The organism is Kitasatospora sp. NPDC096204 (assembly GCF_044763205.1).
Taxonomy (GTDB): Bacteria; Actinomycetota; Actinomycetes; order Streptomycetales; family Streptomycetaceae; genus Kitasatospora.
In genome coordinates, this window is the sequence record NZ_JBIWFT010000035.1 from 1 (window position 1) to 57,671 (window position 57,671).

A 57,671-nucleotide genomic window follows, 5' to 3' on the forward strand; every position below is an offset into this window, starting at 1 on the left:
GCCAGAGGTCTTGGAGGAGGTCGTCAGCCACGACCGTTCATGATCGCGGTTGTGGTGACGCTCTGTGGCTCTGGCACGGAAAGTGATCCAGAACCACGGTTGGGAGATCGCGGACAGCGAACCCGTAGCCAGGATCGTCGGCACCGACCCACTGATTTTCCGCGGAAAATTCTGGAAGGGCTTCGGCGGAGTTCAGAGTGGGATTGACCCGGCGGAGGAGACGACGGGCGAGGATCGAGCAGAAGATCTCCATCTGATTCAGCCATGAGACGTGCAGAGGCGTGTGGTGCACGATGAAGCGTGGGTGGGCTGCCGGCCAGGTCCGGGCGGCGGGCGGCGGGCGGCGGGCATGACAGGGGACGAGCCGTTGTCGAGGACCAGTGCCGTGACCGCAGGGTTCGCCGGAACCGTTGAAGTGGGTCGTTGGGGGATCTGGTCGTCAGAGGGCAGGGAGCGGGCCGGCGCTGGTGATCAGGCCGGTCCAGTGGTCTGGCCGATCGGCTTCTGCCCAACTGATCTCGAGCTCGCGGAGGGTGAGCTCTTCGGCGATGCGATGCATGGCTGCCTGCGCGCTCTCGGGCTCGCCGGAGGTGGTGGGCTGGTCGAGTGCCCCGTCGGCGACGCCTTCCGGTCCGGTGAAGTAGACGGCATACCGCCACCGCTCCGGCGTCCGGTACAGAACGAGCGTCGTCGGAGTTCCGAAGGTCCACCAGTACGGCTTCCGTTTGCTGACCATGCCAGAAAGGTAGCGGGAGAACGCCGCGCCGCCTTGCCCGGGCTATGCGGCTGTGGCCAGTGGCCGTCCGTCGCAGCGGATGCGGGCGTTGGCGTTGGGTCAGCGCAGGTAGGTGTGTGAGTCCGGACCGTGTCGTTGGGGGCTGGGGTTGGCGAGTGTGATCTGCCACAGGGGCCGATGGCTGTGTTCAGGAGAGGCGCCAGCACCCGCGTTCGCCGATGATTGGAGCACCGAACCGGGCGGGGGCCGCCGCCCGTGCTACTGGATGCTCCAGCAGTGCGGATGGTTGGAATCGATGGGGCAGGCGAAGACGTTCAGCTCACCGAATCGGCCCACGACGACTTTGGTGGGGGTGGCGGACCGATGGGCAGGCAGGTTCCGATTCTCTAGCGGCTTCCAGCTGCCGCTGCCGCCGTCCCATTCCGAGCTGTCGATGGTCAGCAGTAGGTGCATCGGCGTGCGGCAGGTCCGGCAGTCCATGGGGTACGGGTCGGTGGCGTGCCAGGAGGCGAAGCCGCCGACGCGCCAGCCGGGCGGGATCGACAGGTCGTACTGGTAGCCGACCGCATGGGCTGCGATCTCGTCAGCCGACCGCATGGCCTCCTCCTGGCTCTCGTCCCAGGCGTCGAGCCGGGCGCACAGCTCCTCGGGCAGGAGGCCGGCGAACGGGTAGCTGACCACCTACAGCTGCGCCAGGCCGATCATCGGCAACGGTTCCGTCTGCGACACCTCGGGGAGCCGGTGCTCCAGGTACAGCTCGGCCAGGAGCTCCCGTTCCTCCTTCGTAGGGCCCGGGCTCTGCTCCCGAGCCCACGCGGCAGCCAGAATCCCCCGGTAGCGGTGGATGTCGGCCGGACGCCGACCGCGCCCCCGGCCGTGGGCCTCACCGCACACCGGCCACGGCTCCTCCGCCGGCCACAGCATCGGACCACCCACCGAGCTGTCAGTCATCGTCGGGCTGCCCGGCCGTGGGTGGAGCCGCGTCGTCGTACCCCGGTAGGCGGCCAGTTCCGGGAAGAGCGCTTCGACATCAAGCGGGCGCGGCGGAGTGGTCCTCGTCATGGAACGCGACCTTAGACACCCGGCGATCTCGGCCGTCGAGCACCCCGGCAGCAGTCTCTGCACCCCTGAAGCTGCTGTCGAAACCGCGTTGTTCGGTACAGTCGGGTCGCGTCGGCCGGGTGGGATGTCCATGCCGGTCAGGATCTGTCCGACCCCGGAGATCCCGTGTCCTGCTGGGGATTCGGCGATCGCCCGCTGGTCCTTGTCCCGGCCCCCACCGTGAACGGGCTGTGCACCGGCATGCTCTCCCCGGAGGCGACATGCGCTGGACAGCGTCACACGGGCGAGTGGGTTGGTGGCGAACGTCCTCGCCGGGGCCGGCGCCACTGGCAGGATGACGGCCATGTCGAACACCAGGCGCGCCGATCCGTCCACCCGCTCCCGGACCGCCGTGGGAACGTCCGTCCATACGATCAAGGTCACCCTGTCCGGCTCCCGGCCTCCGATCTGGCGTCGCCTCCAGGTGCCGTCGGGCACCGATCTGCGGCGGCTGCATGACCTGGTCCAGGCCGCGTTCGGCTGGGAGGACTACCACATGTGGGCCTTCGAGACCGGGCGCGAACGGTACGGGGTCACCGACCGGGACCTGGGAATCCGCAGTGCGGCAACGATGCGCCTCGACCAGATCGCCCCCTGCGTCGGCGCACGGTTCGGCTACACCTACGACTTCGGCGACAACTGGGAGCACGACATCCTCGTCGAAGCCGTAGGAGACGCCGAACCCGGTGTCTCCTACCCGCGTTGCCTCACCGGCCGTCGTGCCGGCCCGCCCGAGGACTGCGGTGGGATCTGGGGCTACGACCACCTCGTCGAGATTCTTGCCGACCCCGGCCACGAAGAACACGAGGAACGCCTCGAATGGCTCGGCCTGGAATCGGCCGACCAGTTCGACCCTGCCGCATTCGATCTGGACGAGACCAACACCGCGCTCGCCGGCCACGCGACCGTGCTGGTCCCGAACTGAGACCTGGCCTTCGCCGGTCCTGATCGCCCCGGCTACCACCGGGGCGATCAGGACCCTCGCAAGATCAAACGCGGCGCTGCACCAGCTTCCGACCGCTGGAATTTTCCGCGGAAAATCCTCGCATCCAGCGCGGCCGCGGCCACGATGTGTCCGGCGTCCGTACGCCGGGTGTGTGAGCCGAGGCGCTGAACACCGAGCGTCTGCCTGGCTCCGCCAGGCGCTGCAGGATTTTCCGCGGAAAATCCTGCAGCGTCTGGCGGGTGACGGAGCAGCGCGATCCGAGCAGTCGCGGACCGCCGTGTGGATGACCAGGGTGAACCCCCCCGCCGTCCCCGGTACCGTTGGGCAGCCTCAGGCTTCAGCCGTCACGGCGCCACCGGTCGGCGGCGAACCGGGAGAGCGCAAGCTCCAGATCGAGCGGCACCACCTCGGTGGAGCCCAGCTCCCACACCCGAATCCAGCCGTCTGCGTCGGTGGGGAAGCTCGGCGTCTTCAGCCCGGGCACCGGCCTCATCGCGAGGCAGTACGAGACGTTCAGATCGGGGGAGCCGGTCTCCACATTTCTGCGGGATCGGACCCTGATCACCCGTGCCTCCGCCACGTCATCCCACCGCAGCCGCAGCTTGCGGCCCTCGTTGAGCTCCACACCCTCACCGTCGATGCGCAGCCGCGTCGCGACCGCTCGCAACGCCAGTGCCCCCAGGACGAGAACGCCGAGCACGGCCAACAGCAGGGGCCGCCAACGTACGGTCAGCAGCCAGGTCTGGCGCAAGTCGGCCTGGATGCCCGAGCCCGAGGACACGGGGGAGACCACCAGGAGGAACACGGCGGTCAGCCCCAGCAGATCGCATGCCGACGCCCATAGGGCCCCGATGCTCCGCACGCTGCTCCTGAGCACCACTGCGCGTGCTCCTGCGGCACTGTCGGGCATCGGGCCCGGCGTCTCTCCGGCAAGACGGGACTTCAACTCGGCGTGCCGGAACTGGTAGATCCCGCCGAACCGCCGCAGCACGCCCAACTGGCGGCCGTCCTCGAGGAAGCCCACCACATCGCGTGGCAGGCATCGACGCCTCGCCAGGATGAGCCGCGTGGCCGTCCAGCGGCCCCAGCGGCTGAGGGCGATCAGGACGGCGGCCGAGCACGACCAGCCGATGACGAGACCGCCACCGATGAGCATCGGATCGCCGTTGAGCCAGTGGAAGAACGCCAGTGAGGTCGCCGCGATGGCCGGTGCGACCACCGTGGATTCGACGAGAGCGATCCTGCGCTCGTCGCGCAGCAACTGCCTCGGCCTGGCCGTCCTGTCGGACTCGGTCGACCGGGTCAGGAGCACACCGGAGAGCAGAGGAAGAAGGAAGACACACAGGGTCGCCGACGTGCTGCCGGGCAGGGCCACGCCGACGACTGTCGTCGCCACCGCCGCCAGGAGCAGCCGTCCACTGATTCCGGCCGTCGGTCGTCGTGGGCGATCGTCGAAGCCGCTGAACAGGTGCCTCGTGAGCACCCTGCCGAAGGCCGTTGTGATGATGGCGACCGCGGCGACGGCACCGAGTACTTGGCCCACGCCCAGGATCCCGAGGCCGGGCCGTGGGGGAGAGACACCCAGGAGGGTGGCCAGCCCCGCGATCGCATAGCCCACCACCGTGCCGTAGATGCCGACGGCGACGATCACGAGGGTGCCCCAGACGCCCGGCTCGGTCAGCCGGCTCCTCAGCTGCCACCACGCGATGTCCTGGGTACGCCGGCGGCGGAGCTCGCCGGCCAGGAAGCGGAAGTACGTGGGCGCTCTGTCGGACTTCCAACGGCGCACCGGCCCGGGGAGGTAGGAGGGACGGGGCCCCTGTGCGCAGACAGCCGGGATCAGCGCGTCCAGGAGATGGCCCTTGATGTCCGCCTCTGCGGGCAGCCGCGTCGCATCGAGCAGTTCACGAGGGTCGGCGTTCCTGGGCGCGTACACCGTTGCCGCGAGCGAGAGCATCAGGGGCGAGGAGAGGGTGGTGGCGACCGGGCCTTCGGAGTCCTTCTCCATCGCGTCGAAGAGCGACTGCCAGGGGCCGAGACGATCCCGATGACACATCTGGGCGAGGTACGCGCGCCCAGCCTCGGGAGTCACCGGGCAAAGACGCAGCACGGGCACATGGCGCAGTACCGGCGAGTCGTCCACGACAGGCTGGTAGGCCTCCGGTCGGGAGGTCAGAATCAGGGGGTCCGTCGTGCCGAGTGCACGCTCCAGCGCCCTTACCGCGTCTTCGCGAGCCAGCGGAGGGAGCTCGTCGAGGCCGTCGAGCACGGGAACGATCCGCTGACCCCGCACCAGTGACGCCACGACCGGCTGATCCAGGCCTTCGACGAGCCTTCCGTACTCCTCGCTGATGCGCCTGATGACCCAGTCCTGGACGCTGGTCCCGGGCTCCCAGTCCGGCATTGCCAGGATGACCGGCACGCTCTCCCCGGAGCCGGGGGCCCTGGCCTTCAGCACCTCGACCGCGATCAGGACGACCAGGGACGACTTCCCCGCTCCGCCAGGACCGGTGACCACCAGCTGGCGTGGCGCGAGCGTTCGGACCCAGGTCACCAGATCCTCAAGCCCGGCCAGTTCAGGACGCTCTGCGTTCGGGTCGTTCCGGTGGCCCTACTCCAGCTCCCAGGGGATTGCCATCGGAACTGGATGGTGCAGACCTCGGGCACTGGCCTCGTCCCGCCACCGATCCAGCACCTCACGGGCCAGCCCGTCCAGGGCATCGTTCTCGGCGTCGGCGTTGGCCGACCGTCTGCTGCGGGAGGCGGGGGAGGAGTTCAGATGGAGGGCGTGGATCTGTCCTGCCTGGATCACGTTCTGGGGTGATCCTTCGCTGTGGTTGTGTACCTCTCCAGTCACCCCGACATGCTGGCAGGCTGACGTCTGTCGCCGACGGGTTTCCGGTGGACCGGGTGGCGGCTCCAGGGAGGCTTGTCAGGGGCAGTGGAGAGTGATGACCTCAGACGATCGTGAGATTTCGAGTCGAACCGTTTCTGCGATCAAAGCGAAGAACACAAAAGACTGTTGTAAACAGCACATAGACACCACGGGTGGGCGCCAGAACCACGGCCGGCGTCTCTACGGCGGAATCCGGAAGCGTTCCGCTTCTTCGGCAGAGTTCAGGACTTCTGCTGGATCGGGCCGATCAGCCGGATCCCCGGCGTGTGCTCGTGGGTGCTCAGATAGAACCCAGTGACGATCATCCACCGAGTGTTCGATCGAACTCCCGGCGCGTTGTACCTGCCACGTACTCGTCCGCTCACGTACCCCGTACCCCGTCTGACGTGATCCAGTCGGTGAGCTTGGTGTCGTTGCCCTCGGCCGGCGTCAGCAGTTGCGCGAACTCTCCGGTCAGACGGGCGAGTTCGGTCATCTCGGGGCATGCCGCAGTGAGTTCCCTCAGCAGTGCGGTGTCCTTGTCGCGCAGGTTCTCGGGGCGGCTGAGGAGGAGGCGGGCGAACCGCCGCGGGGTGGTGACGGGTCTGTCGCCCTCGGCGCGGCCCTGGGTGATGTAGCGGACCAGGAGGTTCGCGCTGCCGGTGTAGCCGAGCTCCTTGATCTCGCGCAGGAGGTGGGTGACAGGCACCGCGGGGTCCTCGGCCCGGCGCCGGCGCAGGTGGTCGCGGTAGGGATCGACCAGCGTGGGCTTGTAGCGGGGTGCGCGGCGCTCTGCGGTGGGCTCCTTCATGCGGGCGTACCGCTTGACGGTGTTCAGCGCGACGTCGAGGCGGCGGGCGCATTCGAGCAGCCCGACGCCCTGGCCGAGCAGGGCGCGGACCTGCTGCCAGCGTTCGCGGGTGGTCGGCTCGCGCACGCCTCCGGGCCTGGCGGGGTTCACGGCGGTGGCCCAGCAGGCGGCGTGGGAGCGGACCTCGGCCAGGACCTTCCCGCACAGGTTGGTCCACAAGTGCCACCTGTCACTGGCCTGCACCGCTTCGTGGAGGGCCTGGCGGATCGCCTCGCCGTAGGATCCGGAGCCGTCCCGGCAGACGTACTCGGCCCCGGGGTGCTCGCGCAGCCACGCGACCAGGGTCTGGGTGGTGCGGTCGGGCAGGACGTCGATCCGCTCGCCGGTCTCGGCGTCGATGAGCGCGGTGGCGTATCGCCGGCGTCGGCGCAGGGCGAAGTCGTCGACGCCGAGCACGCGCGGGACACGCGGCGGCGGTACCGCCTGGCGCATGAGCAAGCGCAGGGCGGTCGAGCGGGAGATCGCACAGGCCAGGATGCGGGAGAGGCGGGCGCCCGCCCGGCCCGCTAACTCCTTCACGATCCCAGCGAGTTGGTCGGTGAGACGGCGCGTGCGCCGCTGGTAGCGCTCGATCGCCGGGGACCTGCTCGCGGAACGTCTGCCGCGGGCAGCCCAGGACCGGGCAGACCATGCGCCGGACCCGCACCGACGCCACGACCCGGCGCCCGTCAACCGGAACGTCCGCGACCACCCGCCCGTGGAAGGCATGCACCTGTCCTGTCGGCTGGCCACATACCGGGCACAACACCGGATCATCCCGGGTCCGAGCCGACACCCGGATGACCTCACCCTCGTCCGCCACACCCTCGACGACGAGGGCCGACAGTCCTGAAAACACCACACTCACAAGCTCGTTGACATCGCGCATGCCATGCCAACGACGACCGTCACCCTTCGTTACCGCCGGATACGGGACAGAGCCGATTACGGGACAGAGCCGATTACGGGACAGAGCCGTTGGCTGGACAGACCCCCGGTTGGCCCGCGACTACGAGACCCTGCCGGCCAGCTCCGAAGCCATGATCCACATCGCCTCGATCGACAACCTCACCAAGCGCATAACGGACGAGACCACACCAATCTGGCGAGGAACCTACTAGAACATAAAGGGCAATCCACTCACTTCAAACGCCCTCTGAGACTCCGGAGATCACACAGTCGGGCAGCGTGTTCGCGGGCCTTAGCAGCCAGGCGGCCCCATGGACGAGCCAAGTCTGCTACGTTCACCGTGCGCGAATATACGGTCACATGTGCGAGTCGTACGCATGTAGCGCCCCTCGCGGCCGAAGCGGTTCGTGAGCGTGGCGTACGTCGGCTGGCAGGGGGGGACGGACATCCATGAACGCGTACGCAGGCTCGGGTGGGCCTTATGCCATCCCGCCGTCCACGTCGTCGGCCGGGCCGTCCTTTGGGGTCGACTCGGCAGACTTGGACACGGCTGCCAAGGCGGCGAAGGACACCGGCGAGGCGATGCCGAATGAGCTCAAGGTCATTCACGAGCCCTCGGACACGGCGGTCGGCGCCATGTCGGGCTGGCGGGTCGGAGCGTCGCTGAAGAGTTGCACGGCCGCGTGGGAGGAGTGCCTGAAGAGCCTGGCCACGGAGATCGACAATGTCAGCATCAAGCTGGGTCAGACGGCGACCGACTATCGAAACGCCGACAAGAACAGCGCCGTGAGCCTCGCCCCCTACGGCGCAGGCGGCTCTCCGCAGGCGGGGAGCTGATGGTCACTCTCGCTCAGCTACGCGACACCGACCTGTCCGGCCTCGTGCCGGCGGCCACCGCGTACGACACCCTCTCCGCCAACTTCAACAAGCACGTCCAGACGATGCATCACGAGGTCGTCCGGCACATTTACAGCGCGAGCTGGGTCGGTAACGCCGCCGGTGCCGCCAATGCTTCCCTGCAACGCACCAGCGAGCGCCTGGACGCGGCGCACACTGAGATGTCGGCGGTTTCCGGGCTGCTGCGCGAGGCTTACGACAGCTTGCTGCTGGCCCAGCTCAAGCTGAAGGAGGCACTGCAGGACGCTCAGAACCGGGGACTGACCGTCGCCGACAGCGGGACGGTGACTTGGCCCGCGCCATCCAAGGCTGAGCAGAACGACCCGGGTTACAACATCCCCGAACAGGCGAAGGCGCTGGCGAACCGGATATCCGGCGCCGTCACCGAGGCCGACAACGCCGACCAGAAGGTCGCAGCGCTCCTGGACGCCCTGACCGAACGCGCGCGCAACGGCTCCGGGCTGGAGACCGACAAGGCCGCTGCCGATCTGAAGGCCGTGACCCAGCAGGGTGTCGACCTGATGTCAGTCGGGTTTCCGCCCGCCGGTACGCCGGCCACCGAGGTCAACGCCTGGTGGAAGAGCCTGCCCCCGGACGAGCAGCAGCGCTTCATCCAGACATTTCCGGACCTGCTCGGAATGCGCGACGGCATTCCGGCGGAAGCCCGGAACCAGGCCAACCGCCTCCAGCTGACCCACCTGCTCGACGTCTACGAGCACAAGCCCAACTTGACGGACGACGAGAAGCAGAAGCTGGACGGCTTCCGCGCGATCGATGCCAAGCTGAAGGGGTACGGGGACCAGAAGCCGCCGATCTTCCTGCTCGGCGTCAGCGAGGAGGGGCAGGGCCGCGGCATCCTGTCCTACGGCAACCCGGACACCGCGAAGAACGTCAGCGCGTACGTGCCCGGGCTGGGCACCAAGCTTTCCGACGTCGCCAACAAGGACGGCGACCGTGCCCGGAACGTATGGCAGGCAACGCAGAACGCCGACCCCACTGCCTCGGCCGCTTCCATGGTCTGGCTCGGCTACGATCCACCGCCGGGTCTGGACAAGCTCGCCGACGGTGACACCCGGACGTTGGACGTGATGGACACCGACCGCGCCGTCAAGGGCGGCGCCGCCTACGACAAGTTCATGGCGGGCCTGCGCGCCACCCACGACGGGCCACCCGCACACCTGGTCGCCCTGGCCCACAGCTACGGCTCCACCACGGTGGGCATGGGCGCGCAGATGCCCGGCGGCACCGGTGCCGACGACATCGTCCTCGTCGGTTCCCCTGGCACCGGCGCGCAGAAGGCCTCGCAACTGAACATCGACCCCAGTCACGTGTGGGTCGGCGACGCGGAGAGCGACCCCGTCAGCCATCTGCCGTCCGCGCCCCGTGCCGCCATGGGCGCCCTGGACCCCGTCCTTGGAGGTCTCGGCAGCGACCTGTACACGGCCGCCGGTGGCCAGCCCAACCAGCTCTGGTTCGGCCAGGACCCGGCCAGCAAGGAGTTCGGCGCCAACCGCTTCGCCGTCCCGTTCGGACTGCCCCAGGAGTCCCACTCCAACTACATGGAGAAACCCGACCTGAAGGCCGGCCCGAACGACAACGCGATCTCGTCCAACAACATCGGCCAGATCGTGGCCGGCAGGTACAACCACGTCACCAGGCAGGACCAGCGATGATCGCATTTCCGAGCAACCCGCTGCCACGGCGCCTGGCCGCAGTCACCGCGCCTGTGGCGCTCGCGTTCGCCCTGACGGCCTGCAGCGCCGTCCACGACGTTGTCAGTTCCTCGCCGTCCACCTCGTTGGTGCCCCCCGAGCAGGCCCTGCTCCGCCTCAACGCCCTCCTCGACGACTCGCTCGCCCAGGTCCGGCCCCGCCCGCAGTACTGGGACGCCTGGCCTCACTCCACCGAACAGAGCGGCGGGATCGACGATCACTCCCTGGGCTACGCCACCGCCACCCGAGACCGCTACGTCATGACCAAGATCTCCCCGGCCAAGTACCCCACCCTGCTAGGCATGGTCGAGCAGGGCTGGAAGGCCAAGGGCTACACGGTCGCCACCCCCGCCGGCTCCACCCTGCCTTCCCTGACTGCCCGAACCCCGGACGGCAACAGCGTCACCATCACCATCTACGAGTTCGGCAACATCGACATCAGCGCGGCCGTCTCCCCTATTCCCGTCATCCGCGACCGCGATCCGTTCGGCACCCCCACGCCCGACCCCGTCATGGCCAACGGCAACCTCGACATCATTCCCAAATACGACGACCCGTTCTGGTCGAACTGATCACCCAGCAGCTCCGCCAACCCGCCCCGGGGCTGGCCCGCCGCACGGCGGGCCAGCCCCGGCCTGCCGGACCATCGGTTGTCCCCTCCGAAGCCCTGCCCCCCTTTCTCCAAAGGCTCCGCATGACCCCCGAACAGGCTGTCCAGGTACTCGACGCGCTCCTCGACGAGACGATGGCCGCGATCCGTCCCCGCCTGCGTTACTGGGATGGCTGGCCGCGCTCCGTCGAGCAGACCGCAGGCCCCGACGACCGATCCCTGGGCTACGCCATCGCGACCCGCGACCGCTACGTCATGACCAAGATCGCCCCAACCAAACACGGCGCACTGCTAGGCATCACCGAACGCGGCTGGCAGGCCCGCGGGTACACGATCACCTCCGTCAACCCCAGGCAGCCGGCCATGTTCGCCACCACCGGCGCCGGGCACGGCGTATGCGTGCTCTTCGGCGCTGCCGGCAACATCACCTTCCAGGCGGCCGTCGGCCCCATCCCGGTCATCCGCGACCGTGACCCCTTCGGCACCTACATACCCGAGCCGACCCTGGCCAACGGCAACCTTGACATCATCCCCCGGTGCGACGACCCATTCTGGTCGTACTGAAAGCCCACCGTGTCCAGGTACCGGTAACCCGGCGTCTGCCGTCCCTGATCTGCGACCGATCAGAACGGGCCGGTGCAGCTCGCCTCAGGTCGCCCAGGTCAGCCGTACCGCCTCGAGACCGGTCGTTCAGCAGCGCCTCGATGAGGGCCGGAGGCCCGGCGACCTTGGTGGCTCACAGGTCGTAGTCGGTGCACAGGACCCATGAGCGGTCTTCGGCCCAGACGTTGACGGGGCTGAAGTCGGCCAGGTCGGCCTCGGGCATGTCGTAGAGGATCTCGGCGTCGCCGAGGCGCCCCGCCCGCACATGGAGGTTGTCGAAGTCGATGGCCCCGAGCGTCATCGGGTAGTAGGCCAGGCAGCGAGTGTCCGGGCCTGCGGGGCTGTGCACGGTGAGGATATCGATCAGCCGGATCCAGGTCTCACGGTCCAGGCTCCCCTCGCTGGGAGGGACGAGCTCCAGCGCCTCGATGAGGGAGTGGCGGCCCGAGCGGCCGAAGCGCCACCACACCGGCCCGAGCGGCCCGCGGGTGGCCAGCAGCTCCAGGGTGGTCGCGACGATGGGCACGGCGTCGTCGTACTCGGGCCAGCCGTCGTCGTTGTCGTCGCGGACCTCCCTGCACCACCGGCCGCGCCAGCAGTCGGCGGACAGGTCCGCGACGGCCTGCTGCCGGTTGGCCAGCGCGACCGGTCCGGCGTCAGCGACGACCAGTCGCCATCGGGCGCGACCCCGCCTGTGCAGCCGCCCCATGGTGCCGTTGAAGGTCCCCTCGGTCGTGCCCCGGTCGTGTCGCGCCGGCCCGGGTCAGCCGGACGCGGTCGCGAGGCGGTGGACCTGGGCGGTCACCAGGTCGCTGCGCAGGGCAGGTGTGTGAGCAGTGTCGTCGGCGGTGAGGAGGAGGGCGCGGTTGTCGCCGACGGCCGCGTAGAGGTAGACACGTGTGAACCCGCCCTGGGACGCCACCGCGCCGGTCGGTGCGACGATGCGGAAGCCCACGGCCGGAACCTCCAGCCCCTCGACGGGAACCGCCTCGACCCGAAGCTGCGGCCCGCCGTCCGCCCGGAAGCCGGTGCAGCCGCCGCCGTACACGGCATGCTCCAGCGCGTCGAAGCGTTCCCGGGACCGCCCGTCGGGAACGTTCCCGAGGTCCGCCAGGGTTCGGTTGCCCAGCACGTTGTTGCCCGTGACGTACCAGCGACGGGCGGAGTTCGGCAGTTGCTCGGAGACGGCGGTGAGGACCGGCCCGCACGCCGGGTACCGCTGGATCTGGTCGGCCAGTTCGGCCGGTGTGCCGGGCACGACCTTGGCGGGCTCGGTCGTGCTGCCCGACGGTAGGTCGGCAATCTGTAGGAGCGAGGCGTCCAGCTGCTCGCGGGACAGGGGTGCGAGCGGCAGCCATGGCGCGGCCGACGAGGCCGGCGGGGGCGCCGGGGCTGGTGGAGCCAACGGAGACGCAGCGGCACCATGGTCAGGACCGGCCGGAGGCGGGGACCCCGGGGTCGGTGCGGACGAACAACCCGCCAACAGGCCGGTCATCGCCAGCATCACCGGCGCCACACGGACGACGAACCGCGTCAAGGGGATGTCTCCTGATCTCCCGTTTCCCGCCGGACAACGGCCTGGCGGAACAGGCCGGGACGGGTACGGTCATTATGATCATTCGCCCGAGCGGCACGCGCGGCATTTTTCCCACGAACGGCACGGACTCGACAAGGCCATGGGCCGCCCCGGTCAGGCCCCGGCGGACGGGCCTGCGGCGACCGGCGCCGCCGCCTCCCAGGTACCCGTCCGGGTCCGCGAAGGACCCCGCGGTGCGAGCTGGCCGTGGCGGTGTACCGGGCGACCGCACCCTCCCGGGCCGACGGGCAAGTCGGCTGTGACTGTGCACATCTGACCGGGTTTTCGCGTTACTTGCCCAACCGGCGAGCGGTTCGTGATCGGCTGGGTTGATGTTCATCGGAACGGGAGGCGTCGGCGGGGGCGGCGCGACATAGTGCGTGGGTGACCGCGATTCCCGCCCATCTGGACCTGCCGGCCCGCCGACCCGGGTGTCGTCGTGGACGGCCGCCCAGGCCTTGCCCTCGGCGCCGGCGGTGCGGTGCGCCTCGTCGATGACCACCAGGTCCCAGGGCGGAAGCCCGAAGTCGGGTGGGCCTGGACGATCCGCTCCAGCGACGCTTAAGTGGCGTACACCGTGACCGGCTCGCCCGCCTTCTCGGCGGCGACCAGGTCCGCGATCCGCGGGGCCTGGGTGGTCACCCGGGCGTGGACGCGGCCGCCCGCCTCCTCGACGCACGACCAGTTGCCGACTCAGTCGGTGTCGGTCGCAGCGAGCACGGCCAGGCGCCGTCGACCTGGGGAGAGCGCGGCCAGACCAATGTCCCAGGCCACCTGCTCGAACCATTTGGTGTCGGCGCCGAAGCCGTGCCAGACGCAGTCCAGCACGTGCGCCTCGACCTCAGAAGCGCTGGTTCCTTCTGGGCTTCCGGCCAGCGCGGCTAGGGACTGCCAGGCCGCCAGACGGCCGTAGGCACCGTAGGAGCCCGAGTTGTACGCCCCTCCCGTTGACGCCGCGGCGAAGAGCACTCGCCATGCCTGGGCCGGCGGACGGACAGCAACTGACAGAGGGGTTTTTTCCCCGCCCCGTGCAGACACTCCAGCCCCAGCGCGAGGAGCACGGCCGGGACGGACTCGGCGTCCAGGGGTTCGGCGAGGTCGAACGCGCGCGCCTCGATGCGCCCGTTGGACTCCTTGGCCCAGTTCGCCACGGCCGTGCCCATCGCGGTGGCGGTGGCCAGGGTTGTCGTCTCCTCTGCTGCCGGCACGGAGATGTCCCCTGAAGCAACGCCCCCTACCTCCCAAGCCACCGGAGCCGAGCCCGCGCGGCTGCCGCATCCGGCGCCCGTCGAGCACGGCGGGGACCGGTCCCGGCGCTCGCCAGGACCGGTCCCAGCTAAAGATCCGCCAACTCGCCATCAGCAACCGGCGTCAACGGCAACCCGGCCAGAGAGTGCTCAGGCCCCGATCGCCAACTCTGCGGACGCCACCCGGAGAAGAACCAAAGCGGCCAGCAACACCAGCGCCGCTTGGTGGCGGGAGGGGACCACCTCCAACAGGTCGTGTGCGATGTTGTTTCGAAGGTTCGGCCCGGCGGACGGGGCGGCGAGCTGCATCGCCTGGCCGCCCGCCACACCACCAACCCGCCGGGTGCCGAGGTCCGCATCGCGGCACGGGCCCGCAGGACGCACGCCCCGAGGGGCCGGTCCGTGAATCGAAGGCGACCCGGCACCCGCCGCTCGTAGCGGCTATGTGCTATGGCCCGACACCATCGCGATGTCGGGCCACAGCACGTCTCCGAGCAGGATCACGCACGGATCGAACGGCGGTCCGTGCGACGGGCTCACCGGCACCGATCAGGCGGTGACGAAGCGCCGGTGGCCGTCGGCGGCGAGGATGCGGCCGAAGCGCATGCCGGGGAAGTGGGCGGCGACCAGCAGGTCGTCGGTGTCGGCGACCTCGTCGGCGATGCGGTTGCGCACGGCGGAGGCGGCCGCCGGGTCGACGTCCCAGATGACCTGCCAGTCGCGTTCGGCGAACTGGACCACGGAGTGGACCACGTCGCCCAGCAACAGGGCGCGCCGGCCGCCGCCGGAGAGCACGTACACGGTGGTGCCGGGGGTGTGGCCGGGCAGGTGGAGGGCGTCGAGGCCGGGGGCGGGGGTGAAGTCGGCGTCGAACAGCTCGAGTCGGTCCTCGATGGGGGTGAGTTTGTCCACGGTATCGGGCCGGGCGGCCTGCCCGGTGACGAAGTACTCCCAGTCGGCGCGGTGGGCGCGGTAGGTGGCCCGGGGGAAGACGGGCCGGCCCTGGACGGCGGCCCAGCCGATGTGGTCGAAGTGCAGGTGGGTGAAGAGCACGTCGGTCACGTCGGCGGGGGTGACGCCGTGGGCGGCGAGCGAGTCGAGGAACTGCCCGCCGCGGTACTTGCCGTCGTCGAAGGGCCCGACCCCGGCGTCGACCAGGACGGTGCGTTCCCCGCTGCGTACCAGGAAGCCGCCGAGCGGCAGGTCCAGGGTGCCGTCGGGCCGGCGGTGGTGGTCGTGGCAGGCCCACGGGTCGTCGGTGCCGGGGCGGGTGAGGATGTCGGCGGCCGTCTCGGTGCCGACTCCGTCCGTGACCGCCAGGACCTCGATGTCGCCGATGCGCACGTGCGTACCCCTCCTGTTGGCGTCGGCCGCCGCTGCCCGGGGCCGTGGGCTGCAACCGCCCCGGGCCGCGCGGGATTCCCGCACCCCGGAGGTGCCTCAGATGCGGCCGGCGGCGATGAACACCGAGAGCGCGGGCAGGGCGGCGTCCGCCGCGATGTACCCGGCCCCCTCACGGGGCCGAAGCCCCTGGTCAGGGGTGTCCGTGAAAGCGAATCAAGCCCAGTGGTCATGGGGAGCGTAGCGACAGGTTCCTCCGGCTTCTGTGACGAGGCGGGCGTTCAGGCCACTGGGCGGATCCGGCCACCGGTCGCCTGTCGCAACGCGGCTTCCAGCCGGTCGCGGGCCTCGGTCTGGGCAGCGATCCGTTCGTTGAGGACTGCCAGCCGTTCCAGCGCGACCCGCAGGCCCTTGTCCGAGGGCGGTGCAGCGGCCACATCGCCGTCCAGGCACGGCAGGAACACCTGCACGTCGTCCAGAGTGAGCCCGGCGGCCAGCAGGTAGCGGATATTGCGGACGCGCACCACCGCCCGCTCGTCATAGATGCGGTAGCCGTTGGGGGCCCGCTGCGAGGAGATCAGTCTGGCCTGCTCGTAGTGCCGCAGCGCACGGGCGGTTATCCCGGTCGCCCCGGCCAGCTCACCGATCCGCACTCATCCCACCTCCCGCACCACTCCTATCACGCAACGACCGCTCCGCCGTCGACCGGGAGTACCACTCCGGTGACGAACGAAGCGGCCGGTGCGGCAAGCTGGGTGACTGCCCAGGCCACCTCCTCGGGGCGGCCGATCCGGGCCAGCGGGGTGTGCGCCAGCTGCCACTCCCGCACCGCTGCCATTCCCTCCGGTGTCAGGCCCTGGTGCTCGCCGATGGGGGTGTCGATCGCGCCGGGGGCGACCGCCACCACCCGGATCCCGCGGGCTGCCAGCTCGACCGCCCAGCTGCGGGTCAGCAGCTCCAGAGCGGTCTTGGTAGCCGCATAGACCGAGCTGCCGGGCCAGGCCCGCTGCCCCACCGACGTACTGACATTGACGATCACCCCGCCCGACTTCTCCAGGAGTGGTAGCGCGACCTGGGCCAGCAGGATGGGCGCGACGAGGTTGGTGGCAAGCTGAGCTGTGATCATCTCTGGCGTCAGCGTGCCGAGGGCGCCGCTGCGCACGATGCCTGCGTTGTTGACCAGCACGTCCAGCCGGCCGTGTGTCTCCAGCACGGCCCGGATGATCCGATCCGGCTCGCCATCGGCGGTGATGTCGGCGGCCAGCGGCGTGATTCGGTCGTGCCTGGCCGCGGTCTCCTTGAGGGGCTCGGCCCGCCGCCCGATCGCGACCACGTGGGCGCCCTCAGCGGCGAAGGCGCGGGCGGTGGCCCGGCCGATCCCGGTGCCGGCTCCGGTGACGGCGACGATCCTGCTGCTCTGCGGTGCGGTGCTGTTCATGCCGGTCATCGTGCAACCGCTGCCTCCAGCGGCAAGGTCAAGCATCGCCTGAAGGGGATCGAAATGGTGACCTCACGAAAGTGCGAGTCACGTATGCCTCCGCTGTTGAGTGCTCATAGTGATCGTGAGTGGTCGCCAGGGGCGTAATGACGCCAGGTTCCTCCGGCCTCGGCGGCGAGCTGGGCGGTGGTGTCGTTGTGGTAACCGAGCATCCGGGCCACCCCCGGAGCCGGGGCCTGGAGGACAACGTGGCGAATCGCCGCGGTGCGTCCTCGTTGGGTCGGGAAGGCCGGGTGACGGAGTCGGAGTTCCAGAGTTTCCGGGGTCGCCCTCGAGCGGTCGGCGGAGTGACCGGGCCGGCCGGGTGCGGCGGTGCCCGGGCCGGGGGTTGTAGTCCGGGCACCGCCGTCCTGCTGCGACCGGCAGGCACCCGGCCCAACGAGCGACCCCCCGATCCGTCACCCCGCCGACACCGCCTCGCGCCGGGCGGTCCCCGGGTTCGGGGCCGCTCGGGTGCCTGCCGGCCGGCGCCGGGGCGTGTCACCGCCACCGCGGGGCCCATATGGCCACACTTGGCGGACCATCCGACCATCCCAATCTCTTCGTGAGGAGGCCGGTGCCGGTGGAGAGCGCAGTGTGCATCGCCCAGCAGCCCGAGGCCGACGCCCTGCTCGCCCCACGACAGCAGCCCGACAGCGGTGCCGGCCCGACAGCGGTGCCGGGTGGGCAGGTTCGGTGGCGGTCCGGCGGCGAACGGCACACGCCAGAGCAGGCGGGGCGCAGCCGGCCGCGGTCCGCGTGGCCGCCTGCAGCTGTCAGCCCGGCGCGTCTCCGGCGCCCGGGCAGGCACGGCCGGCCCGCCCGGCCCACGGCGCCGGCGAGCGGGATCTGCGGCGGGCACGCCTGGACCGCGGCGAGCGGGACCAGGGAACGGCGGGAGACATCCCGACAGCCGGGCTCAGCCGGCGGCGCCTGTTCCATCGGCCCCGCGCCCGCGGGGATCGCCGTCACGGACGCGGCCCGTGTGCCCTGTCGACGCTCCTTGGCGCGACGTCCAGTCAGCGATCGACAGCGGAAGCGGAACACACATGCGTGGTGCTTCCGCCACGGCCGTCCGGGCCGGGGCGTCACGGGCGGTTCGGCGCGAGCGCCGGGTAGCGCAGTTCCAGGCCGAGGGCGGCGGCGGGCGGCCGCTCGTGGTAGCGGACCCAGAACGGGGTCGCGCCCTGCTCCGCCTGCGGCCGGCAGCGGTGGCAGAGGAGGCCGCGGGTGAGGCCGGTGGGGGGGGTCGTGGTCCTCCGCGTGGGCGGGGCGGCCGGCTTCGGGGGTGGAGCCGCAGACGGCGCAGCGGCCCTGGTGGTAGGCGAGGAGGCGTTCGGCGGGGCGTTGGCGGTGGTCGTAGGGCGGAAGCGGCCAGGACAGGTACGCGGGGTCGGCGGCGCTCCAGCGCTCCTCCCAGCGGGCCCACAGCCGCTTGTGGACCGCGCAGCGTTCGCAGCCGGCGGGGCAGCCGCCTTCGAGGGGCGGGCAGAGCGGGGCGGCGTCGAGGGTGTGGCGCAGGTCGAGGCGCAGGCGTTCGAGGGGCTGGGCGCCGGGTGGGGCCCAGCCGTCGGGGGCGGGTGGGGGCAGGGGGTGGTCGAGGAGGACGGCGGGGGCCATGGCGAGGCGGTCGGGGGTGACGGTGTTGGGTTCGAAGACGAGTTCCGGCACCCGCGCGGCGATGGCTTTGACGATGCGTCCGGGCATGGTGTTGGAGTCCAGTCGCCTGCCGTTGCGGCTGGTCAGCAGGGGGCGGCGGCCGGTGCCCGGGTCGTGGCCGTCGACGCGGTGCGGCAGGTAGTCGGAGATGGCCTGCCAGACCTCGCGGGAGGGCTGGTGGGTGATGCTGCCGTCGCCCTTGGGGCGGGGCAGGTGAGGGTGCGGATCCGGCGGTGCGGGTTCTCCTCGTGCAGGTCCTCCAGGTCGATGCCGACGGCCTGGCGGGGACGCAGGCCGTCGAGGAGGAGGTGGACGAGGAGGCGGTCGCGGTGCGGGGCGGTGTCGTAGGGGCCGCGGCGGTGGCGGCCGGGCAGGACGTCGTCGGCGGCGTACTGCATCGCGGCGGCCTGTTCCAGGGTGAGCGGGGTGGTGCGGGGCAGCGCGGTGGGGGAGGGGCGCAGCGCTGCGGCGTTGAACGGGGGCTCGGGGATGTGGCCGGCGTCGGCGGCGTAGGCGTAGAACGCCGCGAGGGCGGCCAGGCGGCGGGCGGGGTTGTGCAGGGAGACGTGCGGTGCGAGTGGGCGGCGTGAGGGCCGGTCGGGGTTGGGGCGGCGCAGGGCGGGGGCGTAGGCCCAAGTGGTGGCCGTCGATTCGTCGGCGTTCCAGGCACCGATGCCGGTGGTCTCCTGGGTGAAGTACAGCCACTCCCGCAGGTCGGCCTCGTAGCGGGTGGGGGTGGTGCCCTGCAGGGCGCGGCCGTGCTTGCCGCGGCCGGCGGCGAGCCACTGGGTGAGGACGTCGTACGGGTCGGGGCGGGTCACCAGGAAACTGTATGCGGGGTGCCGGGGGTTGCTCCGTCTCGGCGGCGCCGGGGGTGGCCGCGGTCGCCCTGCAGTGGCGCCTGCGGTGGCGCCCGCTTGTCCGGTCGCGTGGACACACCGCCGCATGGACGTCGGCCGCATGGCCACAGCCGGACCGGGTCGGCGTCGGTGCGGCCCTGGCGCGTCGGTCAACAGGCGCCGGCCGGGTCGCGTTCCGCGTCCTGCTCTTCGCCGCTCGCCGGTGCCGCTGAGGGGGAGGGGAAGGTGAGCCTCGCCATGCGTGCGGAGATCTCCTTCCGCCCCTTCAGCGCGGCCTGCACGTCGCGCCTGGGGATCCCGGCAGTCTCGGCGAGTTCCTCGATGTCGCCGTCGAAGAGAGGTACGGCCTTCTCCAGTTCCCTCGCGAGCTCTCCCTGGGCCATCTCGACCCGCTCCCTGGCCCTGTCGATCGCGGTGAGGGCGGAGGTCTGGCGGGTCTGCCGCTGCCGGAGGTCTTCGCGCTCCTGCTCCTGGCGCCGCTTCAGGGCCGCGCGCCGGTCCATCGTCTGCTCGTTCCTGCGTGAGGTCATGGCGCGATCCTCGCGCCCCACCGCGCCCGAGTACAGCACCTGCGGGTGGGCCGTCCCGCGCTGTAACCCGGTGGAACGAATACGCGATCCGGAAATGCTCGATGACGAGCGGATCGGAAGGCGACGAGGAGAGGACCAGGAGGGGACGGAAGCGAGCAAGGAGGAGCAGCGGACACGGACGGGAAGGCGAGGCAGGAGCGGAACGGACAGCTAGCGTGATCAGGAACAGCACACCTCTTGCTATCCGCCGTTGATCCCGAAGGAGTGCGCCGGATGCCCTGTTCCGTCGGCCGCCGGACGGGCCGGTACACCGTCGGTGCCCCGACGAGTCACGGCGGGCCCGGGGCCGGCCGGTGATCACCCTCCACCCGATCAGTGCGGGCAGCGGCATCGACTACCTGCTCTCCACCGTCGCCGGCGACGACGTGAGGACCGGTTCGCGCTTGCTGACGGCCCACTGGGAGGGCGGCGGTGACACCCCGGGTGTGTGGCTGGGGGCGCAGGCGGCCGAGCTCGGCATCGCCGGCCGGCGGGTCACCCAGGAGGCCGCCGACGCCCTGTTCAAGGACGCCCTCAATCCGGTCGACGGCAGCCCGCTCGGTCGGCGCTGGAGCCGTTACCCGAGCGCCGACGAGCTGTACGAGCGGTACGCCGCCGCGGAGCCGCAGGCCACCGAGGAGCGGCTGCTCCTGCTGAGGGCGAAGGCCGAGAAGGAGGGCAACCGGACCGCCCGGTGCGGGTGGGAGATGGTGTTCTCCCCGGTGAAGAGCTTCAGCGTGCTGTGGGGGTGCGCCGACGACACCGAGCGGGCCCGGCTGGAGGCCGTCGAGGAGCGCGCCTTCCGGCGGATCTTCGAACGCCTTGAGGGTGAGGCCTGCATCACCCGGACCGGCCCGACGCCCGCCTCCCAGGTGCAGGTCCGTGCCAGGGGCTTCATCGCCTGCGTGTTCGTCCACCGAAGCAGCCGGGCGGCCGATCCGGCCTATCACCGGCACCTCGCGATCAGCAGCAAGGTGCGGGCGGCGGACGGCCGCTGGCTGGCCCTGGACGCGCGCCATCTGCACCGGATCGCGGTCGCCCTGTCGGAGGCCTACACCGCCGAGCTGGAACGCGGGATGCACGCCGAGTTCGGCATCCGCGCCGGGGCGCGCCAGGACAGCATCCGGCCCGCGAAACGGCCGGTGCGCGAGTTCCTCGGGGTGCCTCTGAGCGCGGTGCGCGGGTTCTCCCGGCGACGCGAGGCCACCGAGCGGGCCCTGGCCCGGATGATCGCCGAGTTCACGGTCCGGGAGGGCCGCGCGCCCGAGCGCGCCGAGCAGTACAAGCTGGCCCAGGCCGCCACCCTCCAGTCCCGTCCGGCGAAGACCGCGACCACCGTGGACGGCGAGCGCCGGCAGTGGCGCCGCCGGGCCAAGGCCTACGGCATCAGACGCCCCGACAGGCTGCTGCGGACCGCCGCCCGCACCGGCGCCACCCACCCCGCGCCGGACCCCGACCCGATGGTCGTCCCGAAGGCGATCGACGCGGTGCTCGCCGAGCTGGAGGGCCATCGCGCCACCTGGACCCGGGCCAACGTCGAGGCCGAGGCGTGCCGCCGGCTCACCGCGGTCGGCGCCCACCTCGACGACGACTACCACCGGGTCCTCGCCCGCGTCGTCGACGGCGTCCTCAGCCCCGTCCGGTGCGAGCTGCTGACCCCGCCCGACGCGGTGCCCCTGCCCGCCCGGTACGCCCGCTGCGACGACCGTCCGTCGCTGTTCGCCGAGGTCGGCTCCCGGGTGTGGACCTCCCACGGCATCCGGGCCGCAGAGCGGGCCCTCGTCGAGGCGTCCACGACCCCCGCGCCGGTGCGCCGCCTGACGGCCGAGCAGATCGACCGGGTCCTCGCGGCCGGCGAGACCGAGCGGGGCTTCGCGCCCTCCGACGAGCAGCGCGAGGCGGTCCGCCGGATCTTCGGTGCGGACACCCGGGCCACGTGGGTGGTCGGCCCCGCCGGCACCGGCAAGACCACGATCATGCGCCTGGTGAGGGAGGTCGCGCACGCCCATCGGATCCCCGTCCTCGGCCTGGCCGGCGGCCAGGTCCAGGCCGGCCTGCTCGCGGCCGAGGCGGGCATCCGGGCGGAGAACATCGCCAGGTGGCGGACCATGTCCGAGCGCTACGGTCGGGGGCTGCGCCACTGGACGCTCCAGCCCGGCACGATCGTCATCGTCGACGAGTCCGGCCAGGCCTCCACCCCCGATCTCGCCGCGCTGCTCGGCCAGGTCCGGCAGGCCGGCGGGCGGCTGCTGCCGATCGGCGACCCGCGCCAGCTCGGCTCGCCCGGAGCGGGCGGCGCGCTCGCCGACATCGAGGAGAGCGTCCCCGACGCCGTCGTCCGCCTCACCGAGGTCCGCCGTTTCCGCGACCCGGGCGGCACGGTGCGCCGGTGGGAGGTCGACGCGGCCCACCGGCTGTCCGTCGGCGACGCCGGCGCCGCCTTCGACGCGTACGAGCTGCGCGGGCGCGTCCACTGCGGCCCGGCCGCCGCCGTCATGCGTCGGCTCTTCGAGGACTGGCGGCGCGACGTCGACGACGGCCTGAGCTCCGTCATGATCGCCGCCACCGACGCCGCCGTCGCCGAACTGTCCCGCCTCGCCCGCGAGGACCGCATCGCCCGTGGCCTGGTGGACGACCGGCGCACGGCCGACCTCGGCGCCCGCGGGCGCGCCGGCGTCGGCGACCTCGTGGTCACCCGGGTGAACGACCGCCGTCTCGCCACCGCCGACCGGCGCCAGTGGGTCCGCAACGGAGACGTCTGGACCGTCGGGGCCGTCGGCGCCGACGGCTCCCTGACCGTGCGCCACCAGCGGACCCGGCGCACCGTCACCCTGCCCCCGGCCTACGTCGCCGACGCCGTCGACCTCGGCTACGCGATCACCTCCGCGCGCTGCCAGGGCGTCACCGTCGACGTCGGCCGCGCCCTGCTCGACACCGGCTGGAACCGCAACGGCGTCTACCCGGCCCTCACCCGGGGCCGCTACGGCAACCACGCCTACCTCGTCACCCAGACACCCCCCGACGAGGACAGCGGCGAACCCGGGCACCCGCGCACCGCCCGCGAGATCTGGCACGCGATCGTCGAGCGCGACGGCACCCGGCTCTCCGCGGGCGCCACCGCCCGCCGTCAGGAGGAGCAGGCCCAGTGCCTCGCGACCACCACCAGCCGCCTCGTCCACGTCCTCGACGAACTCAACGCCGAGGCCGCGCAGCGGGCGATCGCCGCACTGCTCGGCGGCCACGCCGCCTCCCGCCTGGCCGCCGCCGAGGCCTGGCCCGCCCTGCGCGCCCGGTGCGCGCGTCTGGCCGACGACGGCTACGACACCGACCGGCTCCTGCGCGCCGCCTGGGCGGACGGGCGGGGCAACGAGACCGACCACCGCACCGGCCGGCCGCTGCGCGACCTGGCCGCCATCGTGGTCGCCCGCCTCGACGTCCTGGCCGAACACCACGGCGAGCGCTTGCGCCTGCCCGACGGCGCCCCTCGGCCCGCGACCGCCCCGACCTACTGGGCACCGCCCTGCGCCCGGCCCGGCGCCGCACTCCTGGAGGCGATGGGCCTGGTGCTGCCCGACGCCGACCCCACCGACCCGCGCGTCACCCTCGCCCACGACCTCGCCGCGCACGCCACCGTCCGGGCGGCTCGACTGGCCGCCCGCGCCCGCGCGAACGCCCACACCGGCACCGGCTGGGCGGCCGCCCACGGGCCCGAACCCGCCGACGCCGACCGGGCCCGACCGTGGGCCGACCGGATCGCGGCGGTCGCCGCCTGGCGAGACCTCGCCGGCTTCCACGCCACCCGGGCCACCGGTGACGCCCCTGCCGCCTGGCGCACCGAGCAGCGTGGCCTGTGGCGTGCCGCCCAACTCCTTCCCGACGAGCAACGGCACGCCGCCGAACTCGCCGCCACCGGCCCCACCTGGCTCGATGTGCTCGGCCCCGCACCCGCCGCCGCCCACCCCCACCGCGCGCTCTGGGACCGGGCGGCGGCGGCCGTCGCCGCCTACCGCGACCTCTGGGACCACGGACACGAGACGCAGGCCCTCGGGGAGCGCCCCGATGAGCCGATCCAGGCCGCCGACCACGACCTCGCCCAGCAGGCGATCACCGCCTGGCGCGACCGTCCGGCCCCGCCCGTCACCGACGAGGAGCAGCGACGGCAGGCCACCGCACGGGCACGGGCCGCCCGCGTCGAAGCGGCCGAGGCCGCCGAAGCGCTGGCCGCCGTCTACGCAACCCGGCGCCTGGCCGCCCGCGCCCGGCAGCAGGCCGACGACGACCGGGTCCGCGCCGACGCCGCCCGCCGGACGGCCGCCACCGACGACCAGCGCGCCCGCGCGTGCGCCCTGCGGACCCGGGCGGACGCGCACGCCGCCCTGGCCGTCCGGGCCGCCGAGGCGCTCGCCGCCGCCGAACGGCGACTGGCCCGCACCGCCCCCAACGGCCTGCGGGCCAGGGCCGACGCCGAGCGTGGCCGGGCCGCCGAACGGCTTGCTGTCGGGCAGCCGACCGAGCGTCCCGACCGGCGGCGCCCCGTCCCGACCGCCGTTCCCGCCTGGCGGGAACGCCCGTTCGGCGGCTGGTCGGACGCCGAACTCGACGCGGCCCTGCGGACCGCCCTCGACCGCGCCGCGCGCCAGGAGGAGGCCGCGGCCGACGCCGAGGACCGTGCCGCCCGCGCCGAGGCCCGGATGCTCGCCGGCGGCCGCATCGACCGACAGGTCCAGGCGCTCGTCGACCGCGTCACCGGCCAGGGCCGACTGCTCGCGGCGGACGCCGCACTCGCCGACCTGACCCGGCGCCGGGCCCGCCTGGCCGACGAACTCGCCGCCGCCGACCCGTCCGGCCGTCCCGCGTTCCCCGGCGGGGAGGGCGAAGCCCTCGTCGAGCTGCGGCGCACCCGGCAGGCGCAGTTCGAGGCCCTGCTCCAGGCCGAGAACCATCACCGGAGAGTCCGCGCCCAGGCGCTCGCCGACATCGGCGACCCCGCCGGCGTCGACGCCGCACTGGAACTGTGGGCACGCATCGGCGGCTGCGCCGACGCCTACCGCGACCACCTGCGCCGGATCGCGGACCAGGATGCCCGGCATCACCACCGCGCCGCTCGCGCCTACCGCGACCGGGCGGGCCGCCTTCGCCTGCGGATCGATGCCCTGCGTGACGAACAGCGGGCGCGTACGGCGATGCCGGTCGACGAGCGCGCACGCGAGGCGGCCGAACGCCTGCCCGCCGTCCGGCGGCGCCGGGCCGAGAAACGGAAGACCGTCATGCGCCGGCAGGCCGGGCTGGGCGGGCCGCAGACGGTGCACCGTTGGCGCGAACGCCTGCCCCTTGACGGCGGCCCGCCCTCCTACCGGCCGTAGCAGTGCCTCCCCCGGTCCGGGCGAGAGCCCGGCCTGCGCCGCGTCGTCCGGGGCGGGCTCGTGCCGGTCGTCCCGCAGGGCCGCGGTCAGCACGCCTTAAGGGTTGGCGAGGCCGGAGACCGTGTGCGCATCCGCGCTTGTTCCTGGAGGCTGTCCGAAGCAGGCCCCTGAGTGGTAGCCGTGTGGAAGTATCGGGGATATGGAGGCTTTTTACGCCGAGGCAACAGGCCTGGTTTCAGTTGAGCGTTCACAGTTCGGACTGTGGGAGCAGGATGAGTTCGCCGAGGACGGCAGCTGGATGGACCTACCTTTGTGCAACGAAACTCCGGGTGTCACATTGACCGACGGGGCGATTAAGGTTCGAAGCGCGATTCATGATCACTATGCAGCTGTGACCCTTGAGATTACTGAAAGGCCAGTGAGCCCGGAAGGGTTGAGGCTTATCGCGAGGACTCCATACAAGTCCCTTACGGGGCGCACGGAAGCATGGACTCTATTCTCTGGACCCACTGGTCTGACCTTGGACTTTGAGGGGGCCTCGCGCAACTTTATGCTAAATGTCTTTTGGGGGAATTCGCTGGAGTTGGGTGATCAAGAAAAAACGGAACTGCTCCACGGGGTGGAGCAGTTCCGCTTCGCATTCGAGCCAGCGGCGGGATGACCAGACACCTTCTCGCCGCCGAGTGATCCTTTGCGGCTACGGAAGGATTTCTACCGAAAACTTATCGTTGTGGAGAACTCGCTGACTCCCGCGCCAGATGGGCCAGGTCGGTTCCAGCATTTCCGTTCTGAGTGCCGTCTACGTACTGGACCGAGAAGTTCCCGTCGCCGCGGCCTGCACCCTCCCATGTCGACGCGAACGGGAACCCGTCAGGTCAGCGAGACGTTCCCGGTGGCTTCCTCGGCGTGTCGCAGGACCGCCAGGCGTCGCTGGGCCTGGGGGTCCTGTTGCTGTTTCTGCGAAGGGGGCACGGCAGGAGTCCGTCGTAGTCGGAGATCCATGTGTCACCAACGTCCGGCAGTTTCATACCTAGGCGGCGGGTGGGCGGGTTGTCATCGGACCGGCGTACTACAGCGGCTGCTCATCGGTGCTCAGATCGGCGGCCAGGGCCGGGCTGGGGTGCTCGCGCTCGCGGGTGCCGAGGCCGCCCGGCTCCTCCAGCCATCGGCGCAGGGTCTCCCCGTCCGGCCCGCCCCAGGGCCGGGCGGCCGGGTCGGCATGCCCGTTGGCGCACTTCGCACGGCGGGTGGTCGGGAGGAGGTTGTTCGCCGTGATCAGCCAGTCCGCCTCGGCGGTGTCGCGGCCCGCGCTGGGGCGGGTGTAGGACCGGACCCATCCGATCTGCAGCGCCAGGAGGACCTCGATGACGTCCTCGTGCCGGTGCCAGCAGGCGGGCACCGAGGCGCGGGCTTCCGGGTTGACTTCCACGAGCCAGCGCAGCCAGTGCCCGAGCTCCTCCAGCCGGGAGCGCCGCTCCTGCGGCTCCATGTCGCGCAGGACGATCCGCGGTACGGGCGCGGGGTCGGGCTCGGGGACGTCCGTCCACGGATCGGCCGGGTCCAGGCCGTCGGTGGGCTCGGTGTAGGTCTCAGTCACGGATTGTTCTCCTCAGGACTCGGTCCGCGGGACCGGGGTGTCGTGGGCGGCTGCTGTGGCCGCGGCGGGACCACCGGCGGCGTGGCGCCCGCCGCAGCCGCCGGCGCGGGCTTCCCGGCCAGAAGACTGACCAGGTCCGGGTCGGCGTAGGTGCGGCGGAGCCTCACCCGCACGGGGCGCTGGTTGCCGTAGACGGCGATCGCGGTGAAGTCGGGCAGCTCCCGCAGGACGTGGGTGGGCGCGAGGTCGGTCTCGACCAGCTGCTCGGAGGTGGACGTACCGCCGCCTCCCCTGCTGGTCGACCTCCGCGTCACCAGGGCCCGGCCGAGCAGGTTGGTGAAGGCCCGCAGCGTCTCGGGGTCGGCGTTGCCGGGCAGCAGCATGCGCAGGCCGCTCGCGTTCATGACGGTGTTGGCGGCTTCCCGGCCGAGTACGCCGATCAGCTGGCTGAGGTCGTGCCACACGGTCAGGGCGACGATGCCGATGCCGCGCCCGACGGTCAGCAGCCTCGGCAGGGCCTTGTAGCGGAAGCAGTTGCCGGCCTCGTCGATGACGAGGCCGAGCGCGGGGTCGAGGGGGCGGCCGGTGCGCTGGTAGCGGGCCTGGGCGGCGTGCACGATGCTTGCGGTGATCGCGGTCAGCAGCGGCGCGAAGCGTTCGCCGTCTGCCTCGCTGGCGATCAGGCAGACGGTGCCGCACCGGTCGAGGATCTCCTCGGCCGTGAAGTCGCTGGCCGCGGCGGTGGCGCGGACCTCCTCGTCTGCATAGACCTTGGTGATCACGCCCAGGGTGAACTTGATGGAGCCGACGCCGTCGGGGTGCAGGGCGAACGCGGCGGCGTAGTCGTCCGCGACGTCGGGGTGGCCGCCGTCGACCAGGACCTCGCGGACCTCGTCCACGGCGTCTTCGGCGAGCGCGAGCCAGCGCCTGAACGTGGTGATGTCCCCGCCGGCGAGGTTGGCGGCCAGCAGCACGCCCTTGACGACGGCCTTGGCCTGGTCGACCCAGGGGCCGGAGCGCGGGTCACCGGCGGTGGAGGCGGCGTCGGCCAGCCAGGTGGCCATCCGATCGGCGGCCTTGGCGTCGGCGCAGTAGTCGACCGGGGACCAGCGGGCGGTCGGGCGGTCGGGCAGGCCGGCCGGGGCGACGACGTACACCGGGCCCAGGGCCGCCCGCCGTGCGTACACCACGTCGAGGTCGGCCCCCTTGACGGTGGTCATCACGCAGGGGCCGTACCACTCGGCGGCGATCGGCAGCACCAGCCCGGTGGTCTTGCTGCTGCCGGGCAGGCCGAACACGGTCGCGGAGATGTTCTCCTTGGCGGCGAGGATCCAGCCTCGGCGGGCCTTGCTGCGACCGAAGGCCATGCGGTTGCGACGCCGGTCGGGCTCCTCGGGCACCCGGAGCCGACGTTCGGTCGCCCGGCCGCCCCAGCGGGCGCCGTCCGCGCCGGGGTCGGCGAGGCGGCGTACCCACAGCCACGTCCCGCCCGCGACCGGGCCGACCCAGAGCAGCACCAGCAGCGGCCACCACAGCCAGTCCGGCGGTGCCGGGGCGAAGGCCGCGGCCGGGCCGCGCAGCGGCCAGGTGACGGCGGCGAGGCCGGCGCCGCCGACCAGGTGGCAGGGGCTCGCGGTGAGCAGGGCGCAGACCCGGGCGGCGATCAGCCCGGACGCCGGCAGCCACAGCACCGCGGCGCCGAGCACAGTCGGGGCCCAGGTCGGTTCGGAGCGCCGGTCGACCGTCACAGGGCCATCCGCTCGTCCGTGTGGTAGAGATCCTTTTCGGTCTCGGTGAGGTGGAGCTGGACCGGGAAGGCGCCGGAGCGGCCGGGCATCCACAGGCCCCGGCCGGCGTGCGCGCGGCCCCAGCCGGAGACGAGCTCCACCTGCGGCTCGGTGAGGCCGACCGCGTCCCGGATCGCGCCCAGGGAGCGGACGTCCTGAGCCATCGTGATCTTGGTGTCGAACGACGAGACCATGTGCCGGGCGATCATCACGGCCTCGGAGCCGGCCGGGCCGACCGCCTCGAAGTCCGACAGCCGGTGGGTGGCGGCGAGGTCGAAGACCCCGTCGGCCCGGTGCAGGCGCAGGTCGGAGTCGAGCTTGCGGATCACCGTGGCGCCGCCGACCTGGAGCGCCCGCCACAGCTCGTCGCGCACGACCAGGCGCTGGGGCCCGCCGGGCTGGTCGATCGCGGCCTGGGTCCAGCTGGAGATGCACATCATGATCATGGCGACGGTCTCGTCGCCGTAGGCGCGGGTGCGGGAGATGTCCACGCTGACCATCGGCGCCGACCAGTCGATGCGGCGGGTGGAGGTGTCCGCCGTGCTGAACAGGTCGCCGACGTGCCCGTCCAAGCACGTGGCCAGCGCGGCCCGGGCGGCCCTGGTCGACTCCCGGGTGGCCTGGATGTCCTCGCCCCGGATCCGCAGCTCGCGGGCCATCTCGGCGCTCGGGTCGCGCAGGGCCGCGTGCACGTCGCGCAGGGTCGGGGTGGCCGGCACGGTGCTGCCCGCCAGTTGGCCGGTGACCTCCTTGATCGCGGCGGAGATCGCCTCCGTCTCCTCCGGCGTCAGCGGTCGGCGCATCTGCAGCTCCAGCAGTGTGCACAGCAGGCTCAGACGGCGCCGGTGGATCTCGGTGAGGCGCTCGCGCCACTCCACCGGGTCGGTGACGTGCTCCAGGCCTTCGCCGAGCGAGCCGGCGTCCAAGGGGTTGATGCGGCCGGGCAGGCCCGGGCCGAGCTCCAGCGGCTCGCAGCCCAGCCAGCGGCACACCCGTCCGTACTCGCCTTTGACGTCACCGGCGATCAGCACCTTCACGCCGAACGCCGCCAGCCGTGTGGACAGGGCCTTGATGAGCGCACTCTTCCCGGCTCCCATGGTGCCGGTGACCAGCACGGCGGGGTTGGAGACGATCTTGTGCTGGACCCATGCGCCCGGGTGCATGGAGAACTGGCGGCCGGTCAGGACGTCGTGGCCGATGTAGGCGCCGACCGCGGGCAGGGCCGAGCCGCCCCCGAAGGGGTAGAGGCCGGCGAGGTTGTGGGTGTCACAGCGGTAGACCTCGGGGCTCGCCACCCGCACGGCCCGTCCGGCGTGGGGGCCGGGCCACCCCAGGACCGGTGCCGCCGGGGCCGGGCGCCGCGGCGCCCGCCGTCCGCGCTGGGCGGGAACCGGCGCCGGTCCGCTCGCCAGAATGTCCTGGAGGCCGATCGAGGGCAGGTCGGTGTCCTCACGGCGCAACCAGTCGCCCAGGCGGCCCATCAGATCACCGCCCGCCGCTTCACCGGCAGGCCCAGCCCGAGCGGCAGCGTCGCCGCGAAGCCCGAGTCCTGCGCGGCGTACAGCTCGCGCAGGCGCAGGCCGGAGGTGTACGCGTCGCGCTTCAGGCGGGCGGTCGCCAGCGGCAGCTCGTCGGGCTCCTCGACCGTCACGGTGACCACACCGGTGAAGCGCGCGATGCCGTGGCCCGCCGTGCGGGCGTGGTCCTGGTCCTGGGTGTCGACCAGCGCCTTGCGCTCGTCCAGGGACTCGATCCGCCCGCCCCGCGCGCGGACGCGGCGCTTGACGTCGGCCCTGGTGCGTTCGCGGCTCAGCGTGGCGCGGGCAGTGCGGGCGCCGAGGCACTCGTAGGTGAGCGAGACGCTCCGCCGGGCATCGCCGGAAGGGCTCATCAGCGGGGTGAGCACGCTCGCGTACACCCGGCCCTCGGGCCAGCCGTGGACCTCGAAGCTCGCCGACACGCCGCTGTCGTGCCGGTAGCGGCTCCAGTGCTGCTCGGCCGCGGCGGGGCCGGCGGCCGTCTCCTCCACACCCGCCGGTGTGCCGGTCCACCCGGGTGCGGAGGCGTCCGCCGCGTGGGCGGCGAGCACGGGCCCCTCACCCGGGTCGTACGCGGTGCGGATCACCTCGGCGATCTGGCCGACGGTCAGCGTGGCGACGACCTGGAGGTCGGCGGCGGCGATCGCGCCCTGCATCGCGAGCAGCTCGCGTACCAGGACGGCCGTCGCCCCGAGGGTGCCGCCGCCGGAGCTCCTGATGTCCTGGCGGACCCGGGACGCGGCCAGGGTGACGGTCAGATAGGTGCGGCGGGTGGACGCGGCGGGCGCCGCCTCGGCGGCCAGGCCGGTCACCAGTTCGTGGGCCGCGGCCGGTGCGCCCTGGTCGAGGTGGCCGGTCGTCCACGCCATCAGCGCGGTGCCGTCCTCGGGAGCGGACCGGTCGGTGACCGAGATCCGTACGATCGGCCCGCCCTCGACGCAGTGCCCCCTGAGGAAGCCGCCCCAGGCGGCGATCCGGGAGTTGACCCGGGCGGTGTCGGCGAGCGCGATCCCGGGGTAGCGCACCTCCATGACCGCCGAGTAGTGGCCCTGCAACGGGTCGTGGACGACGCCGATCTCACGGCCGGCCCCGGTGGGTACCTTCAGGAGTTCCAGGCGGGCCAGCACGCCGGGCAGGTCCGTGCGCCGCGCACCGTCGGATCGCCGGGGCGCGAACGCGCCGCTGAAGAACATCGTCTGCCTCCTGACGACAGCAATCTGGAACCGGACGGCGAGGACGAGCCACTCCGCCGCGGTCAGGCCGTACACCCGCAGGTAGACCGCCGTGAGCAGCAGCAGGGCGACGGGCACCGCGACGATCTCGCCCGCCCACGCGTGGCTGTAGACCGGCAGCATCGCGACCAGGCCCGCGCCGGCGACCGTCACCAGGCCGCTCAGGCTCAGCTCGCCCAGGTACGGGCTGCGCTCGCGCTGCCAGCCGCCGTACGTCGCCGGCTCCTCGGGGGACGTCACGGTCCCTCACCTCCTGGTGGCGGATCGGTCGGCCGGGGCGGGACCGGCGCAGGGGTCGGGTGGGCGGCGGCCGCCGGGACGCCCGTCGGGCCGGGCTGCGGGGGCGCCGGCGGCGCGGGGGCAGCCGCCGCGCGCGCCAGGGGCGGTCGCGGCGTGGCGGCAGCCGCAAGGGGCGGGGCAGCGGCCGTGCCGGAGTGCGCGGACGAAGACCGGGCGGTGGGGGCCGGACGGGGCGCGGGAGCGGCTGCCGCCCCTGCGGTGCCCGGCGGCCCGGCGGGCGCGGAGTTCTCGCCGGAACGGCTGGGCGGGAGGTTGACGGATCCGCCCAGGTCGCGCCCGGAGCTGAGCCCGGCGTGCGCGGCCATCGCGTCCAGACCGCCGGAGGCCAGCTCGGTGCCTGCCTTCACGCCCTGGGCGGCCATCAGCCCGGCCATCACCGCGCGGGCCGCCGAGGAGCGCCGGCCGTCGTCCGCCCTGCGCCGGTCGGCGTCGTCCGACTCCACCGCTCTGGCCAGCGCCGGCCCCGGTGGTGCCGCGCCGCTCCCGGAGGGAACCCCGCCGCCGCGGCCCCAGACCGCCGAGGCCGCGGTGCCGCCGACCGCGCCGATGATGCCGCTCGCGACCGACCCGCCGCTGTTGCCGCCGCCGGACCACGGCATGAAGCGGCCGGCGATGGGCCAGGCGACGGCGCCGACGCCGACGACGAGCAGGCCGCCGACGACGCCGGTGACGGTCGTGGCCGCGCCGACCATGCCCTGCCCGATCAGCAGGGTGAGCACGACGACCGGCTTGATCATCGCGATCGAGTACACCGCCCGGCGGGCCGTCGGCGCCCACTGCCGCGTGAACTCGCTGATCGCCCCGGCCGCCGATACGGGAAAGCTGACGACCAGGAGGTCGAGGGCGTCGTGCCGGAAGACGAACTCCAGCCACATCAGCCCGGCGACCAGCGATCCGACGACGCCCAGCACCAGCAGCCAGCCGACCTCCGAGACGGCGTCCATGCCCGCGAACAGGCCGGTGACGCGGGTGACGAACTGGTCGGTGGTCAGGCCGGAGGAGCGGATCATCCAGGTGGAGACGTCGTCGGCGGCCCAGATCAGGGTCTGGGTGACGGTGTACACAGCCGCGCAGCTCAGTGCCCACTCGACCAGGCCGGTGACCGCCGTGGCGATCCCCTTGCCCTCCTGCGAGACGCAGGTGCGGGTGACCTCCACGCACAGCAGGATGACCGCGATGATCGCGGACAACTGGAGCATCAGGGCGAGGGTGTCGGAGATGCCGTCAGCGTCCAGATCCACGACGGACCCCTCCAGGACGGCCTTGGCCATCTCCCCGAGCACCCACTTCGCCGCGCTGGCGAAGGTGTGGGCGAGTCGGCTGGTGCCCTCGTCGGCGATCGCGGCGCCGGGGTTCTTCAAGGCGGCGGCGAGGCCTCCCTCGGCTTCGGTCTCACAGTGGGCGACACCGGGATTCTCCTTGCACCAGGCGGCCATGTCCTTGTCGGCGTTCTCGCAGTACACCTCCATCCCGGGCAGGGGCAGGAGATCGGCGTCGCAGTACTTGTGTTTGAAGGTGGCGTACACGCAGGTGGTGAGCGGGTCGTCCCGCAGCCCGAGCGTCCGACAACCCTCCTTGTCCAGCGGTACACAGCCGCCGCGCGCGTCCATCTGTTCGGCCGGTGGCTTCGGTAGCAGACCGGTGGCGGTCGGCTTCTCGGGCTGCCCGACGGGCCGGGTGTGTGCGGGGCAGGGTGTTCCGGCGGCGGCGCCCGGGACGGGAACCGGCGGGGGTGCGGCGGCGAACGCGGTGGCGGGATCGGCCAGCGCGGTCAGGACGAGCACCAGGACCAGCACGGCGCGCCGCAGGCCGTTAGTGCTGGTAGGCAACGGGCCTCCAGCCGGCCGCGTCGGCCTGCGTTGTGCCCGGCTGGGCCACGCGCGGGGTCTGGCGCATCTTCTTCGAGGTGAGCCTCCAGTCGTCGCCGTCCCAGACCACCGGGGCAGCGACGGCGAAGACACCAGTGCCGTGCTGGATGCCGCCGACGGTGGGTGTCTGGGTGGTCAGCAGCCAAACGTCGACGGCGTCGGCGCTCACAGATTCGGTCTGGTAGGCGCGGACCTGGAAGGCGATGAAGTCCGAGCCGGTGCTGCCTCCGGCCTCGGGGAGGCCGAGCAGGCGTCGCCAGTCCCGGGCGTCCGCGATAGCCAGCGAGGTCAGTTTGAAGAACTCCTCGTCATTCTGGCGGGCCATCACCATCATCTGTCCGGGCACCGCGTCGGGGCTCAGCAGGTCACGGGCCTCGGTGTAGTGGGCGGCCGCAGACACGGCACCGGCCAGGGTGTGGGGGTAGCCGACCGGAATGCCCTGCTCGACCCGGGCGGGCGCGGGCAGCGGCACAGCCTGCACCACCGTGGACGGGCTCGCGGACGGCGGTACGGCGGCAGCCGAAGCGGTGGCGGGGGCGACGGCGCCGGCCCGCGGCCCGGGTTCGGCCTGCCAGATCAGGACCGCGACCGCGCCCGCGGCGGCGGCCGCCGCCAAGGCAGCCCCGGTCACCAGCGTGCGCAGGGCCCGCCGCCGGCGGAGCTCGACGGAGTCCATCCCGTCAGCCCTTCAGGCTCGCGCCGAGGGCGACGATCGGCCAGGCCAGGCCGATGATCACGGCGGCGCGGAAGCACTTCGGCATGCCGGCCTTGCCCCGGGCGCTGACATCCGGCTTGTCCGAGATGCTGCCGAAGGAGTCCATGGCGGCGCACGCGCACAGCGCCGCGACCACGAGAGCCAGGCAGCCGCCCATCGTCCAGTTGACGATCGTGGTCAGCGCGCTGCCGACCTCTCCGCCCGGCACCTCGGGCTTGAAGTTCTTCCCGACGTCGTAGAACGACCCGCTCGGGGCGCTGGTGGGGTCATTGAACGGCAAGGTGGTCAGCCGGGCTGCCAGCAACGACATAGAGGTCGTCATGCGAGGGATCCTCCGAAGTGGCGGCCGTCCCGGCCGGGGCCCGCAGCGGGCCCCAGGACCTCTCGGCCGTGGTGATCAGGGTGTCGGCCAGCCCGGTGCCGGCCGCCTCGAACCGGCGGCTGAGCCGGTCGGTCCGCAGGGCGTGCGCCCGCCAGGTGGGGCAGTGCGGCACCCGTACCACCGCGCCGACCCGGGGCGCGAGCATGGTGGCGACCGCCCTGCACCGCCGCGGCATCCCACCGGCCATGCCGACCAGCACCAGCACGCACCGCTGAAGCGGCAGACAGACGCTCTCGGCGGCGGCGATCGCGACGGCGGCCGCCTCCAGGCCCTCTCTCGACGTCGGCGCGCAGATCACCGGCACGGCCCCTTCCAACAGCATCCACTGGGCGGTGCGCGAGTGGACCCCGGTGTCACCCAGGTCGTCCGCGACGGTCAGCGCCGTGTCCGCCACGCTCACCTGCCAGCCACCGATCCCTGCCAGAGCCGGCCACGCCGACGGCGCCGAGGGCAGGGCGAGCGGCGGTTGCGACCAGGGCCTGCGGTCGGTGAGCACCTGGACCCGGCCGTCGAGGCAGGACGAGGCGGCGGCGCGGACCTGACCGGTGCTCAGGGGCCGGTCGGCGGGTACGGAGGCGAGCCCGGTGCCGCCGGCCAGCGGCCAGCGGCGCCACGGCGACGACGCGGTCGACGCGCTGTCGAGCACCACCGTCGAAGCGAGCCGGGCCAGTCCGGCCGCGGCGAGCAGGGCCACGGTGCTCCGGCCGCTGCCGGCCGCCGCCCCCAGCACCGGGACGATCAGCCGGGCGCCGGCGTGCAGCCCGGCCACGGACGCGGACCTGCCCACCGATGTTCACTCCCTCCCACCTGACCGGTGTTCAGCGATGCCAGTTCATGGGCCATCACTGGCCGTAGCCGCACTGTCTAGCACAGTGACGACCGGCTCTGTTTACACTCGGCGATCGACTTGGAGCGGATCGTGACCAGGGGTGCGCCGGTGCCGTACGACACCACCGACTTCGGGGGCGGGGCCGGCATGCGGCCCTGTCCTCGCTGCCTCGACGGCCGGCCGGAGGTGATGCCGGCCGTCGAGGCAGCGGCCCACCTGCGGCGTCTTTCGTCCGCATGCCCTCGTGTCCGGCCGCTCCGGGCGCCTGCCCGGTCGGCAGGTCGGCGGCTCCTGCGGTGCGGCAGGCGGCACCCGGACAGCCACCTCGCCACCGGCCGCGCCGGCCTGTCCGGCCGGTCCGCACCTGACACGCCGACGGGTGCCACACGATCGGGGGACCTGGACCATGCCCAAACGGACGATCCTGCTCGCGGGCGGCGCGGTCGCCGCACCCGCCGGACTGCTCGCCCTGGTGCTGCTGGCGGCCGCCACCGACGTACCCGCCGCGGCGAGCGCCCCGGGGCACGGACCGTACGGCAGCGCGCTTCGGCCGGGCAGCGTCCCGGCGCCGTACGTTCCGATGATCGAGCGCGCCGCCGGGGCCTGCGGCCAGGGCCTGACCTCCCCCCGGCTCGCCGCCCAGCTCCACCGGGAGAGCGGCTTCGACCCCAACGCCCAGAGCCCGGCGGGCGCCCAGGGCATCGCCCAGTTCGTTCCGGACACCTGGCGCGCCTGGGGCCGGGACGTCGACGGCGACGGGGTGAGCAGTCCGTTCGAGCCGGCCGACGCAATCGATGCCCAGGGCCGGATGATGTGCTCGCTGATCCGCCAGGCCCGCGACTCCGGCATCGCCGCCGACCCGTGGCAGCTCGCGCTCGCGGGCTACAACGCGGGCTGGCACGCCGTCGAAGCCGCGCACGGCATCCCGCCCTACCCGGAAACCCAGCGGTACGTCGCCGCCATCGTCGCCGCGCTCCCGGACTTCACCGCCCCCTCGCCCGCCGGGCCGCTGGCCGACGCCGCCCTCCCACCGGGGTGGGACGTCCCGGCCGGCACCCACCCGCAGGCCGCCGCCGCCATCCGCTGGGCCCTGGCCCAACGCGGCGGCTGGTACCAGTACGGCGGCGACTGCACCGACCCACTGGGCGCCACCCCGTCCCACTGGTGCGACTGCTCCAGCCTCGTCCAGCAGGCCTACGCCCACGCCGGGATCCGGCTGAGCCGCACCACCTTCACCCAGGTCGAGGAGGGGCAACCGGTCGACCCCGGAAGCATCCAACCCGGCGACCTCGTCTTCACCAACGGAACGGACGGCGGTCCGGGCCGCCCCGGCCATGTCGCCCTCTACATCGGCGACGGCCGTCTCCTGGAGGCCCCCCGTACCGGCCTCCGGATCCGGACGGGCAGCTACCAGATCTGGAGGGCAGCTGGCGGCGGCCCCAACCAGGTCGTCGCCGTCCGCCGGATCGTCACCTGATCCCCCGTCCGGGGGCCGGATCCGTCCACACCCCCGGGTTATCCACAGGAAGTCGCACCACCCGCCCCGGGGACGGCCGGATCCGCCACCCTGACCGCCACGACGACAACCAACGAAGGAGTCCGCCATGACGACCGCCTGGTTCGACCGCATCGCCGCCCGCCTCGCCGAGCCCGACATCCAGGGCCCGCTCTCGGCGGCCTGGTCCCTCGCCAACCAGACCGGGTACTGGGCCCTGGCCGTCACCACCGACACCGGCGGCGACACCCTGGCCGCCTGCGGCACCCACAACCACGCCATCGAGCTCCGCGGCTTCCTGCCCGAGCCCGACGACGGCGACGACCCCGAAACCGACCTCACCTTCGCCGACGGCCGTCGGCTCGCCGAATTCCTGGAGCAGGCGGAGCTTCGGCTTTCGGCAGCGGCCGCCACCGCGGCGACGCCGGATGAGGCCTACACCGCCCTGGTTGCCGTCCGCCTCCTCGGGCACACCGCCGCCGCGGTGCGCACCACGCTCCGCCCGGCGGAGACCGCTCGGTGAGCGCCGAGTTCGGCGAGTTCGTCGCCCTCGCGGGCAGCTGCCTCACCGACGCCGACTACCTGCCGATCGAGCGGAGCTCGGAACTCTACCGACGGACCGTCGGCCATCAGGTCGCGGACCTGCTGGACCTCCTCCTCGCCGTGGAGACCCGGTACGGCTGGGAACCGGTGGACACCCTGCCCGACCGGGCGCCCACCGGCCCCGGCCCGGCGGCGGCACCGGACAGTGCCTGCCGGGCCCGGCTGCACGTGGCCCTGGCCGAAGCCGCCCGGCAGCTCAGAGCCGCCTACGGCAAGCCGCCGGCCCTCACGGCCCTCCAAGCGTTCCAGGCCCCCCGGTACGTCCCCCATGCCGTCCAGGCCCTGCGCACCGGCCTGGACCTGCTCGCCACCCACACCGATCCCGACGGCCGGCCCCTCACCCGGCACGGGCTCGCCCTGGAGAGCACGCAGCTGCGCACCGCCGTCCTGGTCAGGGTCCTCGCCCTCACCGGAACGGTCGCGGACCTGGTGGGCCGCCTTGGTTCGGCCACGTCCAGCGCGTCCTTCACCGAGCGCATCGGTGCCCTTGGCCGGGTCGTCGACCAGCTGGGAGTGGTGCAGCGAGAGGTCCGGGCGCTCGCCGCCGACCCGGACGTCCGGCTCGGCGCCGTGGCGCTCGACACCGTACGGCCCCGCGCGCTGCTGCAGCCCGACCCACCCCGTACCGTGGAGACCCCCGCACAGCTCGGCACCGGCGCCGCCGCCTCGGCCGACCGGCTCGCGGACATCAGCTGGCGCGCCGTACAGGCGGGCGACGACTCCCACGCGCACACCGCCTCCGCCATGGGCACAGCAGCCTCCAACGCCCTCGCCGTCTACCAGCTGACCCGGTTGCTGTTCACCCACGCCGCCACCCATGCTCCCGCCACCGTGTCCGCCCACCTCGCCTCCGTCCACGCCGCCGACGACGCCTGGGAAACTGCCGAGCACGCCTGGCGCCGCGTACGCGCCTGCTGGTTCCCCCTGCGCTCCGCTCCCGACAACACCCTCTCCGCCGTCACCGCGGAGTCGCACGCCCTGGTCGACCGGGTGGGCCGGCTCCTCTACGCCGACCCGGCCTGGCGGCTGTCCCACGGCCACGGGGGATCCACCCGTCGGGCCTGCGACATCGCCGCGTCCCTGCCGGTGTGGTGCGACGCCCTCCGCCAGATCTCCGCCCGCCTCCAGCACCTCGCCGAGGACCACGCCGTCCTCGCCGAACGCCTCGCCGACACCCGGCGGCTGATGATGCGAGCCTCCGGCCCCGGGCACAACCGACTGCCGGCCCGGCCGCTGCCCGCCGATCGGCGCGCTGAGCTCGCCGAGGAATACCGGTCCGCCGGCCGGGCGAGCGCGGCCGCCGAGACGGCCCTCGCCACCGTGGTCTCGGCGCTCGGAGCCGACCTCGCCGCCCAGCACCTCCAGCACCGGCTCGCCTCTGCTCCCGACCGTCAGGCCGCCGACCGCATGACCCTCAGACGCTCAGCGGCCCGGCTCGCCGCTACCGGGCAGAACCCGCAGCCGACCCGGCGTCCAAGGCGGAGCGGCCTGGGCCTGTGAACTATGGACCCGCCGGGCAGAGTCCAAGAAAGCAATGTGGTCCGATACGGGTGACGATTCCTACGCCGTGCCTCCGTGCCAGTCGGTGCCGACACCTGAAGCACCGGAAAGCGCTGTGCCGTCGCCGGCGACCCGATCCTCAGTCGGCTGCTCGCGGGCAGGCGGTGGGTTGATGTCGTATGTCCGCAGGACCAGGCAGTGGCGGTATGTGGCGACGACTTCGGCGACGGCGGCGAGGTCGGCGGCACCGCGGAGCTGAAGGTCGTCCTGTGTCAGCCTCTCCGCCCCGGGGCGTGGCCGACGCCGTCACCGGCGAACCCGTCCCCTATGCCCATGCCTGATGCCAGCCGTACGATGCTGTCGAAGGTTCAGAGTCGGCTCGCCGGGGCGCAGCTGGGAGAGATCGTCTCTGGGGCGTTGGTTCTGTACACGTGAAGGGCTCCGGATTCGAACTGAATGGATTGGCGCACTCTGCGCCCAATCGCCGCAGGTCAGGAAGTGTCGGCCCCGCGCTCGCGGGGATAGCTCCCACGGGCAGGGAGGCCTCCGCCCGGGTAGTGGGTCGGCCCCGCGCTCGCGGGGATAGCTCCGGATCCGTGCGGTATGGCAGGAGGCCGTCGACAGTCGGCCCCGCGCTCGCGGGGATAGCTCCTCACGCGGTATCAGCTCTCTTTCAGTCCGAGCGTCGGCCCCGCGCTCGCGGGGATAGCTCCTGGGCGACAGAATGTCCCGTCGCGATGGGTTCGTCGGCCCCGCGCTCGCGGGGATAGCTCCGCCTCCCGGCACCGCCCGCAGATCAGGTCCCCGTCGGCCCCGCGCTCGCGGGGATAGCTCCGGGGGAACACCCTTGCCCCGGAGGCCGTACCGGTCGGCCCCGCGCTCGCGGGGATAGCTCGGCGGCCGAGGCTGTGGTGAGTCCCGCCGGGTTGTCGGCCCCGCGCTCGCGGGGATAGCTCCTGCCACTGCAAGCTCACCTACTGTCGGAAACGGTTGAAGCCGGGGGAGGGCCGTGGGGCGGCGCTCCGTGCTTCAGGAGGGCCGGTGAGATCGACGCTGTCCAAAGGATTCACGTGCAGTGGGTCGCCGGGCACCGTCGGAGGGGTGCCCCGGCAGCGAGTTCGCGCAATCACCGGGTGTTCGGCTTTAACGCTTCGCAGCAACGGCATCCGGAGTACCGTCCTGATGGACGAGGTCAGAACGGAGTACACCAGCATGCCCTTGAACAGCGAGCACATCGGCGCCCGCGTGCGGATCGCCCGAAACGCGGCTGGACTGACCCAAGTTGAGCTGGCCGGTTTCCTGGGCCGGGCAGAGTCCTGGATGGCAAACGTCGAGAGCGGTCGGCAGCCGCTCGACCGGTACAGCGTGATCACTGCGATCGCCGACCGTTGCGATGTCGACGTCGTCTGGCTCCTCGGCCAGCCGTACCGCCTCCAGAGGGCCGGGGGAAGCCTTGCGCACGCCCACGTCCCCGCGGTTCGGACCGGTATCCGCCGTGCCAGCCTGATCCTCTCGGGACACCCGGGGCTCGCCCCGCAGGGGGCACCGGTTGAGCTGGACAGGCTGCGTGGGCAATCCCGCCGTGCCAATGCAGCCCGCCAGGCAGCGAACCTGCCCGGAGTCGCCACCCTGCTTCCGCCACTGATCGAAGATCTGAACACGGCGGTGCTCACTCTTACCGGCCACCAGCGGGACGAAGCTCTGAGGCTGTTGGTCGACGCCGCCAGGACGGCTCGGATGTGCCTGAACCAACTCGGCTACCCTGATTTGGCATGGTCGGCGGCCGAGGTGGCGGCCAGTGCCGCGGCAGCGGTCGACGACCCGCTCATGCGTGCCGCCGTCGCATGGGACAGGTGTGGTGCGTTGCTGCACCAGGCCTCGAACCGGGAGACCATCGCCGTGGCGGAGGCCGCGCTGCGGGACCTGGAGCCCTACACCACCGGAGGCGCGACTACCCGAGCAGCGGTGTCCTTGCGCGGTGCCCTGCACTTGAGGTGTTCGATCGCCCATGCCCGCGCAGGGCAGAAGGACGATGCCTGGGCCCGGATCAGTGCCGCGCTGGAGGACGCCGACCAGCTTGGCGACGGCTGGTACGACCTGGCGAACCACACCGTGTTCGGGCGTGGCGTCGTGGCCGTACATGCGGCGGAAGCCGGAGTGGAAGTGGACGAGCCGGACCGTGGCCTCAGGCGCGTTCCGGAGGTGGACATTCACGAGGTTCCGTCGAAGGAGCGCCGGACGCACTATGCGATCGACGAGGCGCGAGCGATGCACCGGATGGGTAGAAGCTCGGCCGCGGTGGTCAAGTTGAGGGAAGCCGCGACGGCAGCACCGCACTACGTGTATGCCGACCCCATGAGCCGCGCACTGGTCACTGAGCTCGTCCAGATCGGAGTGCCCTCCCAGGCCGCTGCCCTCTCAGGGCTCATCCGGAACATGGAACTTGTTCAGTAACTGAACTGAAATATCGAACAGTTGACGCCCCCTAAGTTTTCTAGGGGGCGGGCCAAGGCCGGGCTGCCACTCTCGGAAGGTCACCAGCAGTGCATGTGTGATCACCGTGGGAGAGACTGGCATGGAGCTGATCAACACCCGCCGACCGGAGGACGCCGCCACGGCCTACTCGGCCCTGAGCTGGACGCTGTCCGTCGGACACCGACACCGGCCCAGGCAGGGCTGTACCTGCGGCGATCCGAGCTGCCCGGCCCCAGGCGCCCACCCGCGTCCGAAGGGTCCGGTGTTCTCCGACCCAGAGCTCGTCATCTCCGCGTTGGAGGAGTCGCCCGGTGCCGGCCTCATCGCCTGGACCACCAGGTTCGATGCCCTACTCCTCCCGCGAACCATCGGCATGGCCGCGATGGTCGTCTTGGAAAAGGTCGCTCAGGTCCCGTGCATCGTGACCGTCGAGTCGGTGATCCTTCTGGTTCTCCCGGCCACCGGCCGGTACGCGAGCGCATCCTGTGACGACCTCGAAGTCCGCTCCGGTCCCGGCGACTGGATCGCCGTTCCGCCTTCGCACGGCACCCGCTGGGACACCCCGCCCTGGGTGCCTCAGACGAACACGCCGGCTGTCCTGTTGCACGGTGCCGATGTCGGCCGCCGCCTTGAGGGAAGCTCCTCCGGCTCGGCCACTGGGAGGGCGGTGTGAGCAGCATCGCCAGCCTTGAATTCGTCGCCGAACGGGAACGGATCGGCGATCTCCGCCGCTGGGCGAGGACGGCGCTGCCGACGCTCGGCCTGGACGGCCGGCAGCAGGAGGCGGTGTCGGACGATCTGCAGCTCGTGCTGAGCGAACTCGGGACGAACGCCGTCGTGCACGGCTGTGGCGGCGAGCGGCCGGACGTGATGCTGACCGCCCGCCTGCGGTACGACGCGGGTGTGCTGCGGGTGTCCGTGACCGACCCGGGGCTCGGCCGGCCCGAGTACCGGTCGGCCGGCGACGAGGCGACCTGCGGCCGCGGGCTGATGCTCGTCACGGCGGTCGTGTCCCGGTTCGGCGTCGAAGAGTTCCCCGAGGGCGGCAAGGAGATTTGGGCCGAGATCGGGCTTCCCGAGCAGGCGCGCCCGGCGGCCACCGCGGGCGAGCAGGTCCACCCGCGGGTCGAGGCGCCGCGCGCGGACGCGCTCGTGCGGGAGTTCCGGCCTCGGCCCGCCGTGGGCCGGCTGCCCGGGCAGCCGGCGCGCGACCGAATACCGGCGTGACCGGCACCTCGTAGGCCTCCGGTAGCACCTGCCGCCTCCGCACACGCTTGCCTGTGCACACCGGTGCCACCGGAGTCCGGAACACCCGTCCCTGGAGCGACACGGCGGCGGGTGGCGGAAGAGCACCGCCCCGCCCGCACGGGGCGCGCACGCTCACCGCCTCCAGGGCCGCTTCCCTCTCCATCCGTCCACTCCGAACCCGAGGACTGCGCCGTGAGTGTCGGAACGCGCACCAAGACGCTGCTCAAGACCGTCAGCCCGGCCCGAAGACTGGACATCGCGGCCTCCTACGAGGCCCTGACGCAGGCCTGCGTGGCCACCGGCGACGACTCCGCGAAGGCCGAGCTGGTCAGCGACAGCCCGAACCACCTGTGGTCGCTCGGCTCGCGCTCGCACGCGCTCGCCATCGTGCACCCGGACCTGGACCAGGCCTGGGCGCTCGTCAAGGGCGCGCAGTTCCTGCGGCAGCACCGGCTTCCCGTCACCTCCCCCTACTACACCGACGTCCGCCCGGCCGCCGACGGCCGGGCCGTGACCTTCTGGCAGGACCCCGGGAGGCCGAGCGCCGACACGTCCCTGTCCGCGTGGGTGACCGCCCTCGCCCACCGCATCGACCCCGCTTTGGCGCCGTGGCTGAGGGAGCACGACCCGTTCGCTCACCTGCTGGATGGACTGGACGACGCCCCGCTGGACGATGCCGCCCGCCGGTTCCTGCGCGAGCACACGGCGCAGCTGCGCGAGGAGTGGGACTACCTGGACTGGCCGACTCCGGACACCGTCGTCCTCGGCGCCCTCGGAATGGTCCCCTGCCACGACGACGGCGTTCACGTCGGGCTCCTGCTGCGCCGGCCGCTGACGCGCGGCCGCAGGGAGTGGGACCTGGTCGCGGCCCGCTGGCGCTCCGAACTGCTCACCGGCTCGCGCGAGGACCACCGGACGTACGCCGACACCTACCTCTCCTACGAGCGACAGGGCCGGCTCCCGGCCCACCCCTACATCGGCGCCTGGTCCGGCTACCAGGTCGTACGCGACGTCGTCGTCCTCACCGCGGTGATGAACACGGTGCGGCGCGCCCACCTCGACGCCGCCGCCCACCGGCAGGCCGCCCACCGCGTCGCCTGCCTGCGCGGCGCCCACCCGATCCCGTGGAACTGGGGGCCGCGATGACGGCCCCCCACACGAACGCCCGCCCGCTGCCGGAGGTCCACGAGCCCCGGGTCCTGCGGTGCGGCGACCACCTCATGGAGGAGATCACCATGCCCATGACCCCGCCGCAGAGCACCCCGGCCACCGCCGACTCCCTGGCCGTCGCCGGCTTGGCCGACCTGGACCCTGACGCCCTGACCGACCGCCCCGAGTACCTGGTCACCGGCGCCTGGCTCGCCCCCGCCACCGAGTTGGCCCTGCACCTGCTCGACCGGGCCGACCCCGGCACCCTCGCGGCCGGCTCCCGCACCGCCCCCGGCCACACCCTGCTCCTGCTCGCCGCGCCCCGCGACGGCCACCCGGCGATCCACCTGCGCCTGCCCGACGGCACCACCCCCGACAGCACCACTCCCGACGGCACCACTTCCGCCGGGCCCTGGCCCGCCGACCGCACCACCGCCCTCGTTCCGCTCGTCGGCACCCTGGACCTCGCCCTCTACCGCGACCGGGACGACGTCGACCATGACGACCCCCAGTACCTGCGCACCCTGGACCCCGGCCAGGTCTGCCTCCTGCACGCCGGTGCCACGACCCGGCTCACGGGCTCCCCGGACAGTGCGCAGCTCATCGCGTCCCATGCCCCGGCCTCAACCCAGGCCCCCACCCCGGTCCCGGGCACCGCGCCGTTGACCCCGGACGAGTACCGGGCCGCCGCCGCCGACGCCCACGCGCGCCTCGCCGACCCCCGCCCGACCGGTGCGGCCCGGGCCGCCGCACCCCGGCTCGAGGACATCCCGGACCTGCGCGCCGCCGACCTGCCGCGGTTCCACGCCGAGTCCGACGTCCTCCACCGCCTCGCCGCCGACCGCGCTCTCCTGTCCTACCTGGTCACCACCACCGTCCTCGTCCCCGACCGGTACGAGGCCTCCCGCACCACCCTGCTGCTGGACCGTCTCGTCCTGTCCACGGCGGACGACCTCGGGTACGAGGTCCGCCTCAACACCAACCCCCGCCCCGGCAACCAGCTGCTCCCGCACGACCACGCCTACCCGTTCGCCGCCCGCGTCCTGACCGGGGGCTACCTCCACACCGTCTTCCTGCGCACCGACGGCCGGACCGACGGCCGCGCCGACGGCCCGTTCACGTCCGGCGACCTGCGCCCGGCCGTCACCACCACCGAACTCCCTGGCAGCAGCTACACCCTGGCGCCCACGCTCGTGCACCGGGCCGTCATGCTGCCCGGCACGACCACCCTCATGGTGCGCGGCTCCTACCGCTCCGCCGCCCACGCCGCCTCCGACCTGATCCCGCCGGTCTCCGCCTGGCCCCCACCCGTCGGCGGCGAGGCGCCGACACACTCGCGCCGGATGACCGACGCCGAGCACCACGTGCTCTACCGGAGCCTCGCCGCCGCAGGCGTGATCGACCCGGTGCCCGAGCGCCGGTGAAGCAGCACCCGGCCCCAGGGTCCCGGCGCTCCGGTGCCCCGACGCCGCCGGGAACCCGGCCGAACCGGCCCCGGCGCCTGCCCGGACTTGGCAAGCTGGGGCGGCCCACTTCGGCACCCTAGGCAAGGAGCGCCCCGTGCACACCGTCCTGACGACCGATCACCCAGCCTGGCAGGAGAACACCATTACCGGCCACCGGCAGCGCCCCCTGCGCACCGCCGACGGCCTCTGGCTGGCCACCCTCACCCCCGACGGCCTCGACCTGGCCTGCGTGGACGGCACGGAGGACACCAAGCCCACCCTCGTCACCACCGACCCGACGTCGCTGCCCGGCACCGTCCCGCCCGCCCTCCTCGCCGGCCTGCGCGGTCTCGGGCCGAGCGTGCGGGTGGCCAACCCGTGGCTGTGGGACGCGATCACCACCGCGGTCCTGCGCCAGGTCGTCCGCGCCGACCAGGCCCGTCGCCTCTACCGCGGCTGGTGCGCGGCCCACGGCACCGAGCTGCCCGCCCCCGGCAACGGCCCCGCCTCCGGCCACGACCGCGGGCCCGCTCCCGACCGCACCCTGCACACCGCGCCGACGCCGGAGACCGTCCTCGCCCTGACCGACGAGCAGTTCGCCGCCGTCGGCACCACGTTCCACCGCACCGCACTGCGCGCGGCCGCGAACGCGTACCTGGAGCACCGGGCCCGCTGGGAGCGGTTGGACGCCCCGGCCCTGGCCACCGCGCTCGTCGGCGTGCCGCGGATCGGGCCCTGGACGGCGGCCGCGGCGGCCGCCGACTTCACCGGCGACTTCTCCGTGTACCCGCATGCCGACCTCGCGGTCCGCACCTGGGCCGCCCGCATCGCCCCCGACCACCCCTGGCCCGCCGCCGACAAGCCGAAGAAGACCGAGGCCCTGTTCGGCGCGCACTGGCACCACCTGGCCGGCGACGAACCGCGCCACCTGCACACCCTCACCCTGTCGACACTCACCTGGGGGGCCCATGCCCGCACCGATCAGCTCGGAGGAACAGACCCGCACCGCCCATGACCTGGTCGCCGGCGCCGACCCGGACCGCGCCCTCGACTGCCTGTTCGTCAACGCCCCGCTGCGCGACTACGGTTTGCGCCCGCGCGTCAACGACTACACCCTGCCGGTCCTCGGCATGGCCTACATCGCCACCCACGCCGCCGCGCACGGCTTCAACGTCGGCATCCTGGACGCTGAGGCCCACGGACTCGGCATCCGGCGAACCGCCGACGTCGTCAACGCGCTGCGGCCGCGCTGGGCCGCGTTCAACCTCCTCGCCCCGACCTACGAGCTGACGGCGCGGATCGCCGCCGCCCTGGACCCGGCGATCGCGCTGATGGCCGGCGGCCACCACGCCAAGGCCGACCCGGGGCGCGTCCTGGCCGATCCGCGCTTCGCCGGCCTGGAGGCCCTGGTGATCGGCGAGGGCGAGATGCGGGTCACCGCCCTGCTCGGGGACGTCCACCGGCGCCGCGAACTGCCGAAGGTGATGTGGCGCGACCGCCTGCTCGGTACCACCGCCTGCGGCATCCCGCGCCCCGGCGACACCGCCCGCTGGCTCGCCCCGGACATCGACGCCCTCGCCGTCGACCGCCGCTTCCTCGCCCAGGACCCGTACCGGGCCGCCGACGGCCGCATCGAGGCCAACCTGGTGTGCTCGCGCGGCTGCCCCTACGAGTGCGGGTTCTGCGGTGCCGCCGCCTCCATGAATCCCGAGGTCAGCATCCGCACCCGGACCCCCGAGAACATCATCGCCGAGATGCACCGGCTCGACGCCGACTTCGGCTGCACGGCCTTCCGCGCGGTGGACGACCTCTTCCTCGGCGCCCGCCGCGTCATCCACCCCGCCCTGGACGCCTTCGCCGCCGAGCGCGTCGGCGAGAGGTACGTGTGGGACGCCACCGGCCGCATCAACGTCCTCGACCGCGAGAACGACACCGTCTTGGAGCGGCTGCGCGGCAACGGACTGCGTGAGGTCGCGCTGGGGATCGAATCCGGCTCCGCCCGGATCCTGGAGGCGATGGACAAGCGGATCACCCCCGCGATGACGCTCACCGTCGCCCGCCGGCTGCTGGAGAAGGGCATCGGTGTGAAGGGGTACTTCATCCTCGGATACCCCGGCGAGACCATGGAGGACGCCCTCGCCACCCTCGCCCACATCCGCGAGCTCTGGGCCCTGTCCGACCGCCTGCCCGGCACCTTCCGCGCCTCCGCGTTCACCTTCCGCCCCTACCCCGGCTCGCCCGTCTTCGCCGACCTCGTCCGGCAGGGCTGGGACCCCGAGGCCATGCAGACCTACCAGGACGTCGACCTCACCGGACACGGAGCCGACGAGGCGATGCGCGGCCGCGACGAGTTCAACTTCGCCACCGGCCAGCAGTTCGGCCACGTCCCCCTCACCCGGCTCTACGGATGGCTGGCCGACATCTCCCGCGAACAGCACCACCGCAACGCCGCCGCCCGCCGGGAGGTGACCGCGTGAACGGCCTGCTGCTCACCGTGGACGGGCCCAGCGGCCTGGGCAAGTCCACCGCCGTCGCCGCCACCGCCCGAGCCCTGCGGACGGCCGGACACACCGTCCACACCGCCACCGGGCCCTCCACCACCGCCTACGGCCAGGCCGTGCGTGCCGCCGCCGCGACGATGCGAGGGCGCGCCCTCGCCCTGGCCGTGGCCGCCGACCGCCTCCACCAACTCGACACCGACGTCCGCCCCCGGCGCGCCGCCGGCACCACCGTGCTGCTGGACCGCTACCTGCCCTCCACCCTCGTCCTCCAGCGCGCCGACGGAGTCGACACCGACTTCCTTCTCGCCGTCAACGACGGCGCGGACGTCCCCGACCTCGCCGTCCTCCTCACCGCCGACCCCGACACCGTGCAGCGCCGCCTCGCCCACCGCGGCACCCGGCACCGCTTCGAACTCGACGCCGCCGCCACCGCCCGCGAACTGCGGCTCTACCAGGAGGCCGTCCCCGTGCTCGAACGGCTCGGCTACCGGCTCCACACCGTGGACACCACCCACCTCACCCCCGAGCAGACCGCACAGGCCATCCTGGAACAGGTCCCACCCCGGACGATCAACACCAAAATGCCGTACGGGAGTTAGAGAGAACATGAGCACCAGCGACACGAGTCCCACCCCGCATCCCGTCGTGGACGTCCACGTCATCCTGCGCACCCCGGACGGCAAGGTCCTGCTGTCCCAGCGCGGCGGCCCCTACGGCTACGGCCAGTGGCACGCCCCCAGCGGCAAACTCGACCCCGGCGAGAAGCCGGCCCACGGCGCCGCCCGCGAACTGGAGGAGGAGACCGGGGTCACCGTCGACCCGGCCCACCTCCACCTCGCCTACACCGTCCTGCACCGCCAGGACCCGGCGATCCTGCGCCTCGGCCTGTTCTACCTCGCCGCCGAGTGGGAGGGGGAGCCGGTCAACCGCGAACCCGCCAAGTGCCTGGACCTGCGCTGGTTCACCGAGGACGGCCTGCCCGACGACCTGATCCCCTACCCCGCCGCCGGCATCCGCGGCGCCCTCACCGACCCCGGTGGCCTGGTCCACCACGGCTGGCCGCCTGCGTGACGGCCCCGGCCCACCCGTGCTCACCCTCCGGCCCCCGTGCCGCCCTCAGGGGGCCAGGGCGTTCAGAGGGTGAGCCGGACGGGCCCGAAGGTGGCGCAGAACCCGCAGCCACAGCTGGTGAGGGAGTTCGCCAGGCAATGGGCGGTCGGCCAGGAGCGGGACACACAGGGGCCCGGGTCGAGCGGCGCCTCGTCCCCGGGCACCGTCAGGTCGCACCACGTGCACCGGACAGCCGCAGGCACACCCGCCTCCCGCAACCGCCGGGCCGGCCCGACGGCGACGTCGAACGCCGTCGCCGAGAAGTCGATCGTGCCCGGCTTGTTGCCGACGGCGGCCTGGAGCGGCTGACCCCCGCGGGTGCGGGGAGGAGGTCCGGGCCTGCGCCAAGGGCGGGGCCGTGACCGGCTGACCTCCGCGGGTGCGGGGAGGAGGAGCAGGACTGGCCGGACCTGTTTTCGACAGGGTGATTCGGTTCAGGCACGGATTTCGTGAACTCGATCGTGCTTCCATGCGCCGGGTGACGCTCCGTCATCCTCGGGTGGACGCTGACCGAGTGTGAGGACATCTTCCTTTTGCTCCCGCATCTGGCACGGATGCGGGTCGAGTGCGTCAAGGTACGGGACGGCCAGGTGGTGATCGAGGCGTCCACGCCGGAGGGCGGATTCGTGCCGTGTCCGGGCTGCGGGATACCGTCTGGGCGGGTGCACAGCCGGTACGGGCGACGCCTGGCCGACGCCCCGTGCGGTGGTCAGAGCGTCGTGATCGAGCTGTCGGTGCGCCGGCTGTTCTGCGACAAGCGCGAGTGTCGGCGGGTAACCTTCGCCGAACAAATCGAGGGGCTGACCTGCCGCTACGGCCGCCGCACGCCCGTCCTGCAGCGGATGCTCGCAGCGCTGGGCGTCGTCCTGGCCGCTCGTGCCGTGGTCCGCCTGGCCCTGCTGTTCGGCATCGTGATCAGCCGGATGACCGTCCTGCGCATGGTGATGGCGCTGCCAGACCCGGACTGGGCGACCCCGCGCGTGCTCGGCATCGACGAGTTCGCCACCAGAAAGGGTCGCCGCTACGGCACCCTCCTGGTCGACTGCGAGACCCATCAGCCCCTCGACCTGCTACCCGACCGCGACGCGGACAGCGTCGCCACATGGCTACGCGAGCGCCCTGGTGTCGAGATCGTCTGCCGCGACCGCGCGTCCGTCTTCGCCGACGGCGCCCGCGCTGGAGCCCCGAAGGCCCAGCACTGCGCCGACAAATGGCACGTCTGGCACAACCTCGCCGAGGCCGTCGAACGCCTCGTGTCCCGCCATCGCACCCTGCTGCGTGACCTGGTGGAATGCGCGCCCGCGCCCGAGCCGCCGACACCGGAACCCACACCCGCCGAGGCAGTCGAGGACGCCGGGGATCCGCTCGAACCTTACCCACAGGGGAAGTTCCTCGATCGGCTCCGTGACACCCACGCTGCCGTTCGCGCCCAGGTTGAGCAGGGGCTGAGCCTGCGGGAGATCGCCCGTCGCCTCGGACTCGGGCGCAACACCGTGCGCAAGTACGCTCGCGCCGCCAGCCCGGAGGCGATGCTGCACGGCCAGTGGCAGAACCGGACCAGCAAACTCGACGCCTTCAAGCCCTACCTCGACCAACGCATCGCCGAAGGCTGCACGAACATGTCCCGGCTCCACCGCGAGTTGCAAGAACGCGGGGCACGCTGCAGCTACAGCACGCTGCGCGACTACGTTCGCCCGCTGCATCCCGGCCGTCGGACGGCCAGCGGCACACCACCGATCGCTCGGCCACCCTCGCCCCGACAGGCCGCCGGCTGGATCATGCGCCACCCCGACCACCTGCGCGAAGACGACCAGCGGCAGCTCAAGACCCTGCTGGCCCACTCACCCGAACTCGCAGCCGCCGCTGGCCACGTCCGTGCCTTCGCCGCCATCATGACCAACCGCGAAGGAGATCAACTCGGGCATTGGATAGCGGCGGTCTGCGCGGACGAGCACTGTGGCCTCGCCGGCTTCGCCGCCGGACTCCTCCCCGACCTCGACGCCGTCGTCTACGGCATGAGCACCGACTGGTCGTCGGGGCCGGTCGAGGGCCGCGTCAACGACCTCAAGGCGCTCAAACGCAGCATGTTCGGCCGAGCGAAGCCGCTGCTTCTTCGCAAACGGCTTCTCCTGATCGCGGCCAGCCGCCGACCACGGACCGGTTGACGAGCCCTTGATCGACTTTCAGGGGTGCTTGCCCGGTGAGGGCTGTCTTTCCCTGTCTCGGACCTTGCGGTCCAGGAACTCGATCAGTCTCGTTTCCGAACGTAGCAGCCGCTCGCGTTGCTCAGAGGGAAGGGTTGCGAGGGCATCGACCAGAACGCGCTTCCGCGGGACGTGGACCATATTTCCTGAGTAGATCCTGCAAGTTGAGCACCAGGCGAACCCGATGCAGCGCTCGAACATGGAGGACTCGGGCGGATAGAAGCGGTACTGGTACGAGCGGACCGGCGTCCCGCACGTGGCGCAGATCCGGCGTTCACCGTCGGGAGCGGACCAGCCGCTCCCGACCTTGAGCCAGTGCTGCCGCTCGGCCGGCGCTCTTCAAGTCGTCATGCCCAGCATTCTGTCCCATCCGAGTCCGCCCGGCAGCCATCCGAGCAAGTCTCGGCCATCGAGCACAGACCGTAGCGGCCCTTTGATCAACTTCACGAAATCCGTGCCTGAACCGTGAAACGAGGGCCACGGACGGCGGATCAAAAGCGGGTCACTGCGTGATCTCTTGATCATCCTGACTTCACTGGTACGGGAGTCAGGAGGGAAGAGGTGATCGGGGTGGAGGACTGGGCTGAGATCCGGCGGCTGCATCGGGCTGAGGGGTTGTCGGCGCGTGCTGTGGCCCGGCAGCTGGGGATCTCCCGGGGCACGGTGGCGCGGGCTCTGGCCTCGGACCGGCCGCCGGTGTACCAGCGGCCGTTGAAGGGCTCTGCGGTGGACGGGGTCGAGGACCGGATCCGCGAGCTGTTGCAGCAGACTCCGACGATGCCGGCCACGGTGATCGCGGAGCGGATCGGCTGGGAGCGGGGGCTGTCGATCTTGCGGGAGCGGGTGCGCGAGCTGCGTCCGGCTTACCTTCCCGTCGATCCGGTCTCGCGGACGGTCTATGAGCCGGGCGAGCTGGCCCAGTGCGATCTGTGGTTTCCGGCGGTGGACATCCCGCTCGGTTACGGCCAGAGCGGGCGTCCTCCGGTGCTGGTCATCGTCTCCGGCTACTCCAGGATGATCACCGCCCGGATGCTGCCCTCGAGGTGCACCGCTGATCTGATCGACGGCCACTGGCGGCTGCTGACCGGCTGGCAGGCGGTGCCGAGGACGCTGGTCTGGGACAACGAACCGGGTGTCGGTCGGGGAAGACCGACCGGCGAGTTCGCCGCCCTGGCGGGCCTGCTCGCCATCCGGCTCCTGTTCTGCCGGGCCTCGCGATCCGGAGGCGAAAGGACTGATGGAGCGGGCCAACGGCTACCTGGAGACGTCCTTCCTGCCCGGTCGCACGTTCGCCGGGCCCGGCGACTTCAACACCCAGCTGACCGCCTGGCTGCAGATCGCCAACCGGCGCCGCCACCGAACGATCGACGCCCGGCCCGTCGACCGCTGGGAGACGGACAGAGCGGCCATGCTCACGATCCCGCGGGTCGACCCGCCGGCCTGGTGGCCGCTTCGCACCCGGCTGGGCCGCGACCACTACATCCGCGTGGACACCTGCGACTACTCCGTCCACCCCCGCGCGATCGGCCACCTGGTCACCGTCCGGGCGGACACCGAGCAGATCACCGTGACCTGCGGCGAGGAAGTCGTGGCCCGCCATGCCCGCTGCTGGGCCCGCCACCAGTCGATCACCGACCCCGAGCACATGGCCGCGGCCGGGCGCCTGCGCCAGGAGGTCCACCGGCAGCACGCCGCCCAGGCCCAGCTCCTGGCGCCCGCCGGCATCGAGGTCGAGCAGCGCGAGCTGACCACCTACGACCGCATCTTTACCCTCATCGAGGGCGGAGCCGGAAAGGAGGACCTCTGATGACCCCGACCACCGCCCCTGCCGACCAGAACGCCGCCGGCACCGCGACGAGCAAGCGACCGCCCGAGGACCGCAAGGCCCGCACCGGGCGGCAGACCGCCGCCCGAAATGCGCTGACGAAGCGACACGGTCCGGTAGGTTGCGCGGCATGGCTGAGCTTGGACCTGTGGTGTGGCCGTCCGTTCCGCTCAGGACGCCTCGGCTCGTTCTCCGCGAGTCCGAGGCCCGGGACCGGGCGGCGTACGTCGAGCTGCTGACCTCCCCTCAGGTGCACACCTACCTCGGCGGTCCGCGGCCCCGTGAGGACGTCGAACGTGCGCTTCCGGGACGGCGTCCCGGTACCTTCGTCGTCGACCACAGCGGGGAGATGATCGGCCTCGTGACGTTCGACCGGCGCGACCCGGCACGGCCCGGTCGCATCCGCCCGGAGGGCGGCGACGCTGAGCTCAGCTACATGTTCCTGCCGACAGCGTGGGGGCGGGGGTACGCAGCCGAGGCGTGCGCGGCGGCGCTCCGTTGGTTCGCCGGGGCGCTGCCCGGGGAGCCGGTGGTGCTGTGCACTCAGGCCGCCAACGACCGCTCGGTGCGCCTGGCGGTGAAGCTGGGGTTCACCGAGGTGGAGAGGTTCGAGGAGTTCGACGCCGAGCAGTGGTTCGGCGTGTGGCCCTGACCAAGTAGGCCCGATGAGCCGGCCCCCGCTCCGCTCCGACCCGCGTCAACCCGGACGGCGCCGCGCCGACCACCGGGTGACAGTACGCCAGCCGTCCCGCCCGGGCCGGTAGCCCTTGCCCGTGATCACTTCTTCCTGGTGGCGCCACGGCACCACCGCCATCGCCGCACCCCGGCCGCCGCTTCAGCACCGCTGGTCGTCTGGCGCTGACGGCCTCGTCGGGGACCGGTCCGCTGCCCGCTCGGGGGTTCGGGCGCGGACCGGTTCTCCCAGTGTGTGCGGGCGGCGGCCGTGGCGCTGGCGGGGCTGGTCCGGACCGGTGCCGGCTGGCTTCGGGCGGTGCTGTGGGGTGTTCGGTCAGGGGCATCTCTCCCTTTGGTCCCAGCGGAGTGGGGCGGAGCACATCGTGGGCGCGCGACTGCGGGAGCCTTCTTGCTGAACCTCCGTGGTGAGCGCGGTGGTCCGCCGGTGAGTTGGTCTGTGTTCGTGCCGGTGACCGGCGGTCAGGGAGCGACCGGGCCGCCGATCCTGGACCAGACGCCGTTGGCGCCGCTGTATTCGTAGACGCCTGAGTGGTCGGGGCTGACGCCGTACAGGTGGTCGTCGGTGGTGACGAAGGCGGCTCCGGGGGCGCCGATGCGGGTCCAGGTCCCGCGCCCGCGGTCGTATTGTTCGATGTCGCCGGTGGCCGCATCCGTCGCGTACAACGTCGTGCGGCTGGTGAAGATGCGGTCGGTGGTGCCGCGGATCTGCTTCCAGTCGCTGTTGGTACCGGTGTACTCGAAGACCCCGAAGTGGTTGACGCTCACCCCGTACAGGTGGTCGCCGGTGGCCGCAAAGCCGCTGCCCGGATCGCCGATCCGCGTCCACGTCCGGCGGGCGCGGTCGTACCGTTCGATGTCGCCGGTCGCCGCGTCCGTCGCGTACAGCGTGCTGCCGCTGGTAAAGATGCGGTCGGTCGCGCCGCGGACTTGTTCCCAAGTGTCGCCGGCACCTGTGTACTCGAAGACCCCGTGATGATCGACGCTCACGCCGTACAGGTGGTCGCCGGTGGCCGCGAAACCGCTCCCGGGAGTCCCGATCCGCGTCCAGGTCCCGCGCCCGCGGTCGTACTGCTCGATGTCGCCGGAGACCGGGTCCGTCGCGTACAGCATCGACGCGCTGGCGTAGATCCGGCCGGCGGCACCGCCGACTTTCGTCCACGAGCCGTTCTTGCCGGTGTACTCCTCGACGGCCGTGTGGCCGGGGGTGATCCGGTACAGGTGGGAGCCGGTGGCGGCAACGGTGGGAGCGCCGGGTGCGGCAGCGGGCGCGCCGGCCGTCGCACCTGCGGATGGGGGCGCGGTTCGACGGGAAGTCGGTGCGGGGGCCGCTGGGCCCGGTGTGAGGGGCGGGCCGGCGGCCTCGGTGGGAGGCGTCGCCGCCGTGGTGGCCGGAGGCTCGGGCGTGGGTGAAAGGTCCAGGCCCGACGGCAGAGAGAGGCCGTCCGGCGAGGCGGTCACGGCAGGGGCGGCCGCTTCCTCGCCGCGCCCGGGCTGCTGGTACCGGTTCGCAATCACCACCGCCGCGAGCAGCGCCAGCAGAGCGGCCCACTGCACCCAGATCCGCCAGCGCCTCCGGCTACCGGGGGTGCGCACCGGGGCACCGTCCAGGGCCTCGGCAGGTCGAGGGGCCGATGAAACCAAGGCGGGTCCACGAACCGGCGACGCAGGGGCAGAAGCGTCAACCGGGACTGCGGGAGGAATCGAGCCGGGAGCCTTGGACTCGGCGGCGGATTCAGGCGCGGACTCGGCCGCGGATCCCGATGCGGGCCCAAGGCCGGGGTCAACCGGCCCGGCCTTGTCAGGCTCCGCACGGCCGACGGCTACCGCCCCGACCTCCGTTCCGGCGGTCTCCCCGGACCCGTCGCCCTGAGGGGCCGGCACATCGTCGGTCGATTGTTCGCGGGCCGGCGCGGGCACATCCTCGCTGGTCGGGGAATTGTCCACAGGTCGTTCGCCGGCGGGCGCAGGTCGTTCGCCGCCACGAGGCGGACGCGGGGACGCCGCGGCCGAGAGTTCGGCCTGGGCCCGCCGCGCGGCCAAATAGAGCCGGCGGGCCTCCTGGAGCTTGGCCACGCGCGTGGAGCCGTGAGAGAAGCGGTCCTCGGTCACCTTCTCGAGTCGCTCCCACGGAATGATCTTGATGCCGGAGCGGTACTCGCTCCACACGCTCCTCACTCCCCCGTACTGCGTGTGCAACTCGCCGCCCGTGCGGCCGTCGGTCAGCTCCTGCACAAACCATGCGAGCGCGTTGGCCTGCTCCGTGCGCCCCTTCAGCGGCCCCTGTGCCCGCCCTGCTCTGCCCATAGGTTCCCCCTCGATGATGACCGTCTCGTTCGCCGACGTTCGCGGGCGTTCGCCGAAGTTCGCGATGTTCGCGTCACTTTGGCCCCGCTGACCTGCGGCGACAGCCAAAGCACGGCGCTCGACCCTGACGGCCAATCACATCAGGTTCCAGTGTGGTGATCCACCGCTTCCGCCAACCCGGCAGCGGCCCGTCCACCACACGAAGGGACCGCCATGCACCATGGCCTGTCGCGTCGCCCGAAACGCCTGGCCGCTCTCGCCGGCCTAGCCCTCGTCGTCGGCGCCGCCGTCCTGCCCGCACACGCCGACCCCACCACGCACGGCACCACCGACGTCCTGCCCCTGTCCACCGGTGCCATCGGCCACGGCGCGGCCCCGGGCGGACAGGTCACCCGCGAGCAGATCATGGACCGCGCCGAGGACTGGGTGGCCCAGCACGTGCCGTACACCCACCAGGGAGTCAACGGCTCCAAGTTCGACTTCTGGCAGGACGAGCCCACCGGCGGCCCCTACCGGCAGGACTGCTCCGGTTTCATCTCCATGGCCTGGCAGCTCGACAAGAGCCGGACCACCGACACCCTGCCGGACCTCGCCGAGAAGACCACCTGGGACCAACTGCAGCCCGGAGACGTACTGAACACGACCAGCAGCGGACACGCCATCCTGTTCGCCGGCTGGACCGACAAGGCCAAGGGCACCTTCCGCTACATGGCGCAAAGCCGGCGCGGAGTGCCGACCATGGCCGCCTCCGCCAACCGGAACGACCGGAAGATCGCCGGCCATGACGCGTCCGGCTACCAGCCGCTGCGGTACCGCAAGATCGCCGAAACCCCGCCCCCAGCGGCGCCCGCGCCACCGCCCCCCGCACCCACACCCACTCCGGCGCCCGCTCCGGCACCGGCCCAGGAGCCTCCCGCACCGCCGGCACCCGCCGCACCGACCGCCCCCTCCCCGCCGCCGGCACCGGCCCCCGGCCAGACCCCGGCACCGCCTCTGGCCGCGGCCGTGCCCGCGGACTCCGGCACCAGCGTCGCCGCGACCGGCAGCCGCCTCTACCGGATCACCCCGGACCACACCGCCGTCGAGGAGTACACCGGCAAGGGCGACACGTGGGTGAAGGTCCGCGGCGCCACCAGCCGGATCTACACCAGCCGCAGCACCCTCTACGCCATCGACAACGGCAAGGGCGACATCTGGCAGTACGACCCCGCGCGGAAGGGCACCGGCGGCGAGCTCCACACCGCCGGCATCGACGGCCCCTGGATCCGTATCGGCGGCCCCGGCGCCCAGTTCGCCGCCACCGCCGACCGCCTCTACGGCGTCAGCCCCGACCACTCCGGCATCTACGAGTACACCGGTACCCCGGGCGTGTGGAACCGGGTCCGCCTCGCGGGCACGGACCGGATCCTCACCAGCGCCGGCACCCTCTACGCGGTCGACACCGCCCCTACCGCCGCCCGCGGCGGCATCCACCAGTACGACGCCGCGAGCGGCCGCTGGACGGACATCGGCGGCCCCGGCAGCGGGTTCGCCGCCA

Annotated in this window: 43 protein-coding genes, 4 pseudogenes and 1 CRISPR repeat array (1 of these 48 running past the window's edge); of the genes and pseudogenes, 24 read left to right on the forward strand and 23 right to left on the reverse strand. The window is 72.4% G+C overall.

Annotated elements, in window-relative coordinates; genetic code table 11:
* Positions 1-439: 439 nt before the first annotated feature.
* The 3 genes from ACIQ87_RS30560 to ACIQ87_RS30570 form a co-directional block, all read right to left on the reverse strand.
* Positions 440-736, reverse strand: a complete 297-nt coding sequence (locus tag ACIQ87_RS30560; protein ID WP_402412894.1) for a hypothetical protein — start codon at positions 734-736, stop codon at positions 440-442.
* 258 nt (positions 737-994) lie between these two features.
* Positions 995-1,417, reverse strand: coding sequence for a hypothetical protein (locus ACIQ87_RS30565; protein ID WP_402412895.1), 423 nt, complete (start codon positions 1,415-1,417; stop codon positions 995-997).
* Positions 1,418-1,798, reverse strand: a complete 381-nt coding sequence (locus ACIQ87_RS30570) for a hypothetical protein (protein ID WP_402412898.1) — start codon at positions 1,796-1,798, stop codon at positions 1,418-1,420.
* Between the two features lie 343 nt (positions 1,799-2,141).
* On the opposite strand from ACIQ87_RS30570, the gene ACIQ87_RS30575 reads away from it, so the two are divergent.
* Positions 2,142-2,762 carry a plasmid pRiA4b ORF-3 family protein gene (locus ACIQ87_RS30575; RefSeq protein WP_402412900.1) on the forward strand — a complete coding sequence of 207 codons (621 nt, stop codon included), beginning with the start codon at positions 2,142-2,144 and terminating at the stop codon, positions 2,760-2,762.
* A gap of 358 nt (positions 2,763-3,120) precedes the next feature.
* Here the strand turns inward: ACIQ87_RS30575 and ACIQ87_RS30580 are convergent, their stop codons facing one another.
* From ACIQ87_RS30580 to ACIQ87_RS30590, 3 genes and pseudogenes are all read right to left on the reverse strand, one after another.
* Complete coding sequence (locus tag ACIQ87_RS30580) at positions 3,121-5,337, reverse strand: NACHT domain-containing protein (RefSeq protein WP_402412903.1); 2,217 nt, start codon at positions 5,335-5,337, stop codon at positions 3,121-3,123.
* A gap of 57 nt (positions 5,338-5,394) precedes the next feature.
* On the reverse strand, positions 5,395-5,595 hold the full coding sequence (locus ACIQ87_RS30585; RefSeq protein WP_402412906.1) for a hypothetical protein: 201 nt from the start codon (positions 5,593-5,595) through the stop codon (positions 5,395-5,397).
* 472 nt (positions 5,596-6,067) lie between these two features.
* Positions 6,068-7,367 (reverse strand): annotated as a pseudogene (locus tag ACIQ87_RS30590) (ISL3 family transposase); the annotation flags it as partial.
* Between the two features lie 133 nt (positions 7,368-7,500).
* On the opposite strand from ACIQ87_RS30590, the pseudogene ACIQ87_RS30595 reads away from it, so the two are divergent.
* The 5 genes and pseudogenes from ACIQ87_RS30595 to ACIQ87_RS30615 form a co-directional block, all read left to right on the forward strand.
* Positions 7,501-7,629 (forward strand): annotated as a pseudogene (locus tag ACIQ87_RS30595) (IS5/IS1182 family transposase); the annotation flags it as partial.
* 238 nt (positions 7,630-7,867) lie between these two features.
* Entirely contained in the window at positions 7,868-8,254 is a 387-nt protein-coding gene (locus ACIQ87_RS30600; RefSeq protein WP_402412908.1) for a hypothetical protein, read from the forward strand.
* Complete coding sequence (locus ACIQ87_RS30605) at positions 8,254-9,987, forward strand: alpha/beta hydrolase (RefSeq protein ID WP_402412911.1); 1,734 nt, start codon at positions 8,254-8,256, stop codon at positions 9,985-9,987. The genes ACIQ87_RS30600 and ACIQ87_RS30605 overlap by 1 nt, the downstream gene beginning before the upstream one ends.
* Positions 9,984-10,598 (forward strand): hypothetical protein, encoded by a 615-nt coding sequence (locus ACIQ87_RS30610; RefSeq protein WP_402412913.1) that lies wholly within the window; start codon positions 9,984-9,986, stop codon positions 10,596-10,598. Before ACIQ87_RS30605 ends, ACIQ87_RS30610 begins: the two co-directional genes overlap by 4 nt.
* 122 nt (positions 10,599-10,720) lie before the next feature.
* On the forward strand, positions 10,721-11,200 hold the full coding sequence (locus tag ACIQ87_RS30615) for a hypothetical protein (RefSeq protein ID WP_402412916.1): 480 nt from the start codon (positions 10,721-10,723) through the stop codon (positions 11,198-11,200).
* A 172-nt stretch (positions 11,201-11,372) separates the two neighbouring features.
* Here ACIQ87_RS30615 and ACIQ87_RS30620 read toward each other — a convergent pair whose 3' ends face one another.
* The 8 genes and pseudogenes from ACIQ87_RS30620 to ACIQ87_RS30655 all read right to left on the reverse strand — a co-directional run bounded on the left by ACIQ87_RS30620 (position 11,373) and on the right by ACIQ87_RS30655 (position 19,929).
* The gene (locus tag ACIQ87_RS30620; RefSeq protein ID WP_402412918.1) at positions 11,373-11,948 is read right to left on the reverse strand and encodes a hypothetical protein; all 576 of its coding nucleotides are present in this window, start codon (positions 11,946-11,948) and stop codon (positions 11,373-11,375) included.
* A 54-nt stretch (positions 11,949-12,002) separates the two neighbouring features.
* The gene (locus ACIQ87_RS30625) at positions 12,003-12,644 is read right to left on the reverse strand and encodes a hypothetical protein (RefSeq protein WP_402412921.1); all 642 of its coding nucleotides are present in this window, start codon (positions 12,642-12,644) and stop codon (positions 12,003-12,005) included.
* Between the two features lie 864 nt (positions 12,645-13,508).
* Positions 13,509-14,065: pseudogene (locus tag ACIQ87_RS30630) on the reverse strand (DUF6183 family protein).
* A gap of 546 nt (positions 14,066-14,611) precedes the next feature.
* Positions 14,612-15,406 carry an MBL fold metallo-hydrolase gene (locus tag ACIQ87_RS30635; protein WP_402412924.1) on the reverse strand — a complete coding sequence of 265 codons (795 nt, stop codon included), beginning with the start codon at positions 15,404-15,406 and terminating at the stop codon, positions 14,612-14,614.
* Positions 15,407-15,684: 278 nt separating this feature from the next.
* Positions 15,685-16,056, reverse strand: a complete 372-nt coding sequence (locus ACIQ87_RS30640; protein ID WP_402412927.1) for a MerR family transcriptional regulator — start codon at positions 16,054-16,056, stop codon at positions 15,685-15,687.
* 26 nt (positions 16,057-16,082) lie between these two features.
* Positions 16,083-16,850, reverse strand: coding sequence for an SDR family NAD(P)-dependent oxidoreductase (locus tag ACIQ87_RS30645; protein WP_402413119.1), 768 nt, complete (start codon positions 16,848-16,850; stop codon positions 16,083-16,085).
* 1,772 nt (positions 16,851-18,622) lie between these two features.
* Positions 18,623-19,360, reverse strand: a complete 738-nt coding sequence (locus tag ACIQ87_RS30650; protein ID WP_402412930.1) for a hypothetical protein — start codon at positions 19,358-19,360, stop codon at positions 18,623-18,625.
* 188 nt (positions 19,361-19,548) lie between these two features.
* On the reverse strand, positions 19,549-19,929 hold the full coding sequence (locus ACIQ87_RS30655; protein WP_402412933.1) for a hypothetical protein: 381 nt from the start codon (positions 19,927-19,929) through the stop codon (positions 19,549-19,551).
* A gap of 353 nt (positions 19,930-20,282) precedes the next feature.
* Between ACIQ87_RS30655 and mobF the strand changes: the two genes are divergently transcribed.
* Complete coding sequence (gene mobF, locus ACIQ87_RS30660; RefSeq protein ID WP_402412936.1) at positions 20,283-25,331, forward strand: MobF family relaxase; 5,049 nt, start codon at positions 20,283-20,285, stop codon at positions 25,329-25,331.
* A 199-nt stretch (positions 25,332-25,530) separates the two neighbouring features.
* Positions 25,531-25,992, forward strand: a complete 462-nt coding sequence (locus ACIQ87_RS30665; RefSeq protein WP_402412939.1) for a hypothetical protein — start codon at positions 25,531-25,533, stop codon at positions 25,990-25,992.
* A 408-nt stretch (positions 25,993-26,400) separates the two neighbouring features.
* Here ACIQ87_RS30665 and ACIQ87_RS30670 read toward each other — a convergent pair whose 3' ends face one another.
* The 8 genes from ACIQ87_RS30670 to ACIQ87_RS30705 are packed head-to-tail and all read right to left on the reverse strand — an operon-like array spanning position 26,401 to position 35,537.
* Positions 26,401-26,928: a hypothetical protein gene (locus ACIQ87_RS30670; RefSeq protein ID WP_402412943.1), complete on the reverse strand. Its 528-nt coding sequence runs from the start codon at positions 26,926-26,928 to the stop codon at positions 26,401-26,403.
* Entirely contained in the window at positions 26,925-28,676 is a 1,752-nt protein-coding gene (locus ACIQ87_RS30675) for a type IV secretory system conjugative DNA transfer family protein (RefSeq protein WP_402412947.1), read from the reverse strand. The genes ACIQ87_RS30670 and ACIQ87_RS30675 overlap by 4 nt, the downstream gene beginning before the upstream one ends.
* Positions 28,673-30,196, reverse strand: a complete 1,524-nt coding sequence (locus ACIQ87_RS30680; protein WP_402412950.1) for a type VI secretion protein — start codon at positions 30,194-30,196, stop codon at positions 28,673-28,675. The genes ACIQ87_RS30675 and ACIQ87_RS30680 overlap by 4 nt, the downstream gene beginning before the upstream one ends.
* On the reverse strand, positions 30,196-31,725 hold the full coding sequence (locus ACIQ87_RS30685) for an SCO6880 family protein (RefSeq protein WP_402412953.1): 1,530 nt from the start codon (positions 31,723-31,725) through the stop codon (positions 30,196-30,198). The genes ACIQ87_RS30680 and ACIQ87_RS30685 overlap by 1 nt, the downstream gene beginning before the upstream one ends.
* Positions 31,722-33,614, reverse strand: coding sequence for a hypothetical protein (locus ACIQ87_RS30690; protein WP_402412956.1), 1,893 nt, complete (start codon positions 33,612-33,614; stop codon positions 31,722-31,724). The genes ACIQ87_RS30685 and ACIQ87_RS30690 overlap by 4 nt, the downstream gene beginning before the upstream one ends.
* A complete protein-coding gene (locus tag ACIQ87_RS30695; protein ID WP_402412958.1) occupies positions 33,598-34,329 on the reverse strand; it encodes a hypothetical protein in 732 nt (243 codons plus the stop codon). The genes ACIQ87_RS30690 and ACIQ87_RS30695 overlap by 17 nt, the downstream gene beginning before the upstream one ends.
* Before the next feature lie 4 nt (positions 34,330-34,333).
* On the reverse strand, positions 34,334-34,690 hold the full coding sequence (locus tag ACIQ87_RS30700) for a hypothetical protein (protein ID WP_392924196.1): 357 nt from the start codon (positions 34,688-34,690) through the stop codon (positions 34,334-34,336).
* Positions 34,635-35,537, reverse strand: coding sequence for a hypothetical protein (locus ACIQ87_RS30705; RefSeq protein ID WP_402412961.1), 903 nt, complete (start codon positions 35,535-35,537; stop codon positions 34,635-34,637). The genes ACIQ87_RS30700 and ACIQ87_RS30705 overlap by 56 nt, the downstream gene beginning before the upstream one ends.
* A gap of 448 nt (positions 35,538-35,985) precedes the next feature.
* Here ACIQ87_RS30705 and ACIQ87_RS30710 point away from each other — a divergent pair, with 448 nt between their 5' ends.
* The 15 genes and pseudogenes from ACIQ87_RS30710 (at position 35,986) to ACIQ87_RS30780 (ending at position 53,786) form a co-directional block, all read left to right on the forward strand.
* On the forward strand, positions 35,986-37,056 hold the full coding sequence (locus ACIQ87_RS30710) for an NlpC/P60 family protein (protein WP_402412964.1): 1,071 nt from the start codon (positions 35,986-35,988) through the stop codon (positions 37,054-37,056).
* Between the two features lie 127 nt (positions 37,057-37,183).
* Positions 37,184-37,597, forward strand: a complete 414-nt coding sequence (locus ACIQ87_RS30715) for a hypothetical protein (RefSeq protein ID WP_402412967.1) — start codon at positions 37,184-37,186, stop codon at positions 37,595-37,597.
* Positions 37,594-39,177 carry a hypothetical protein gene (locus ACIQ87_RS30720; RefSeq protein ID WP_402412970.1) on the forward strand — a complete coding sequence of 528 codons (1,584 nt, stop codon included), beginning with the start codon at positions 37,594-37,596 and terminating at the stop codon, positions 39,175-39,177. The genes ACIQ87_RS30715 and ACIQ87_RS30720 overlap by 4 nt, the downstream gene beginning before the upstream one ends.
* Positions 39,178-39,677: 500 nt before the next feature.
* Positions 39,678-40,134: a CRISPR direct-repeat array (repeat unit 29 nt; unit sequence GTCGGCCCCGCGCTCGCGGGGATAGCTCC).
* Positions 40,135-40,359: 225 nt separating this feature from the next.
* Complete coding sequence (locus ACIQ87_RS30725) at positions 40,360-41,631, forward strand: helix-turn-helix domain-containing protein (protein WP_402412973.1); 1,272 nt, start codon at positions 40,360-40,362, stop codon at positions 41,629-41,631.
* A gap of 121 nt (positions 41,632-41,752) precedes the next feature.
* Complete coding sequence (locus ACIQ87_RS30730; RefSeq protein ID WP_402412975.1) at positions 41,753-42,325, forward strand: hypothetical protein; 573 nt, start codon at positions 41,753-41,755, stop codon at positions 42,323-42,325.
* Positions 42,322-42,879: an ATP-binding protein gene (locus ACIQ87_RS30735; protein ID WP_402412977.1), complete on the forward strand. Its 558-nt coding sequence runs from the start codon at positions 42,322-42,324 to the stop codon at positions 42,877-42,879. Before ACIQ87_RS30730 ends, ACIQ87_RS30735 begins: the two co-directional genes overlap by 4 nt.
* Before the next feature lie 213 nt (positions 42,880-43,092).
* Positions 43,093-44,046, forward strand: a complete 954-nt coding sequence (locus ACIQ87_RS30740; protein WP_402412979.1) for a hypothetical protein — start codon at positions 43,093-43,095, stop codon at positions 44,044-44,046.
* A complete protein-coding gene (locus ACIQ87_RS30745; RefSeq protein WP_402412982.1) occupies positions 44,043-45,473 on the forward strand; it encodes a hypothetical protein in 1,431 nt (476 codons plus the stop codon). Before ACIQ87_RS30740 ends, ACIQ87_RS30745 begins: the two co-directional genes overlap by 4 nt.
* A gap of 136 nt (positions 45,474-45,609) precedes the next feature.
* The gene (locus ACIQ87_RS30750; protein WP_402412985.1) at positions 45,610-46,509 is read left to right on the forward strand and encodes a hypothetical protein; all 900 of its coding nucleotides are present in this window, start codon (positions 45,610-45,612) and stop codon (positions 46,507-46,509) included.
* Positions 46,463-47,971, forward strand: coding sequence for a B12-binding domain-containing radical SAM protein (locus ACIQ87_RS30755; RefSeq protein ID WP_402412987.1), 1,509 nt, complete (start codon positions 46,463-46,465; stop codon positions 47,969-47,971). Before ACIQ87_RS30750 ends, ACIQ87_RS30755 begins: the two co-directional genes overlap by 47 nt.
* Positions 47,968-48,594, forward strand: a complete 627-nt coding sequence (locus ACIQ87_RS30760) for a dTMP kinase (RefSeq protein WP_402412990.1) — start codon at positions 47,968-47,970, stop codon at positions 48,592-48,594. The genes ACIQ87_RS30755 and ACIQ87_RS30760 overlap by 4 nt, the downstream gene beginning before the upstream one ends.
* A 7-nt stretch (positions 48,595-48,601) precedes the next feature.
* A complete protein-coding gene (locus ACIQ87_RS30765) occupies positions 48,602-49,066 on the forward strand; it encodes an NUDIX domain-containing protein (protein ID WP_402412993.1) in 465 nt (154 codons plus the stop codon).
* Positions 49,067-49,659: 593 nt separating this feature from the next.
* The gene (locus ACIQ87_RS30770; RefSeq protein ID WP_402413122.1) at positions 49,660-51,270 is read left to right on the forward strand and encodes an ISL3 family transposase; all 1,611 of its coding nucleotides are present in this window, start codon (positions 49,660-49,662) and stop codon (positions 51,268-51,270) included.
* Between the two features lie 600 nt (positions 51,271-51,870).
* Positions 51,871-53,116: pseudogene (gene istA / locus ACIQ87_RS30775) on the forward strand (IS21 family transposase).
* A 148-nt stretch (positions 53,117-53,264) separates the two neighbouring features.
* Positions 53,265-53,786, forward strand: coding sequence for a GNAT family N-acetyltransferase (locus ACIQ87_RS30780; RefSeq protein WP_402412995.1), 522 nt, complete (start codon positions 53,265-53,267; stop codon positions 53,784-53,786).
* Positions 53,787-54,289: 503 nt separating this feature from the next.
* Here the strand turns inward: ACIQ87_RS30780 and ACIQ87_RS30785 are convergent.
* On the reverse strand, positions 54,290-56,269 hold the full coding sequence (locus tag ACIQ87_RS30785) for a hypothetical protein (protein ID WP_402412998.1): 1,980 nt from the start codon (positions 56,267-56,269) through the stop codon (positions 54,290-54,292).
* A 78-nt stretch (positions 56,270-56,347) separates the two neighbouring features.
* Here ACIQ87_RS30785 and ACIQ87_RS30790 point away from each other — a divergent pair, with 78 nt between their 5' ends.
* On the forward strand, positions 56,348-57,671 hold the 5' portion of the coding sequence (locus tag ACIQ87_RS30790) for a hypothetical protein (RefSeq protein WP_402413001.1). Its footprint extends 326 nt past the window's final position; the window shows 1,324 of its 1,650 coding nt (coding positions 1-1,324); it begins with the start codon at positions 56,348-56,350; the stop codon falls past the right edge of the window.

What these genes read in the sequence shown, in the direction of transcription:
- ACIQ87_RS30610 (WP_402412913.1), top strand. Translation starts at nt 9,984, where the DNA reads ATGATCGCATTTCCGAGCAACCCGCTGCCACGGCGCCTGGCCGCAGTC.
- ACIQ87_RS30780 (WP_402412995.1), top strand. Translation starts at nt 53,265, where the DNA reads ATGGCTGAGCTTGGACCTGTGGTGTGGCCGTCCGTTCCGCTCAGGACG.
- ACIQ87_RS30665 (WP_402412939.1), top strand. Translation starts at nt 25,531, where the DNA reads ATGGAGGCTTTTTACGCCGAGGCAACAGGCCTGGTTTCAGTTGAGCGT.
- ACIQ87_RS30770 (WP_402413122.1), top strand. Translation starts at nt 49,660, where the DNA reads ATGCGGGTCGAGTGCGTCAAGGTACGGGACGGCCAGGTGGTGATCGAG.
- ACIQ87_RS30765 (WP_402412993.1), top strand. Translation starts at nt 48,602, where the DNA reads ATGAGCACCAGCGACACGAGTCCCACCCCGCATCCCGTCGTGGACGTC.
- ACIQ87_RS30600 (WP_402412908.1), top strand. Translation starts at nt 7,868, where the DNA reads ATGAACGCGTACGCAGGCTCGGGTGGGCCTTATGCCATCCCGCCGTCC.
- ACIQ87_RS30715 (WP_402412967.1), top strand. Translation starts at nt 37,184, where the DNA reads ATGACGACCGCCTGGTTCGACCGCATCGCCGCCCGCCTCGCCGAGCCC.
- ACIQ87_RS30655 (WP_402412933.1), bottom strand. Translation starts at nt 19,929, where the DNA reads ATGACCTCACGCAGGAACGAGCAGACGATGGACCGGCGCGCGGCCCTG.
- ACIQ87_RS30605 (WP_402412911.1), top strand. Translation starts at nt 8,254, where the DNA reads ATGGTCACTCTCGCTCAGCTACGCGACACCGACCTGTCCGGCCTCGTG.
- ACIQ87_RS30570 (WP_402412898.1), bottom strand. Translation starts at nt 1,798, where the DNA reads ATGACGAGGACCACTCCGCCGCGCCCGCTTGATGTCGAAGCGCTCTTC.
- ACIQ87_RS30680 (WP_402412950.1), bottom strand. Translation starts at nt 30,196, where the DNA reads ATGGGCCGCCTGGGCGACTGGTTGCGCCGTGAGGACACCGACCTGCCC.
- ACIQ87_RS30615 (WP_402412916.1), top strand. Translation starts at nt 10,721, where the DNA reads ATGACCCCCGAACAGGCTGTCCAGGTACTCGACGCGCTCCTCGACGAG.
- ACIQ87_RS30755 (WP_402412987.1), top strand. Translation starts at nt 46,463, where the DNA reads ATGCCCGCACCGATCAGCTCGGAGGAACAGACCCGCACCGCCCATGAC.
- ACIQ87_RS30730 (WP_402412975.1), top strand. Translation starts at nt 41,753, where the DNA reads ATGGAGCTGATCAACACCCGCCGACCGGAGGACGCCGCCACGGCCTAC.
- ACIQ87_RS30645 (WP_402413119.1), bottom strand. Translation starts at nt 16,850, where the DNA reads ATGACCGGCATGAACAGCACCGCACCGCAGAGCAGCAGGATCGTCGCC.
- ACIQ87_RS30710 (WP_402412964.1), top strand. Translation starts at nt 35,986, where the DNA reads ATGCCCAAACGGACGATCCTGCTCGCGGGCGGCGCGGTCGCCGCACCC.
- ACIQ87_RS30745 (WP_402412982.1), top strand. Translation starts at nt 44,043, where the DNA reads ATGACGGCCCCCCACACGAACGCCCGCCCGCTGCCGGAGGTCCACGAG.
- ACIQ87_RS30620 (WP_402412918.1), bottom strand. Translation starts at nt 11,948, where the DNA reads ATGGGGCGGCTGCACAGGCGGGGTCGCGCCCGATGGCGACTGGTCGTC.
- ACIQ87_RS30560 (WP_402412894.1), bottom strand. Translation starts at nt 736, where the DNA reads ATGGTCAGCAAACGGAAGCCGTACTGGTGGACCTTCGGAACTCCGACG.
- ACIQ87_RS30695 (WP_402412958.1), bottom strand. Translation starts at nt 34,329, where the DNA reads ATGGACTCCGTCGAGCTCCGCCGGCGGCGGGCCCTGCGCACGCTGGTG.
- ACIQ87_RS30575 (WP_402412900.1), top strand. Translation starts at nt 2,142, where the DNA reads ATGTCGAACACCAGGCGCGCCGATCCGTCCACCCGCTCCCGGACCGCC.
- ACIQ87_RS30700 (WP_392924196.1), bottom strand. Translation starts at nt 34,690, where the DNA reads ATGACGACCTCTATGTCGTTGCTGGCAGCCCGGCTGACCACCTTGCCG.
- ACIQ87_RS30725 (WP_402412973.1), top strand. Translation starts at nt 40,360, where the DNA reads ATGGACGAGGTCAGAACGGAGTACACCAGCATGCCCTTGAACAGCGAG.